Below are 57,671 nucleotides of genomic sequence, written 5' to 3' on the forward strand. Positions count from 1 at the left end.
TTTCACTTGAACCAAAACCGATTAACCCATTGAAGCGACGTCCTGTTGATACCCCACTCAACGTTGGGGTGCGCGCAATCAATGGACTCTTGACCGTCGGAAAAGGGCAACGCATTGGCTTAATGGCGGGCAGTGGTGTCGGTAAAAGTGTTTTAATGGGGATGATCACCAAAAACACCGAAGCCGATGTGATTGTGGTCGGTCTTATTGGTGAGCGAGGCCGAGAGGTACGCGAGTTCATCGAACGAAACTTAACCCCAGAGGCGCGCAAGAAGGCGATTATCATCGCAGCTCCTGCTGATGAATCCCCGCTGATGAGGTTAAGAGCGACACTGCTTTGTCATCGCGTTTCCGAGTATTTTCGAGACCAAGGCAAAGATGTTCTGTTGTTGATGGACTCTCTCACTCGATACGCCATGGCACAGCGTGAAATCGCTCTGTCGTTGGGCGAGCCCCCGGCATCTCGCGGTTATCCGCCCTCTGTCTTCAGCGTGTTACCGCAACTCCTCGAGCGTGCGGGCAACAGTGAAAATCAGCACGGTAGCCTAACCGCAATTTATACCGTGTTGGCGGAAGGGGACGACCAGCAAGATCCTGTCGTGGATTCTGCGCGTGCTATCTTAGATGGGCACGTTGTATTATCGCGTCAACTTGCCGAGCAAGGGCACTATCCTGCCATTGATATTAATGCGTCTATCAGCCGTTGTATGAGTACCTGTACACAGGAGGCGCATAGCACGATCGCGAATAATTTCCGCCAGATGTACTCAAACTATCTTCAGGTGAAAGAACTGCTGCCGTTAGGAGGCTATCAACCGGGGCAAGATCCTGAATTAGATCAATCTGTTGCTATGTATCCAAACTTACGTGCGTATTTACAACAAGCCGCCAATGAGTCAGTGGATTACCCAACCAGTTTGACCGAGCTTGCGCAGCTTTTTCAAAGTGCTTAACCAAATGGGAGTGGTATCGTTGAGATGAAATCCAAGTTAAAAGCAGTGGGTAAGCTGCAACAAATGGAAGAAAAGCAACGTGATCGTGTGGGTCAACAACTTGATGCCATGCGTCAACGTCACTCCCATCTTTCAATGCAGTTGGAACAATTGTCAGCATTGAAAGGCCATGCGGGACAATCAACCAGAACTGTTCCAACACTGACAAGCGCAGCGCTGATGAACTTTAATCGTGTCGATCAAATGCTGCAAAAAATGCTTCGCCACCATGAGCATGAACAAGCCGTCATGCAAGCGGAATGCGCGTCTGTACAAAAAACGCTGGAGCATAAACACGCTCGTGTTCAAGGGTTAGAAAAAGTGCTCGAACGATGGCGTACTAAGCAAAATTATGAAAAAGCGAAAAAAGAGCAAAAAATAATAGAAGACATCATCAACTCTCGTGTTAAGCGCAAGGTATTATGATGTCTTATCGAAGCTATTTGGAGCGAGAATAATTTCTTCGGCGTCTTAGCCAACCAAACCAGCCTCCAAGCATGATCATCCCTGCGCCAAGTGCGCCACCACTACTGCCATTATCCTCAAAGCCAGATGTGTTGGTATCTTCTGGTTCAAAGCCGGAATCACCTTCACTATGATAATCTTCTGTGCTTGCTAAGAGGGCATTGTAACGAGTCTTCACTCCCGAACTGGTTTGGGATTCAATCCATGTTGTGTAATTTAGAACCTCAGTAAACACACTCGGAATCGCAGCGGATTCACAAACAGAAGAACCATAGCTCACAATACCGATTTGTTGATATATTCCGTTGTTGTCTTGATAGGTGAGAGGGCCACCAGAGTCACCGCTGCAAATACCGGTATAACTGCGCTCAGGAAACCCATTGGCACATAAGCTTTCTTGAACATTAAACCCCGTCACTAAAGAAGCACATTGCGCATCAGTGAGTGGTTTTACTTCCGCCCATCGCAAATAATTTGGTCCACTTTCATCGTTGGTCGAGGTTTGCCCTAAACCGAATATCTGATAAACCGATTGGCTGCTGTAATCACCAAAATCTTGCGGCAACGTAATGGATTGAACGTTGTCGGTGATCGGGTGGGTAAGTTCAAGTACGGCGATATCATTAATCCATAAATCACTAGGCTCGTAATTTGGATGAATAGTGATAGAGCGAACATCTTTGAATTCCTCAACAAACACATCGTTCATTGTCGGGTTTTTTACTAAGACTCGCAGATCATTGATTGTCCATCCATCAGAAAAAACACTCGGCTCTACACAATGAGCGGCGGTTAAAATGAAGCGGTCATTAACAATCGTGCCGCCACAGATGTTGGCAAATTGATTAGCGCCAGTTTTGTGTAGAATGAGTCGTGCGAAAAAGGGCAATTGATTTTGAGTGGCTTGCTGGCCGCCTATGATTGCCGTTGAGATACCTTGCTCTGAATGAGCGTCTTCACTTTCAGCGACTGCACTCATGGGTACTGTGAGGCAGAGTACGCTTAACCATATTTGATACCGCTTCATAAACCATCCTTGGATGAAAAGTGCTCTTTCTAACTTTATACTAATTTTTCAATGAATGTGCTTAACAAAAGGTTTCTTTAATTGAATGATTGTTGCAACCACGAGCGCAGAAGGTGAAACGATTCCAGCTTTAGCTTGTGTGGCGGGCATACAAAGTAAAGCTGTTGATGAGGATTAATTACGGGTTCGCCCAGCTCGATTAACTGGCCATATTTGATGTCATCTTTCACAAACAAGCGATGAGTGACCAATAACCCCAAACGACGAGTTGTGGCCTGGACGGCTTGTATCGACATATTAAAAGTGATTGGTTTTTTGCTTTTAGGTCGCAGGATGCCAGTCGCATTCTGCCACACGTTCCAGTCATTTTTTCTTCGTTCGTTAGTGACTTCAATGATGGGATACTGCTTTAACAGTTGAGCGATATTTGAGTCTTTCGTCTTAGCTATCAATTCAGGGCTACACACCAAAACCAGTTCATCTTCACTGAGCTTTTCACAGTAATAATCTTGCCATTCCTCGGTGTTTCCATGCACGAGGGCAGCGTCGATACCTTCTTGCTCTAGATTAAACCTGCCAGACAGGTTTGATAAACGAACGTCTAATTGCGGAGCAAAGTCCTGCAAACTCGACATTCGCGGAATCCACCAATGCAGCGCCAAGGAATTCACCATATTAAGCGTAATACGTTGCAAGTTTTGGTCTTGGATTAGCGCTTCTGTGGCATCGACAATTTGTTCTAAAGCTGGCGCAACCTTTCGATAATATTTTTTACCGTCAGCATTAAGTTGAACTTGTCTGCCTACGCGATCAAACAGAGGTTTGTTGACCTGAGTCTCCAGTGATTTTATCGCCTGACTCACCGCCGAATGACTCACACTTAATATCTGCGCTGCTTCTGTCATGCTGCCAGATTCCGCCACAGCGACAAATGCATAGATGGATTTTAGAGGGACTAATTTACGCATATTTTAGAAACCGTAACATGATGAGAGGTAAGTTAACCTGTAAGTTTTTCTTATATTAATGGTTAATATTACTCGCTATTTACAATAAGTGATATCTCATAAAATACTCTACATATTAAGGAGTATCGAATGAATGCAGTAAATAAATCTATTCTTTTCATGCTGATGTCTACGTTAAGCTTATCTGTTACTGGGTTGTTAGCAAAGCAGTTGACAGGTGAACTTTCCGTCACACTGTTTAGTTTCTTACGCTTTTTGGCTCCTGCACTTATTTTGCTTGTCTTACTTCGTTTCAAAAATCTTACCTTTCCTAAAGCTGGGACGTTAAAACCGATTTTGCTTCGCGCCTTCTGTATCGGCTTATCACAGTTGTGTTTCATCGCGTCATTACAAACGTTAACGCTGGTAGAAGGGGTGGTATTGTTTGCCACTGGCCCATTATTTATTCCTTTGGTTGAAAAGCTGTTTATGGGAGGCCACATTCGCGTTTCAACATTGGCGGCTTTAGTAATGGCGTTTACTGGAGTGGTTATGTTGGCGGGAGTTGGTGGGGAGTTTACTTGGCGCTCGGATTTATTACTCGGTCTAGCTGGTGGACTCTTCAATTCCGGCTCTCAGCTTACGCTATATAAAGTGAGTAAAACTGATATGTCGCCATTAGAAATAAACTTTTGGGCGTTTGGGTTTGCTGCCGTATTTTTGTTACCGCTAACGTTGTTTAACGACATCGATGTTTTACTCAAAGCCAATGTGATGGAATCTACTGTTTCTTCTAATATGCTGTGGCTCGGTGTGATGTCCCTGATGATCATTAACACCCAAGTTTTCCGCTCCAAAGCGTATCAACTGGCAAGCAGCGGCTCTCAACTTGCACCACTTATTTTTACTAACCTACTGTTCACCGCGGTTTGGCAGAGTGCGTTTTTTGATGACCGAATGAGTCAAAGCCAAATTATCGGGATGAGTTTAATCGTGATCGCAACCATACTGAACACATGTTGGGTTCACTTTACGGCGCATCGTGGTGGTAGGTTACAAGCGAGAACCTCTTAGCCTGTCGAAAAATAGAGGATTAAGTTAAGCAAATCAGAGGTGTGGTTTGATTTTTTCTGACAATGAACTAGCGTCAAGAAAGGTTCAGGGAGAGAAATAATGCTTACGCTAAATTATTACGTTGAGATTTCAGCTACACCGCAACGGGTGTGGGAAGTGCTAACCGATGCTGAGTTATACAAACGCTGGGCACAGGCTTTCTCACCCCAGTCTCAATTTGATGGGATATGGGAAGAAGGGCAAGACATCACTTTTTTTGATCCCGATATGGGCGGAACGCGAGCGACTATCGATATCGTGCAACCGCAACAGCGCCTTGAATTTCATCACATTGCCATTTTTAATCCGGATAATAGGCAGCAACTGGATGGAGATTTAGCATCTAAGTGGATTGGATCACGAGAGATCTATCAGATCGATACCAACAGTGATCGTTTGTTACTCAATGTCACCATTTATACGCACAGCGACTTTGTTTCTATGTTTAATCACGGATGGGAAAAAGCGTTGCCCCTAATAAAAGCCATCAGTGAGGAGCAAGCTTAAGTCTGATACTCATCTTGGGCTGACGGTACGTCACGTGTAGGTATACAATAGCACGCAAGATAGCGCACCTAAGAGAGTGGATGATGGAATTTAAAGTTGATACCCATACACATACGTACGCCAGTGGTCATGCGTACAGCACCTTGATTGAAAATGCAAAATTGGCGAAAGAGAACGGCTTGGATATGTTCTGTACGACCGATCACGCAGAATCAATGCCGGGCGCGCCGCATTACTGGTTTTTCTCCAACCAAAAAATCCTGCCTCGATTTTTAGACGGTATCGCGATCATTCGGGGTGTGGAATCCAACATTCTTAATACCGAAGGCGACATCGATATTCCGCTGAGTGTCGATCGTAACCTAGATTGGGTTATTGCAAGTTTCCATGAACCTGTTTTTCGTCCTGCAAACAAAGAAACTCATACGGAAGCGCTCATTAATGTGATTCAAAACGGTCGTATTGATGCGCTTGGCCATCTTGGGAATCCAAATTTCGACTTTGATTTTCAGGCCGTTTTAACGTGCGCGAAAGAGCATAATGTTGCGATTGAAATCAATAACACCACGCTAAAAGGGAATAGCCGAGTGGGTAGCGTAGACCGTTGCCACGAGATTGCACAAATCGGTAAAGATCTCGGTGTCTTCTTCACAACGGGAAGTGATGCGCATTTCTGTCATGATGTTGGTAATCTGGATTTGGTTGGAGAGCTAATGGATAAAGTGGGTATAGATAGCAAAAAAGTGATTACTCACACCGCTCAGCAGTTTTTGTCTTTCTTAGCTTTGAGAGGCCGTAAGCCAATTCCAGAGTATGACGACATTCGCAACGCATAAACTTGATTACATTTTAGGTATGCACCTGGCGTAAGATTGCTTTACACTGCGACCCGGAAATACTCAACTAAGCTAGTTTGTCGCCTTTTATGGCGAGGGTTATTTGGGTAAATAAAGCCGACACAGAATTCGGCACTATAAATGGAGAAGTGAAAATGTTACGTCCTTTAGTCCTAGGGTGTGCGATTGCGTTTGGCTCAACATACGCAATGGCGGAAGCGGTTGATTTAAAACAAAACATGAAGCAGATGAAGATGGAATTCAAACAGGCGGCAGAAGCGTCGGATGTTGAAACCATGAAGTCTGCAATTGATAGCTTGCAAGCAATCGTCGAGCAATCTAAGCGCGGTAACTATCCACCAGAGAAATTCGATACCTACTTAGAAGGCTTTAATAAACTAACGGTAACGTTAGACAAGATTGAAGCAGACTTAGACGCTGGTAACCTGCAAGACGCGAAAGCACAATTACGTGAAATTGATAGCCTACGTGAAGAATACCACGACAAGCGTAACCCAAGTATTTGGAGTAAGCTGTTCGGCTAATCGCGATAAAAGCTGACAATAGAATATGAAAATAGCCTGCCGTTTTGGTGGGCTTTTTTGTGTCTGTCAATTGCGTTATTGAAGAAAAGCTGTGAGGTGGCAAGCACTTATTGATCCTGTTTTTGAGCTAGCACTCAGAATTAGTTACGCTGAATTAAATTTGTTAAGTCACCGTTATGCGTAGATTAATTCCTTTTTATCGCTCCATGCTATTTGCTAGTGCTCTAAGTTGGGTGCTAGTGACCCTGATGCCTGTTATCAATGCTCATGGTAACAGCATGGGTGTGTGGGCGACGCTATGTACGCTTAACGGTTTTGAATTGGTTCAAATCGAAGAAAGTGACAATGCCGTCAGCCATAAAGGCAAACCTTGTCCTTTTAGCCACTTCTCGACCTTTCATCATGATTCACTTCCAACTACACCAATACTTCCACAACTGAGCTTGGTCATTTCTGAAAGCTACACTTTTTTGGCTCTAAGTGTACGATTTGAAACGCCAGTTCCTCGTGCTCCACCAAAGTTAGCGTTGATAAACTTCTAGCGGCAAACCATCTGGATCTTTGAAAAAGGTAAACGCTTTGCCTGTAAATTCATCGATGCGAACGGGCTCTACCTCAATTTCTCTCGCCTCTAAATATTCTTTAACATGCTCGACATCATCCACTTGAAAAGCAAGGTGGCGTAAACCCTGAGCTTCAGGAAAGCTCGGTCTCTCTGGTGCGTCCGGAAAGCTAAACAATTCAACTTGGCTACCGTCATGCAGAGCAAGGTCAAGTTTGTACGAGTCTCTGGCTTCACGATAATTTTCAGCAATGACTTTTAGCCCTAACAATTCGGTGTAAAAGCGTTTTGACCTTGGATAATCACTGCAAATGATCGCAACGTGATGAATGGCATTAAACATGGTTAGCCTCTTCAAACATGGCTAGTATCCTCAAGCATGGTTAGCGTCCTCGGAGACTAAATGCTCCTTAACGAAGTCGATAAACACGCGCAGACGAGCAGGCATGTATTTGGTTTGTGCATACTGCATCGCGATAGCGCCGTGGTAGTTACTCTTGATCATCCAATCCGGCAATACTTCCACCACTTCTCCTTGCTCTAACGCGTCTTTGATCACGAAGTCATGGAAGATCCCAATTCCCAAGCCAGATTTAACCCCGTTCAAGCGCATTTGAGAATGGTTGACGGCGTAACGCCCGCTCACTGCAATGGAGTGGAATGCTTCCTCTTTAAAGAAAGACCAAATGTTGTCTTTGTCGTTCTCGGCAAGGTAAATACAGTCGTGTTGCTCAAGCTCGGTTGGGTGCTCAGGCATACCGTGTTTGGTGAGGTAATCTGGAGAGGCACACAAAACAAGGTTGGTCTTGCTGATCTCTTTGAGTACCAGGTTTTCATCGGGTTTGTCGGTGAGCTTAAATGCGACATCAATACCTTGGCGGAAAAGATCAATCTCACCATCTGCTGCACGCAGCTTAAGCTGAATATTTGGATAACGCTCTAGGAATGGCAACACAAACGGTTGAAGCACCGAATTAAGAAATGCTTCCGGGGCGGCCACTGTGAGTGCGCCTGTAGGCTCGGCATGATCTTCTGCAGATAACTCAACGGCTTGCTGCGCGGCATTCACCATTGCAATGCTTTGGTCGTAAACCTTTTGTCCTGCTTGAGTGATGATCAACTTACGAGTCGTGCGCTCAAACAATTTGACCGAAAGCGCTTGCTCTAATCGTGTGATCAACTTACTTAAAGCCGATGGCGTCACGCCGAGTTGTTTGGCTGCAGCGGTAAAACTGCCTTCGTTTACCACTAAGATAAACGAAGCAAGATCAGGAAGTAGGGCAATGAGTTTTGGATTAACCATAATTGTTCAGTTCTGCGCAGCGGAATAACGATATTGTCTGGTACGGTTTCACGAGGTTCAAGTGTAACCGTCTCGCTTTAACGATATTTTGCCAAAAATGCATTGAGTGCAGGCAAGCCAGATTCACCAGTATGGTATTGCTGCCAACAGTGATAAATGACCGTTTCGTGGCCTGCAATCAACTCGATAGCTTCTCGTTCAGCGATTGAATACTGCTGTGAAGCTTTCACTTCTTCGTGCCACTCTCGATACTTGACCTCATAAGGCTCTACCCACTTCAGAAGAGTCGCCACCAACTCTTGCCATGGTAAACCAATCCACTTGGTTGCATCTGCCAAGCCTTTATCCAACATCTCTTGGTATCGACTTTCTATATCCATGCCATTTGTCAGCAGTACAGGTTTGAGCTTTTCTGCGGTGAGCTCTTCCACTTCAATCAAGGTTTGCCACAGTGTTTGTTGTTCACTTTGGGCGTAATGGCTCAAGTAATGGTTGAAAAAAGCGATGCCGTAGATTTCGCCATAGTAGGCAGACAGAACGTTATGAATCATGGTGAGAATCGTGATTTAAACAGGGAATACCGCATTGTAGGAGGGGAAAGCGCGAAGTGTAAACTCCTGATTAAGAGTAAAAAAGTGCTGCTGACAGAATTCGAACAGAACTTGTGAGAATTTTATGAGAATTCGATGAAGTTGCTGATAGATTTGCTCGTCATTCTTAGAGGCAAGAACGCAAAACGTTCGGAACGTAATGCTTAACTTACTCAAGTCACGAACAAAGAAGTAAAGCCGTACACATGGGCTTGGGTAGTTCAACCCTCATTAAAGGATGGAATCACAATGAAAAAACGTACCCAACTCGGACTCGTAATGACTTCAGTCGCTATGGCACTAGGCTCTGCATCAGTGAATGCGGCGGAATTGGAAATCACCGTGACAAACGCAACCAAAGGCATCTACTTTACGCCACTTATTGTTGCCGCACATGGCTCTGACCTTCAAATGTTCAGAGCGGGTCGAGCAGCAACGCCAGAACTAGAAGCAATGGCAGAAGGCGGTGATATCTCTGGTCTTGCTAGTGTGATTGGTAACGCTGGTGGTGTGGTGGTTGAGAATCCTGCTGATGGTATTTTGAATCCGGGTGTTGCAACCACCTTCACTTTGGACAGTGGTGACCACGGTTATCTTTCTCTGAGCGCTATGTTGCTGCCAACCAATGATGGCTTCGTCGGTCTGGATAGCTGGAAGATTCCAACGGAAGCGGGTACATACCGAGCAACGCTAAGAAGTTACGATGCCGGTACAGAAGCGAACGATGAACTTGCGTCTAGCATGCCAAACCCACCTTTCATTACCTTTGGTACTGGCGGCACAGGCGTTGAAGCAACAGTAACTAACGACAAAGTTCACGTGCATCCGGGTAACCTTGGTGATAGCGATCCAACCGGCGGCATCAGTGACCTAGATAGCAGCAGCCATCGTTGGTTAAACCCAGTTGCAACCATCACAATCGTTGTGAAGTAAGGGGGATGTATGAAATACAGAATCTTACTAGTAGCAGCTTCAGTCGGTTTGCTCGCCGGTTGTCCAAGCGATGATGATAACGACGTAGTGAAATCGTACCGTTACACCGTCAACGTGGCGAACTTGACTGCGAATCAACCTATGTCTCCGCTCGCTGTACTCACTCACAATGGTGACTACCAACTGTTTGAAATTGGCCAAGCCGCATCTGTTGAACTTGAGCATCTTGCCGAAGGCGGTAGTAACGCAGAGCTGATTGAGTTGATGAACAGCAATGACAGTGTTTACCAAGGTATTTCGGGCAATGGATTGGTGTTGCCGGGTGCATCGGACGAAGTCACCATCACGGTTGACCCTAGTCGTTACGGTTACTTGTCTGTGGCGTCTATGTTTGTGAATACCAACGATGCCTTTGTTGGCGAAACGGGGCTATCGCTCAAATCGCTCGCAGTGGGTGAAAGCTATGAAATGCGCATGAACGTTTGGGATTCTGGCACAGAACTGAACAATGAACTTACCGCAACCATTCCGGGCCCAGCAGGTGGCGGTGAGGGCTTCAATGCCACTCGTAATGACAGCAATGACGTTGTTGCCTTCCATGCGGGGGTAGTTAGCCAAGATGATGGATTAGTAAACTCAGCACTCTCTGCGAACCATCGTTTCTTGAACCCAGGTGCGAAAGTCACCATCACTCGAGTCGAGTAACACAGGCTCCGATGACGTCTCCTTTCCAAAGCGCTTGTAGCCGAGCGCTTTATCCCTCAAGGCGTCATCGGAACCTTTTTATTACCTAAGGTGATACTCGCTGAATATAGCAGTAAGGGAGCACTTGGTGATATGAAAGAAATGTTAGTTTGTTCCGGTCATGTGCAGAGTGGCTTTACGTAAGTTAGGGAAAGGATCATGGAACGACAAGCTAGCTATTTATCGGCGAAGATTTTACTGGTGGAAGATGACGATGATTTGGCAGAACTGGTTCAGATGCATCTTAAGTTTCAAGGACACCAAGTGTTGCGAGCAACAAATGTCGCCGATGCTAAAGCGCAATATCAGCAACATCCCTTTGATTTATTGATCCTTGACCGAGGTTTGCCAGATGGTGATGGCCTAGACATCTGCCATTATTTGCGTCAGCAACAAGATTGGAGCCCAGTGCTTATGTTGACAGCAAGAGACGGTGAAATGGACAAGGTTGATGGTTTAGAAGCGGGGGTTGATGACTATATCACTAAGCCATTTAGCGTATTAGAATTCCAAGCGCGAGTACGTAACGTGCTGCGCAGAGTCAGCCAAACCGCAGAAGCCAAAGTAGCAAATGAAGTCCTCGACGAAGCGATGGATTTTGGTCCGCTAAGAATCATTCCGGAGTTGCACCAAGTATCCCTAAATGACAAGGATGTCACTCTTACCGCGACAGAGTTTACTTTGCTGCAGTTTCTCGCGACTCGTCCGGGCAGAGTCTACAGTAAAGATGAATTGCTCGATCACGTATGGAACACCAGTCATTCTGGTTATCACCACACAGTGTGTAGCACCATTAACCGTTTACGCAGCAAATTGTCTTTGTCTGACTCTGATCATCACTTCATCCAAACCGTGTGGGGCGTTGGGTATAAGTTTCAGCCAAGACACTAATGCAAAAAAGCAAGTCAAAACATCAAGCCAAGACAGTAAGTCGGCAGTTGTTTTCACCGTCATTTTTCAATCATCACGGGTGTTTCAAAAACATCGCTGTTTAAGGAGGCGATAGGATGAGCTTCAAATCTCGCTTAGTGGTATTTACCAGCTTGTGGTTCTGCCTCGCGGCGGTGGTGATTGCACTGACTTACAATTGGCAAAAAGAAACCATTGAGTTACGGACTAAGCAAAGCCTGCACAAAGAGCTAGCCAGCCACATGCGTGACGATAATCCGCTGATGATTGGTACGGATTACAACCCTAAAGCGCTTAAGTCGATCTTTCATACGCTCATGTTGATCGGCCCTGATTTTGAAATCTATTTCCTCGATAGCCAAGGCAATATCACCACCCATGCTGCGCCAGATGGTGCAAAGCTTATGGACACGGTGGATCTGAACCCCATTCAGCAATTCTTAAACAACGAACCGCTTCCCATCTTAGGCGAAGATCCTCGTAATCGCGGTGAACACAAAGTGTTTTCTGTTGCGGCGATAGAGGAATTAGGCTCTACGGTCGGTTATCTCTATGTGGTGATTGGCAGTACCCGACATGACGCCATTGCCAATGCGCAAGTCGATACCCCTTACATCGCGCTGGCAGGATTGGTCTTAGTGTCCATTTTAGGCTTTGCTCTAGGGGCTTATGTGCTGGTCAAACGTAGCCTATTGAACCCGATTGAGCGTGTGACCAAGCAACTTCAACAGCAAGCCGAACATGATTTTCACCTGCAACCTGACTTTACTTACCAAGTGCCGGAGCTCGTGCCGATTGCGCACTCTTATCAGATGATGGCGAAGCACATTCAGCAGCAGTTTTTACAGTTGGAGTATCAGTCTTCTCATCGCCGTCAAAGCTTATTGCAGCTCAGTCATGATTTAAAAACGCCGTTATCGAGCGTGCTTGGCTATCTGGAAACGTGGCGTTTGAAACATCCGGGATCCGATCCGCTGATTGATGTCGCGTTCCGAAATTGTGAGAAGCTCTCAACTCAATTGCATTCTTTATTAGACGCCGCGCGTAAAGAAGCCCCAATGCCAAACTACGAGTACCGCCCCGTGGATCTTGGCGCGTTGATGGCAGAATGTGCTGAAACGATGCAGAGCCAGTTTTCTCGTAAAGAAGTGGTGTTGAAAGTGGATATGGATAGCGAAATCCAAACCGTGGGTGACAAAGGACTCTTAGAGCGGTTGGTATTGAACCTGCTTGAAAATGCGTTGCGCCACAGCCCACTCGGTTCGGAAGTGCATTGCCAAGCGCATTTGAGTGAGGATAAGTCGCGAATCCTGTTCACTTTTGTCAATCGAATTGATAAAGATGCCGTCGGGGGCGCATTAGGAATTGGTACAAAGATAGTGCAGTCAATTTTAATGTTGCACCACAGCTACTTAGAGACGTGCGAGACGGACACTGAGTATCAACAAAAATTCGCACTTCTCGCTACTTGAGGAGAAGCGCGAATTTGGCTTATCGAATGACTACTTAATAACGCCACATACAACGCGCGCACCGCCGCCGCCTAATTTAGCAGGATGGTCGGAATGATTGTCACCACCAGCATGAATCATTAATGCTCGACCTTTTAAATCTGATAATTTTAGGCGAGGCGCGACAACGGGCTGATTGGCATTGCCATCCATGTCCACATAGAGTGGAGGCAGGTCGCCTAAATGATTGTCATCGGTCCAAGGGTAGCCATGTTTCCCTGTGTTGCTGGGGTCATAGTGACCACCTGCTGCACCGCCAAGGACGGTTTTGCCATTCTTCTCCGCGCTATCGCACGATGGATTGGTGTGAACATGGAAACCGTGCACCCCTGATGACAAACCTGATAACTGAGGCATAAATACCACGCCATAGTCACTTTGTGAAATCTCAATGGTGCCAGCGCTCTTCTTGCTGTTGAGATCGGTCATCGCTACAGTCTGCGCAAGTACGTTAGGAGCGGCTACGAGAGTGGCAGCAACTGAAATGCATAGCAATCCTTTTAACATGGGACTTCCTTCTTTTTGGTTGTACGCTCAAGCACATATTAGTGAAAACTTCTCTTCCTTATGTCTGTTGAGCGGTGGGTTTATGTCAGAGAGTGATGTGTCTCACTCTATGGTCTTAAACTGGTATCTATCTGCGAAACCAGTTCTCCTTTATTAAGACTTAACATATTGAGATTGTTCAGATATAAAAAAGAATAGACGTCAATCAAAAAATAGCCTGAATATTTTTAAATTAACGCAAAGTTAAATTTTTAATGACTTTATAACAAAGCTCATAATTGTTTTATAAAGAAGTTGTCGGAATTGTCTTCTATAAAAAATAATCAATTTAATGAATATTTTAATGTGAATATGGTTGTTTATAGGTTTGTGGTCAAACTGTTGCTTATATCATCAAATAAGATAAAAAATTGGAACTAAAGTCACTTAATGGCAGAGGAAAAAATTAAACTCTGGTTTTAATGGGTAATAATGTTTTAGTAACAGATAGTTACGCACTTAAAATTAATAATATGGCTAATTTCCGACAAGGATTGAAAAAGATGAAAGACAAGGAATCTATTCAGACTAATAGCAGCCGCCGTAATTTTCTGAAAGGCGCAACAGGAGCTGTTGTTGCTGGTGTGAGTGCTTCCGCTTTCTCGGGCGCAGTTCAAGCACGAGAACAGAAAATTGATTGGAGCAGCCGCGGGCTAGGTAGAAAACACGATAAGCGCTTTTGGCGTAAAGTGCAACGACAGTTCGTTTTGGATAAACGTACGACTTACATGAACATTGGCACAACGGGTTCTATGCCAAGACAAGTTCTTCAAGATTATGAGCATAACAACAAGTTGGTGGCTAAGTATCCTTGGGATATGAAGGGCAAATTTGGCTCTTGGCCTTATGTCTCTGAGATGGTTCAAGAAGTAGCGCCTGGCTTTGGTGCTAACCCAGAAGAAATCATTCTCAGCCGCAATACTACTGATGGTCTATGTTCGATCATTAACGGCTTACACTTTGAACCAGGCGATGTGATTCTAACGACGCACCATGAGCATATGGCTGCAACATCACCGATGAACGTCGCAAAACATCGTTTTGGCGTCGATGTTGTTGAAATTCAACTACCAGTATTTACCGGTACTGAAGACGTTTCTGAACAAGATTACATCCAAGCTTTCCGCGACGCGCTTGATGCGCATCAAAACGTTCGCCTCATCATGTTCTCTCATATCACCTATAAAACGGGAACGGCGTTACCAGCCAAAGCCATTTGTGCTTTAGCGAGAGAATATGGTGTGCCTACGCTTGTAGATGGAGCGCATACTGTCGGTATGTTTGACCTCGATTTCCATGATATGGATTGTGATTTCTATGCAGGTTCTGGCCACAAATGGCAGTGTGGTCCTGGCGCAACCGGTATTTTGTACGTACGTGATAACGCCAATCGCTTGAATGAGTATTGGAGTGATCGTGATAACCCGTTGTGGTTGATCAACTCTTCACTTTCTCATGCGGATTACTTAGGCAAGCAGTTACAGATGCAGTACATCGGGAACGACAACTATCCTGCTAAACAAGCGTTAGTTGATAGCTGTAAAATGTGGGATGAGATTGGCCGTGACCGCATTGAGGAACGTGTTCTAAGTCTTGGTAGTTTGTGTAAAACCTTACTTCAAGAGTACTTGCCACAAGCCCAAATGTACTCACCAAACGTGGAAGGTTTAACGAGTGGCTTAACCACAGTTAACCCATTCTCTGATGTGACGAATGAAGACATATTGACTGAATTCAGAGATCGTCTGCGTGAAGAATATGGCTACATCATTCGAACAACCAGCTTTAAGCTGCATAAAGATGATGACTTTGATACTTACGCACTCCGTATCTCCACGCACTTGTTCCATGACGAGCAGGATGTTGAAGGGCTCGTGGTGGCGATGACGAATTTGTATTACTCGTCGTTCTAACATCGTTGTTTATCACTCAAGCGCCCATGATTGGGCGCTTTGTGAAAGGTAAGGATATTATTATGTCAGTCAAAACATTCAAAAGAACTTTAGCGGCGATGGCGCTTATGGCGGCCTCTGTTATGTCCTCTTCCGCTTGGTCAGACGACTTACAACAGATCCGTGATCGCGGAGTGTTGCGCCATATTGGTGTGCCGTACGCTAACTTCGTTTCTTATATTGAACAAGGTGAAGTGGAAACCTTGACTGGCTTAGATGTAGAGATAGTAAAAGGCTTTGCCAAGTCGTTGGGCGTTAAGTACCAATATGTTCCAGCTCAGTGGAGCGATATGGTCGGTAAGCTGACGGGCCAAGATGTTCAATACCATAATAAGCAAGCCGTCGTGGGAGAAAGTGTTCCAATCGAGGGGGACTTGATCGCAAATGGCGTTACCATTCTTGACTGGCGTTCTGAAGTTTTAGACTTTTCACAAGATTACTTCCCGTCAGGCGTTTGGTTAGTTTCCAGAACAGATTCCACGCTGAGTCCGATTAAACCCAGTGGGTCGGTTGATGAAGATGTAAAAACCGTCAAGCAGCTTATTCATGGTCGCGAAGTGTTGGCGTTGGAGCACTCTTGCTTGGACCCTAACCTTTATGACTTATATGACACAGGCGCAAAAGTCATACTGCCTGATGGGGCTCGTCTTCTGAATGAGATGGTGCCAGCGATAATGAAAAATGATGCGGAAAGCACATTACTAGACGTCGCCGATACGTTAATTGCATTAGAAAAATGGCCAGGTGAAATAAAAGTCATTGGTCCAGTATCCGAAAATCAGAAAATGGCTGTTGCATTCCGGAAAAACTCGCCGGAATTACGCAAAGCATTTGATCGTTATTTAGATTCAATAAAGAAAGATGGAACCTACGAAAAATTAGTAAAAAAATACTATCCATCTATTTACTACTTTTATAACGATTACTTCATAGAAGATAGTAAGAAAACCCGATGAAAAAGGCCGTTAAAAAAATATCCAGTAAAAAATTTATTGCAATAAGCGCAATATTAGTCTCTATTTATTTAGCTATGCTTATTGTTGTGACAAGTTTGGGGCAAAATAAATTAAAAGAATCCCAACATAGGGAACTCGGTTTAAAAGTAAAAAGCTACGCAAGCACACTCGATAATTTATTTACCATTGCCAGTGAGGATGTTGATAATTTATCTACAGATAAAACAGTACAAACATTCTTTGCTAATTTAGCCTCTGGCATGTCAATGGAGTACGGATTAGGAGCGAGTTTAATTAACTTGAAGCGTCGTTTCGATGAAAAGATAGATGGTAAGTTAATTAATAGCAGCCAAATCTATAAAAAGCTCACACTGGTAGGCAGTGATGGCACAACGATTGTCACGACGGGCTCTGAAGACAACACAGAGCAGAAGGTGGATATCCAAACCTTAATGACTCAACATGGGCATCCCGAAGAGGTTTGTGCAACTCGATATAACGACGACGTGCGTATTCAAGTCATCAAGCAAGTCAAGTTCTCTGGAAAGCCAGTTGCCTTTCTAATTGCAGATCTCAATAAAAACATTGTTATTGATCAGCTCACTAATCAAGAGCACGAAGACAGTTATAGCCGGATGGTGCTCAAAATAAAAGACGTTGAGATGGTCGTATGGGATACAATAAATAAAACGTCTTCTCATAATAAAGATGAGAATTATTTAATATCTGAAGCCGTTGATGGAAAAATATATTTTGAAGTGCCTGTTGAAAAACATCACTTCAAACTTATGGCTTGGTTTGAGCCTTTGAGTGAGCGAGATATTTTCACATCACGGATCTTCATTCTCGGTTTGAGTATTCTTGCTGTTATGGTTGTTATTGCGCTGTGTTATGCGTTCATTACAAACAATAATAGAATTGAATTGAAAATTAAACTTGAAGAAGAGAAAAAGCGAAAAGACATTCTTTCTCAACAGAACCAAAAACTAACTAACGAAATTGAACGCCGAAAAGCGTCTGAAAAAGAACTCGCCTTCCAAGCTAAATACGATACGTTGACTAACTTGCCTAATCGCAGCTACGGTTCTGAGAGACTGGCTTTGGAGTTGATTAGAGCGTCACGTAGTGGTTCAAAAGTATTGGTCATGTTTATTGATTTAGACCACTTTAAGCAGATTAACGATTCAATGGGTCACTTTGTTGGCGACGAGATCCTTAAACTTAGTGCTCAACGACTGCATCAAGTCGCGAGAAAAACAGACTTATTGGCGAGAATTGGTGGGGATGAGTTTTTATTAGTGATTCCTGACTTGCCTGATAATGACACCGCGAAGCGCGTTGCTTCAAGCGTGCTTTCGGCGTTTAACGATCCATTTGTATGGAACAACCATGAATTCTTCTTGAGTAGCAGCGTCGGAATGTCTGTATTTCCGGATGATGGAGATAATGCCGAGCAGCTCCTCGCCTGTGCTGACATGGCGATGTATCGCGTGAAGCAAGATGGACGCGATGCCTTCTGCTTTTATAACCACAATATGAACCAAGACTTGCAACGCTATTTGGATTTGGAAAATCGACTAAGAAATGCCATCTCCAGCCAATTACTAGAGTTGTATTATCAACCTATTATTGAGCTGCGCAGTGGTAAAATTGTTGGCGCAGAAGCGTTAATGCGTTGGAATGATGAGAAGTACGGGTTCGTAAATCCTGAAGAGTTTATCTCTATTGCTGAGAAAAATGGCTTGATTCATCAAATTGGTGAATTCGCTATCCAGCAAGCGTGCCGCCAAGCGGCGCAATGGCAAAGTCTGACGCCGCTGTTTGTTTCTGTGAATTTCTCCAGTGTTCAATTTAGGTATTGTGATCGCTTACTTGCGTTTATTAAGAACAGCCTTGAGGAGTCTGGTCTTCCATCAGATAAGTTCGATATTGAAGTGACAGAGAGCCTTCTCTTTAACCACGACTCAGAGCTATTAGACATGCTCAATAACTTAAGAGCGTTAGGCACTAAGCTTACCATCGATGACTTTGGTACTGGCTATTCTGCGTTGAGTTACTTACAGAAATTCCCGTTCGATCGCCTTAAGATTGATCGCAGCTTTATGCAAAATATGTTCGAGAACGACTCCGATCGTGAGCTCGTCAACGTGATCATTGCAATGGCGAAAGCGCTGAACCTTAAGATTGTCGCTGAAGGCATTGAAGAACAGCGTCATGTCGATTATCTAAAAGACTTAAACTGTGAGTTCGGGCAAGGTTTCCACTATAGCCGCCCGTTACCAGCTAAGGACTTTGAAGCACTACTTAAACAACCAACTGGGCTATAACTCCTTTTATTACAATATTATAGGAAAGCATTAATTGAATTTGTGCCTTGGATTCATTAATGCTTTTCCACCTTAAGGGATAATCCTTCTTCCTTCCTTGAATTACACTACAATTAATTGATGAGTGATAGCCCGTGATGCCCGTCACATAAAGGCTCAACCTAATTCTAAACGAGTAAATACTCGCCAAAATAACCAGGAAGGAATTTCAAATGTCTTCTGCATTCTACCAACAGATTCAGCAGCAAATTGAAGAAGTGAAGGCTGAAGGTCTTTACAAATCAGAGCGCGTAATCACGTCTCAGCAGCAAGCGGCTGTTAAAATCTCTACCGGTGAAGAAGTATTAAACTTCTGTGCAAACAACTACCTTGGTCTTGCTAACCATCCTGCGCTAATTGAAGCGGGTAAAGCGGGTATGGACGAACACGGCTTTGGTATGGCTTCAGTACGTTTCATCTGTGGTACTCAAGACATCCACAAAGAGCTTGAGCAGAAGTTGTCTAAGTTCCTAGGTAAAGAAGATACGATTCTTTACACCTCTTGCTTCGATGCAAATGCAGGCCTGTTTGAAACCATTCTCGGTAAAGAAGACGCAATTATTTCAGACGCACTAAACCACGCGTCAATCATCGACGGTGTTCGTCTATGTAAAGCAATGCGCTTCCGTTACTCAAACAACAACATGGAAGAGCTAGAGCAACAACTGATTGCTGCGAAAGAAGCGGGCGCACGCCACATTCTTATTGTTACTGACGGCGTGTTCTCAATGGACGGCGTAGTGGCGAACCTTCCGGCTATTTGTGACCTAGCTGAAAAATACGGCGCACTGACCATGGTTGATGACTCTCACGCGGTTGGCTTCATGGGTAAAACGGGTGCAGGTACACACGAATACCACAATGTGGTTGACCGTATCGACATCATTACAGGTACGCTAGGTAAAGCAATGGGTGGCGCTTCAGGCGGTTACACATCAGGTAAAGCGGAAGTGATCGACTGGTTACGTCAGCGTTCTCGTCCATACCTATTCTCTAACTCTGTTGCACCAGCAATCGTAAGCGCTTCTATCCGAGTTCTAGATCTACTAGAAGAGAGCGGTGACCTACGTGACCGTCTATGGGAAAACGCTGCACACTTCCGCGCACGTATGGAAGCTGCTGGTTTCACAATGGGCGGCGCTGACCATGCGATCATTCCAATCATGCTAGGTGATGCGAAAGTGGCAGCAGAATTTGCTGAGCGAGCACTAGAGAAAGGCATCTACGTAATCGGCTTCTCATTCCCTGTGGTACCAAAAGGCCAAGCGCGTATCCGTACTCAAATGTCAGCAGCGCATTCTCGTGAGCAGCTAGATCGTGCAATTGATGCGTTCATCGAAGTTGGTAAGGACATGGGTCTTATTTAAGACTCTAGGTCCTAGATAATAGGGCCTTTAATTAAGGTTACATTATGAAAATTAAAGCATTATCAAAGCTAAAGCCTGAAGAAGGCATCTGGATGACTGAGGTTGATAAACCTGAAGTTGGCCATAACGATATTCTGATCAAAATTAAGAAAACCGCTATCTGTGGTACAGACGTACACATCTACAACTGGGACGAATGGTCACAAAAGACAATTCCAGTACCTATGGTTGTCGGTCACGAATACGTGGGTGAAGTGGTTGCGATTGGTCAGGAAGTTCGTGGCTTTGAAATTGGTGACCGCGTATCTGGTGAAGGTCACATAACTTGTGGTCACTGCCGTAACTGTCGTGGCGGTCGTACTCACTTGTGTCGCAACACGATCGGTGTGGGTGTAAACCGTGAAGGCGCATTTGCAGAATACCTAGTGATTCCTGCATTTAACGCGTTTAAGATCCCTGACGAGATTTCTGACGATCTAGCATCGATCTTCGACCCGTTCGGTAACGCGGTACACACTGCGCTTTCTTTCGATCTAGTCGGTGAAGACGTGCTCATCACTGGTGCTGGCCCAATCGGCATCATGGCCGCCGCAGTTGCGAAACACGTCGGCGCTCGTCATGTGGTTATCACAGACGTAAACGAGTACCGTTTAGAGCTAGCTCGTAAAATGGGTGTAACACGCGCAGTAAATGTTGCTGAAGAGAAGCTTGAAGATGTAATGGCTGAACTAGGCATGACAGAAGGCTTTGACGTAGGCCTAGAAATGTCTGGTAACCCAGCGGCATTCAACTCAATGCTAACCACAATGAACCACGGTGGTCGTATTGCATTACTCGGTATTCCACCATCAGATATGGGCATTGATTGGAACCAAGTGATCTTCAAAGGCCTAGTTATCAAAGGCATCTATGGTCGTGAAATGTTCGAAACATGGTACAAGATGGCTTCACTGATTCAATCTGGTTTGGATCTATCACCAATTATCACGCACCACTACAAGATTGATGACTTCCAAGAAGGCTTCGATGTCATGCGTTCAGGCATGTCTGGCAAAGTTATCCTTGATTGGGAATAATCTGCTCAAACAAGAAAGCGCTCCGAAAGGGGCGTTTTTTTTCGTTTTTTAAACGCTTAGATTTTTTATTATTTAGCTCACACCCTATCTCTTTTCGTTTCTAAAAGCTGTCTAATTCAGAAAAAACTGCCTTCTTCGTGTTTCAACGTATGCAGAATACACTAAAGACCTTCTATTTAATATGGTTAATTGGTGGTTTTATATTCCAACCTAAAAGAATATCTCGGTGTAAAGCTCTGCTTTTCTTTTGACAACTACAATGAACTGACTTCTTTTTATCTTTTTAATCTCGATATGCACTTTGTTTTATTTGTTGAGCTATAACTAATAATACAATCATCTGTATAGAGTTCACAGAGATAGAAATGGAGCTTCATATGAAAATTTTTTGTTTGATTATTCCCTTGTTATTTACAGTGTTGAGCTTACAAACGAGGGCAGAGACAATTAGCGGTACGATAGATGTTTCGATCAATTTAGTGGAAGGCTGTGTCATTAATGGCAACAATGCGGTGAACGGTTCCAGTAATATTGGTTTTGGCTCATTAAATTTTGGTGACGTTCCGGCCATTTTTACTGAGCAAGAAGCAGTCTTGACTGGGGAAGGTGGTACGGGGATCGAAATACTTTGCAGCAATGGAGTCACGCCTACTTTCTCTTTAGTCAGTGGTGCCAACGATCCCAGTTCGACGACAGGTAATCACGCAATGACCAACGGATCCGAGTTTGTGGATTATACTCTCTTCACTGATTCAGATCGTTCTACCCAGTTTACCTCGAGTAATCCTATAGCACTCTCTACATTTAATGGTGTTGATTCAGAGACCATTAATTTGTACGCCACGGCATACGGTACCAGCAGCGTCGCAGGAAATTATGTTGATACACTAAACGTAACTCTGAGTTGGTAAGTGAACTCTATATTACTCAAAGCATTTTTATTCACCGCCTGTGCCACTTTTTCCTATCCTATTTTTGCCGCGCAGAGTGAAACTTTCCAAGTGTCAGCAACCATTGATACGGGATGTCTGATCAATGGTGCGCTGACAGAAGAGAGTAACACTCAAATTGGAACAATAGGAGAGTTAAACTTTGGTGAACATTCTGCTATTTATGCTGCGGAAGTAGAAGGCAGCATCACCTACAACGGTGGGCTTACGTTAAGTTGTACCCCTGGCATAGCCATGAATATTAAGATTGACGGTGGTTTGAACGCTTCGGTAGGGGTACGCAAGCTGAAGCACACAGAAAAGTCGAGTACGGTGGATTATTTATTATTTGAAGATGCAGAACACTCTCAAGTATTAGACATTGATACCCCCTATTCTGTTGGAACTAATGAAGACCCTGACAACATTCAGGTGCCAATTTGGGCAAAGGCGATATTAAATGGAAATGAAATCGCTGGTATTTATACAGATACTCTTACCTTAACGCTTGAGTGGTAAGCGCTGTTTCGAAGAAATGATAACCTTCGGAGAAATTAAATGGATTTAATAATAAAAAGACTGGTTTTCGTCACTATTTTCTTATCAACGTTAACTTCACAGGCCTATGCTAATTCTCTCCTTATTTGGCCTATTTACCCTAAAATATCTTCTGAATCGAATGCGACATCAATTTGGATGGTTAATCAAGGCACTGAAGATTTTTATTTGCAGGTTCGTATTTTTCAGTGGGGGCAGAAGGATGGGCAGGATACATATGCGCAGCAACGACAACTGATAGCTACGCCTCCTTTTGTGAAAATTGCACCTGGTGCCAAGCAACTTATTCGTATATTAAATCAAGATGGAGCGCTTTCGAATAAAGAGTACGCATATCGTATTATCATCGATGAACTCCCGCCAGCTAAAGGGCCTCAAGATGAAAATAAAGAAAATGATCTGGCAGTAAAAGTGAGAATGAGATATTCCATACCATTGTTTATGTACGGTAAAGGGATGAAAAGACAATCCCAAGGAACAAATGAAGTTTGGAGCGGACTACAGGCAAAGATTATAAAGAGTAAAGATAAGAACCTTATTCATATAGAAAACACCAGTAATCACTATGTCAGATTAGTCAACCTAGCAGTGACCGCGCCAAACCAATCGCCTTTTATCGTTTCGAAAGGGTTAGCAGGGTATATATTACCTGAGCAATATAAAACGTGGCCTATTTCTTACTCCAATATGAAAAATATAAAAGTAAAGGCGGATATTGAAGGTAAGCGTTACGTTATTCCACTCGAACAAAATGAATAAGATTTTATATCTATCTTGTTTATTTACCAGTATGACGCCTGGCGTGGGTTGGTGCGACAACGTAGTGACCCATTTATCGCAGTTACCTAGTCCTGAGAACTTTTCTTATGAGAACTTTGAAAATATTCATTTGTCGTTAGAACTAGTCATTAATCAACGACCGACTGATTTAATCGCGGATGTTGAACGTAAAGGCGAGCGTTACTTCGTGTATAGAGACGATTTACTGTCTGCTGGCGTGGTCGCGGATGTATTACCTGGGACGCAAGAGAAGTTAGACATAACATCAATATCGGGTGTAGAGGTCGATTATTTGCAATCGTCACTGCAATTATTAATCACAGTGCCTCCTAATTGGTTGCCGATGCAACGCTTTTCTGCGCAGAACAGGAGGCGTTTTTCGCCCGCTAAATTCGGAACTGGTGGGTTATTTAATTACAGTGTGTTTGGTGTTTATGATCATGATAGTAGTCAAAAAGAAGTATCTATTAACCACGAATTGAGAGCCTTTTCCGAATTCGGCGTACTTTCTACGACGGGAATATTTAAATCTAACCTTCATCGAGACGTTCAAGCGCAACAAAGTAATAAATATACGCGCTTCGACACGAGGTACGAATATGTTGATCAAAGTCGTCGATTGCGCTTTGAAGTAGGGGATTACATTGTGAGGCCCCTTGCGTGGAGTCAACCAGTTCGAATGGCTGGTATTCAACTGTCACATGACTTCTCTATGCGTCCAGACGTGGTTACCGCACCTTTACCTGCATTTTATGGCGAAGTAACTGCTCCCACGACGTTAGATTTATTTGTAAACGGATTAAAAACCGATTCAATGTTTGTGGGGCCGGGACCGTTTGTTATCAATGATATTCCAATGGTATCGGGAGCTGGTGAAGCGACAGTGATTGCAACGGATGCCCAGGGAAGGCGGACTGCAATGACCAGTCCATTTTTCCTTTCAGCTAACTTGCTGAAGGCTAATTATACCTCTTACAACGCTAGTTTTGGTGCTTTACGCCGGAACTATGGCAACGCTTCAAATGACTATGGCGATGGTGCTGTTGTCGCAGCTGCGAGGCACGGAATGACAAACTGGCTAACGTTGGAGGCACAAACCGAAGCGAAAGATGACTTAATTGTTGCGGGAGTCGGTTTTGTTACCAACCTATTCAATATGGGAACGATTGATGGGGCGGTAAGGTTTAGCAATTATGAGCAGAGAGCGAGTTCCTATTCAGTTGGTTATAGTTATCAATCTCGAATGTTTAGCTTTGCCGCTCGTACCCAAGTTGAGAGCGAGGGATTTTACACGCTCTCCCAAACACCAGAGAGCTTGAGAAGTGACGGCACTAACGAGCGAGAGAATTTGTCTCGGCATGTCTCTCAGATAAATGTTGGCGCCCGGCTGAATGAGTTGGGTTCGTTGTCAGGGGGATACTTTGATGTTCAGCAAACCGACTCTCGATCGAGAATACTTAATGTAACTTACAGCCGCTCGCTTCCGTTCGATATCAACATGTCATTATCGTTTAATCGAAACATCGGTGGGGAGGCCGTTACGTTAGCACAATTCTCATTACCTTTGAGCGCTTTCTCTGGTAGCGCGGGATTAACCATGAAGCGTGAAAGCGATGGTCATCTTAGTGGCCGTGCTAGTGTTAGTCGACTTGCGCCGATTCGAGGTGGTTGGGGAATCAACTTAGCGCATGATATTAATGAAAAGCCTGACAATAGAAAGCAGGCCGATGTTACTTACCGAGCCTCTTGGGCGGAGTTCCGAGCGGGCTTAAACGGGACGAGTGGTAATTACGATTATTTTGCCGAAATGTCGGGTTCGGTTGCGTCACTCGATGGTGAAATATTCCCTGCAAATAATGTGTACGATAGTTTCGCTGTTGTCAGTACTAGCGGTTTTGAAGGTGTGCCCGTCAAATATGAGAATCAAGTCGTTGGATTGACTGATGATGACGGTTACTTACTTGTGCCGTGGGCAATGGCATATTACACCGCAAAATATGAAATTGATCCGCTTAGATTACCAGCCAATGCTTTTTTCCCAACAACAGAACAATACGCGTCGATACATTCTGGGTACGGCTATTTGCTCGAGTTCCCAATAGCTTTGCAAGTTGCGTTAAGCATGGAGGTTGTTGATGAAAATGACGCCTACTTGCCATTAGGAACTTATGGTCAATCAGATACTGGAGTGGTAGGGCAAATTGGTTGGGATGGAGTGACGTATTTTGAGGGGCGTAATGTAGGTGAGTACATTATCTTTTACCCCGAAGGCTTTCCACCATGTAAAGTATTTATAACGGGGCTCTATCAAACACGGAGCGAGAAAATACAGACATTAGGTAAACAAGTCTGCACGAAAGAGCAAAAATCAGAGGTACAATTATGAGTCGGTATTCTCGTTATCTTTGGTTTTTTCTTCTTTTTATATCGTCCGGTAACATGGCTTGTGAGCTCACTGCGCCGACGCCTTTGATTCAATTTGGAAGCGTTTCCTCGTTTACCGTTTCAACTATTCAGCAACAGAGCTCAGCCCAGCCACACGCAGGGATAACGTGTGACTTTTCTACACTTGTTTCTTTGTTGAGTGGCGATTATGTGTCTGCAACGTTTAACAGCGCTAACGATGGGCGGTTGCTTAATGCGGCGGATATCAGTTCGGAACTTAGCTATCAGATTTTTGGAGATCCAAGCCTTTCGCAAGAGTACATTTTTGGCCAAACTTACAATTTTTTTGAAATTGGGCTGCTCGATTTACTAGGTTTATTTGGCACTCAAGCTGAATTTCCGCTTTATGCCCGGACAGGAGCTGGTAGTAATCTCTCAGCAGGGACTTATCGAGACCAAATTACGGTGTCTTGGATTTGGAATTATTGCTCAGGAATTGGAGTTGGAGGCGTATGTCTTGGGCGAGAAACAGGCAATGCACAAAGCTTGATTACGGTAGAGTTGGAAGTCACTCCCGATTGTATGATCACGGCGCCAGATATTAATTTTGGTTCATCACCATTGGTGGCAGGTTTTGACCCTGTCAGTCAGGTTATATCATTAACCTGTACCAAGAACAGTGCTTTTACCATTGGTTTAAACGACGGTGTGAATGCCTCCGGAGGCCAACGACGGATGGCATCTGGCGGTAACTATTTGGAGTATGAAATCTATAAATCCTCATCGACGGAGCGGTGGGGGCATACTGGTTCTGAACGTCGTGAACAGAGCGATGTGGATACGGGTGACACCATTCCCGATGGCATCACTCCGCAGAACTTCAATTATCGCGCAGAGATAATAACAAGCCAAACCACCCCACCAGCTGGCACTTATACCGACTCGATAATCGTTGATGTTCAATTTTGAGCATCATATCAATTGCATAACTAGAGGCATCTATTCCAAAAAACTTTTGTAATCATAGTTTTCACTCTATTCCCGCTTAATTCTGTGCGATTAGTATGGTTTTGTTTTCACAACATTTAACTTGAAGGAATAAGGAAAACTATGAAGAAGTCACTGGCAGCACTAGGTTTGGCGTTGGTATTTACAGGAACAGCTTACGCAGCAAGCTGGGGTTACGAGGGGAGTCACGGGCCTGAGCATTGGGGCGAGTTTGCGTCTGAATGTTCCAAAGGTCAAAACCAAAGCCCAATTAATATTGTCTCCGCAGCAGAAGCGAAGTTAGACAAATTGCAGTTCGACTACCATGGCAAAGCAATCTCATTGCTCAATAACGGCCACACCCTGCAAACCAGCCTAGAGGGTGACAACACACTGTTGATTGATGGCAATGCATTCACGTTAAAGCAGTTCCACTTCCATACTCCGTCAGAAAACCATGTGGATGGCAAAGAATACCCATTAGAAGCGCACTTTGTGCATGCTGATACAACTGGCCATTTGGCGGTTGTGGCCGTGTTTTTTCAATCCGGAAAAGCGAACCCAGATTTAGCGAAGTTAATAGCAAGCATACCAAGTAAAGATCAAGGTGTAGAGATTAAATTGCCATTTGAAGCGGATGCGTTGCTTCCAAAAGACAAAGCGTATTATCGCTTTAATGGCTCACTAACGACACCACCATGCTCTGAAGGGGTACGTTGGTTAGTGATGAAAGAAGCACAAACTATTTCCCCTGAGCAGATTAAAGCGTTTACGACAGTGATGGGGAAAAACAATCGTCCTATCCAACCATTGAATGCTCGTATGGTGTTAATGCAACACTAACCAATCCAAGCAAATAAAAAATGAAAAAGCCCGCTTGAATAAAGCGGGCTTTGTTATTGGTATTGATGGAAATTAGAAGCCGTGATCTTCTTGCTCTTCAGCTTTTATCATTTGAACTGGGTCGAGCTTGAGTGTTTGAGTTGGGAAGGCGATATCTGCTTCGTGTTCTTTAATGATGTTAATTACTTGAAGAAGAACATCCTGTTTAACCTCATGGTATCTCACCCAATTCACGGTTTTTGTGAAGGTATAAATGAAGAAATGCAGTGACGATGGACCGAACGTATCGAAGTTGACGATAAGCGTTTGGCGTGCATCAATATCTTTGTGATTCTTAAGCATCTCTTTCACCGCTGTAATGATTTGCGGCATTTTTTCGGCGTCGTCGTAACGAAGTCCAATTTTTTCGTAGATGCGTCGGTTTAGCATGCGAGATGGGTTTTCTACGACTATGTTGCTAAACACAGAGTTTGGCACATAAAGAGGACGCTTATCGAAAGTTCGGATGATGGTCATTCTCCAGCCAATTCGTTCTACCGTACCTTCAATTTGGCGATCTGGAGAGCGGATCCAGTCGCCAACTTTAAACGGACGATCGAAGTAGATCATAAGGCCGCCAAAGAAGTTCGACAGCAGATCTTTCGCCGCTAAACCAACGATTAAACCACCGACACCACCAAAGGTGAGCAATCCTGACAGTGACAAGCCAAACGCCTGCATCACAGTGAGAATTCCGACGGTAATAAAGAACAAGCGCGCGACTTTAGCTATCGCTTGCACTGTGGTTTCATCTCGGTTTTTTTGTTCTAGGACGTACTCTTCAACATTGGTGATGAGTCGCATAACGGTCCAGACGAAGATACTGATCACCAAAATCAGTTTCAGCGTGCTTAACCAGTTTATTTTATCGTTGAGCTCGCTCTCTAATATGATGCCGATAGAGACGGTTGCTGGCCAACACCAAATGAGTGTACTGACTGGCGCTTTTAGCGCGTCAAGCAACATGTCATCCCAGTGGAAAGGGGTTTTCTCTACTAGAACTGCGAGACGAGAGCGGATCAGTCGCCAAGCTATCCAAGCAATAAAGCTGGCGAGTGTAATGAAAAGGACACTCCCACTCCAATCTTGATGAGATGTTTCAATATAGCTTTGCAAATCGGTAAACCACTGTGACATATGTAACTTCTTTCTAGTGAACCATGGAAGGAAAGGTAGCAGATATTACTCCTTCACCCCAGTGATTTCCTTTAAATCATTTACTTATGTATAAATCGCCTGAGGTAGGCTATTTCGTGAGGTGAAAAGTGAGTGGTCAAAACTGGGTGATGAGCCGCCGTTCCATTCGTGTGCGGAGCTTCGTCATCTCCGATATGCGTTGATATTTGAACGATCAATTATAACTTCTCTGACTTATCGCTAACATTTATCTTAAGTAAGTGTGAGAGTGTATTGGCTCTTGAATTAGCGGAGGCAGATATGGAATTTACAGAGCTGGATCGAAACGCGCTCTACGACATCTGGATGTCACAAAAAGCCAAAATGCACATCACTCAAATGGAAATGGCGAAGCGCCTTGGTTTGAGTCTACACGAGTTTTCTGGCTTGTTACGTGGTAATTCTCCACTGACGCTAGGTTTTGTAAAACAGCTATGCGAGCAGCTACATGTACGTCCTGGTCAGGTGATTCCGTCTTTGACGGAGCGTGATCTATCTGCATCTGGTACCGTTTATTTACAAAATCGTGTGACGGTGGATGGCGATATCAGTAACGTGTTTATCGACGGAAACCAAGTCGTGATTGAGTACGTTCACCAAGTAAGCTAGCTTGCTCGTCAAACTATCGGGTTGAAGAGCAATAAAAAAACGAGCCAATTGTGGCTCGTTTTTTCGTTTCTGTTTTTAATCGCCTGCAAAGATTATGGGATTTTCACTAGCGAATCGCGAGAAAGATCCGCGATAGACTTCGCGCCTGTCAGCGTCATAGCTACACGCATTTCTTTATCGTACAGATCCAGTAGGTTTTCAACGCCTGCGCCGCCTTGTGCAGCCAATGCGTACACAAATGAACGACCAAGTAGTGTGCAGTCAGCACCCAGTGCGAGCATACGAACCACATCAAGACCAGTACGGATACCTGAGTCCACAAAGATCTTAAGATCGCCTTTTACCGCATCTGCAATGCTTGGTAGTGCTTTAGCACTTGAAAGTACGCCATCTAACTGACGACCACCATGGTTAGATACCACAATGCCATCCGCGCCGAAACGTACCGCATCTTTCGCGTCTTCTTCGTCGAGGATGCCTTTGATGACCATAGGGCCATCCCAAAAGTCACGAATCCACTCAAGATCTTTCCAGGAGATAGACGGGTCGAAGTTTGCGCCTAACCAGCCGATGTAATCTTCTAGTTTTGTTGGTTCGCCGCGATACGTTGAGATGTTACCTAAGTCGTGCGGTTTACCAAGTAGACCCACATCCAGTGCCCAGCTTGGGTGGCGCATCGCCTGGAATACACGACGCATGGCTGCGTTAGGGCCGCTCATGCCTGAGTGCATGTCACGGTAACGCGCGCCAGGAACTGGCATATCAACGGTAAACACCAGCGTTGTGACGCCCGCAGCTTTTGCACGCTCAAGCACGTTCTTCATAAAGCCACGGTCTTTAAGCACGTAAAGCTGGAACCACATTGGACGTTCAATTGCAGGTGCGACTTCTTCAATCGGACAAACCGAAACAGTCGACATAGTAAACGGGATGCCTTTTTTCTCGGCTGCTTTTGCTGCTTGCACTTCGCCTCGGCGCGCGTACATACCAGTTAGACCAACAGGAGCTAGCGCGATTGGCATTGCCAGTTTCTCACCGAAGATCTCGGTTTCTAGGCTCAAATCTGTCATATCGCGTAGGACGCGTTGGCGAAGAGCGACATCACCCAAATCGTCAGTATTACGCTTCAGCGTGCGTTCGTCGTAAGAGCCGCCATCAATATAATGGAATAGAAACGGGGGAAGCTTGGCTTTCGCGGCAGCGCGGTAGTCAGTAGAAGCTGAGATAATCATAATGGTGTCCTAGCGGTTATTCTAAGCAAAGTTGTGGAGCAATTTGCTCTTTCGTTGAGCCTTCATCGCAAAGCAGTGAAGGCATCAAAATGAGTATAGTTACCTATTGTTCACTTACGTTTGAACTGGTGATGTTGGTAACTCATTTACATAATTGATTGAAAAATTTTGTTAAATCACTCAATCAGTTATACAAATTGGAAAGGATGACACAGCTGCCGGGGGGATTGATGTAGCAAGCTAAATCAACATGTCGGGGTAGTAGTGCTGACAGCTGTGTCAAATTAGGCAGGGCTACAAACCCTGCGTTTCGCGTTACTTCATCAAGACATCCGTCATTTGGAGGCCGTAAATCAACACCAAACCAATAATGCCCGTCATTACAATGTAGTAGAACGTAGGGATAATAGTCTTACGTAATGTTGCGCCTTCACGGCCAAGTAAGCCTACGGTGGCTGATGCGGCAACAACGTTGTGAATCGCAATCATGTTACCTGCGGCAGCACCAACGGCTTGAAGCGACACAACAATCACACTCGAAATAGACAGTGTTTGTGCCACTTCGAATTGGAACTGGCTGAACATCATGTTTGAAACCGTATTTGAGCCAGCGATGAACGCACCCAGCGCACCAACGGTGGCACTTAGTGCTGGGAACGCAGAACCGACAAGGTCAGAGGCAAAGTTCGCTGTTGTGACCGGCATGCTTGCTAGGTCAGCGCCGTTAATACCAGAGTTGATGAAGATACGAACCATCGGGATGGTAAATACCAAGACAAACCCCGCGCCAATCAGTGTTTTGCTTGACTCGCCAAACGCTTCACGCAATGGCTTTGCGCTACCGCTTTGTAACATTGCGGCAAGCAGTGCGACAAACACGAGGATGCCACCTGGCAGGTACAATGGCTGAATAGCGGCACTCACACCAGTCTCACCAAGAATATTGCTGAACGACAAACTTACGCTTTGTACAAAGCCTTTCAGTTCCGGACTTACGCGGCTTGCGACGAGAACTACCGCCAGCATTACATATGGTACCCAAGCTTTTACGATGCTCATTGGCTTGCCTGGATTGTCGTTTAGATCGACTTTTAGCGAGCCCAGCCATTCAGCAGGCCATTTGTCTTCGCTTTCGAAATCCCACTTAGTCTTTGGTACTAAGAAGCCTTTTTTCGCTGCGGTAACAACAATAGAAAGACCAACCAAACCACCGATAAGTGAAGGGAATTCTGCACCCAAGAACACACCAGTTAACGCGTATGGCACAGTGAAAGAGACGCCTGCGAATAAAGCAAATGGTAGAATATCCAGACCTTCACTCCAGCTTCTGTTCTTGCCGAAGAAACGTGTTAACATCATCGCCATTAATACAGGGATCATCGTACCTACAACAGCGTGAATCACAGCAACGTGCGCGGTGATATCTTGCAGGTACATTTCCCATGTTGCGCCTTGTGCAGCCAAAGATTCACTGATGTTATGCGTGTCTAAACCTTTGTTTACACCCACGATGATTGGTGTACCCACCGCACCGAATGAAACAGGCGTTGACTGAATCATCATGCCCATTAGGACAGCGGCTAGCGCAGGGAAGCCGATTGCAACCAGTAGTGGTGCAGCAATTGCTGCCGGGGTACCAAACCCTGATGCGCCTTCAATGAATGAGCCAAAACACCAAGCAATGATGATGGCTTGCACACGGCGGTCAGCTGAAATATCGGTAAATCCATTACGGATAGTGGTGATCGCTCCAGTGTGTTTTAAAGTGTTGAGCAAGAAGATGGCACCAAACACGATCCATAGAACAGAGACAGTAATGCCTAGCCCTTGGAATACAGAAGCCAGTACGCGATTGGCTGACATATCCCAAAACATTAGGGCAATAGCGACGGTTAAACCGAACGCAACAGGCATGGCTTTTTTAGCAGGCCAGTTGAGACCAACCAATAAGATGGCGGCAACAACAATTGGCGAAAATGCCACTAGGGCAAGTAGGGTTTCACTCATTTGTACATCCTTCGTACGCTGACTTCTCGAACGGTGTCAATCCGCTGTAGAGGTGACTTTTTGTTGTAATGGTTTTGTTAATTTGGCGTGAATTTACTCCTTTATTTTTTGTTGATATAGGGAAATAATGAAAATAATTAATTCCAAAAGTGACATAATCGTATGAGAGCAGACGACTTAATCCTATTTTCTCAAGTAATCGAACTGGGCAGTTTTAGTAAGGTTGCAGAAGCAAATAACCTTACAAATTCGGTAGTTAGCAAAAGAATGGCAAGGTTGGAGGAAGAGATAGGGGCGCAGCTATTATATCGAACAACGCGTAAATTGACCTTAACCGAAGCAGGTAAGGTGTTACTCCACAGTGCTAAAAATGTGAAGCAGGCCACTCAGGAGGCTATGGACGCTGTTGCAGGCTTTGGAGAGAATGTGAGCGGTCACATAAAAATGTCCGTGCCTTGTATCTCTGGAGATTTGATACTTGCTGATGCCGTTGCGGAATTTTGTAACCTTCATCCGGGCCTGACCGTGGACATGTCATTGGATAATCGTTTTGTTGATTTGGTTGCTGATGGCTATGATTTGGTCATTCGAACTGGCTACCTAGCCGATTCCAGTTTGATCGCACGACATATTCTCGATTCCCAATGGGTGGTATGCGCGTCCCCTTCATATATCGCTAAAAATGGGAAGCCGATCGAGCCGATTGATCTCACCACGCACAATTGTCTGCAATACGCTTACCAAACCACAGGTGCAACAGACTGGGAGTTCAAAGGAGAAGATGGTAATTACATCGTCAAAGTCTCGGGCTGCTTTTCTACTGATAACGCGACCGCATTACGTAAAGCCGCTCTGGGCGGCCATGGTATAGCTTACGTCCCGCGCTGTTTGGTGTACCACGATATTCGTAATGGCCAGCTGGTGGATATTTTCCCCGAACTAGTGGGTAAAAAGTTGGGTATCTATGCGGTGTACCCGTTTACTCGTCAACCACCGAATAAAGTGAAACTGCTTATTGAGCACATTCGTGATCGTTACTTAACGATATCTCATTATTTCTAGGTTCTTCATAGATTTAAAACAATGTCGTTGAAATCAATATTGGGTGCTCTAAGGTGGTCACCGCAATAAAACGATATGAAAATAAACAACTTAATAAAAACAACGGAGTAACACGGACGTTATGCATTACCCAAAAACACGTAAAGATTCTGTCGTGGACACTTACTTTGGTCACGACATTGCCGACCCTTATCGCTGGTTAGAAAATGATCGCAGCGAAGAAACCGCACAATGGGTTTCGGGTCAAAACTCGGTAACATTCGATTTTCTTGGTCAGATCCCGTATCGCCAACAGATTCGTGACTTGGTCGCAAACAGTCAAAATTACGAGAAATACTCTCAGCCATTTTTGCGCGGTGATTATACTTACTTTTACAAAAACGACGGTTTGCAAAACCAAAGCGTGCTGTATCGTCGTAAAGGGGAGGGAGAAGCCGAAGTCTTCCTTGACCCAAATACGTTCTCTGAAGAGGGCACGACCTCTCTTGGCGAAGTCAGCTTCTCGAAAGATTATCGTTTGGTCGCGTATTCCATCTCGGAAGGGGGCAGTGACTGGCGCAAGATCTTTGTTATTGATGCGGAAACCAAAGAGCAGTTAGAGCCTGAGATTATGGATGCGAAGTTTACGTCGATTTCTTGGCGGGGCAGCAAAGGCTTCTATTACTCAAGCTATGATAAGCCGCAAGGCAGTGAGTTATCTGCGCGAACTGAACATCACAAGCTTTATTATCATGAACTTGGTACACCTCAGTCCGAAGATAAAGTGATTTTCGGTGAGTTGGATACGCAGGTTCACCGTTATGTGTCTGGTACCACGACGACGGACGATCGCTTCCTCATTATTTCTGGCGCAGAATCCACATCGGGTAATCGTCTGTTTTATATCGATTTACAGTCTGAGTCCCAAGCGATTGTGACGCTTCGTGATACAACGCAAGGCGACACCTACTTGATTGATAGTCAAGACGAAACCTTGCTGCTTTACACCAACCTAGATGCGCCGAATGGTAAAGTTGTCAGCTACAACACCCGAACAGCGCAATGGATGGATGTGATTGCTGAACAAGAACAGCCGTTAGAAATCAGCAAAGGTGGCGGTTATCTGTTTGCGACTTATATGGTGGATGTACTTTCTAAAGTGCAGCAGTTTAACTACCAAGGTGAATGGATTCGAGATGTTGAACTGCCGGGAGAGGGTACGGCTTATGGTCTAGCGGGTAAAAAAGAAGAAACCACGCTGTATTACACCTTTACTAACTACGTGACGCCACCGACGATCTTCTCATTTGATGTTGAGTCTGGTGAATCGACGCTGTTTCAAGAATCAAAAGCGCCATTCGATCGCAGTGAGTATGAATCAAAACAGGTGTTCTACACCTCAAAAGATGGCACGCAAGTACCGATGATCATCTCATACAAGAAGGGCATCGCACTTGATGGTAGTGCGCCAACCATGCTGTATGGTTATGGCGGTTTTAATATCAGCCTCACTCCGATGTTTTCTGGCAATGTGGCCAACTGGCTAGAATTGGGTGGTATTTACGCTGTCGCCAACATGCGAGGCGGCGGTGAATACGGTAAAGCTTGGCACAACGCAGGCACTCAGCAGCAAAAGCAAAACGTGTTTGATGACTTTATTGCGGCGGCGGAATACCTGATTGAAAACGACTACACTAGCTCGGATCGCCTAGCGATTCGCGGTGGTTCAAATGGCGGCTTGTTGGTTGGTGCGTGTATGACGCAACGCCCTGAACTATTCAAAGTCGCGCTGCCTGCGGTTGGCGTGCTTGATATGCTGCGTTACCACACGTTTACGTCTGGAGAAGGCTGGAAGTATGACTATGGCACGTCTGAGCAAAGCGAAGCGATGTTCCAATACTTGCTTGGCTACTCTCCTGTTCACAATGTAAAAGAAGGCGTGCAGTATCCTGCGACATTGGTGACAACCGCCGATCACGACGATCGTGTGGTTCCAGCACATTCGTACAAGTTTATTGCGGAGCTGCAAGACAAGCAGCAAGGTGCTAATCCAGTATTGATACGCATTGATGTCAATGCTGGTCATGGTGCAGGGATGCCGCTGAGTAAGCAAATTGACCTCACCACAGACGTGTATGCATTTACGTTACATAATATGGGTATTGAGTCGATTTAATGCTTTAGTTGCTCGAAGCTTCTGAGAATAAAAAATGCCGCGACACTGTCGCGGCATTTTTCATGGTTGGGGGAACTCAATTCATACTGTTTGCTTGTATGTGAGCCAGGTTGACTAAGTCTGACTCTTGAACCAACCAGTCTCGGCGGCCAAACCGAAAGGCAGCTACGCCATTCTTAAGACAAGATGAAATCATCACCTTTTCTTAATCCTAGTTTATGAATATGAAACTGTGATGAACCTAAGCCGCATTGTGCTGATTTTCACTGTTTTCAAGATCAAATGAGGCATCTATCAGTTTTTTCGTGTAGTCATTTTTAGGGTTTTGGAAAATATTTTCGGCCGTACCTTGTTCCATGACCTCGCCTTTTTGCATGACAAGAACACGATCAGAAAGGGCTTTGACGACTGATAGATCGTGGCTAATAAACAAGTAGCCAATGTTATGCTTTTTCTGCAAATCTTTCAGAAGGTCAATCACTGTCAGTTGCACCGAGCGGTCTAATGCAGAGGTTGGCTCATCAAGCAGAATAAACGAAGGCTCAAGGATCAGTGCTCGCGCGATAGCAATACGCTGACGCTGGCCTCCTGAAAACTCGTGCGGATAACGGTTGATGGACGCGGGATCTAAGCGAACCTCACGGAGCACGTCGCGTGCTTTCTGCATACGTTCTTTTTTGCTCAACATTGGTTGGTGGACAGTTAATCCTTCCGTGATGATCTCGCCGATAGTCATACGAGGAGAAAGCGAACCATAAGGGTCTTGGAACACCATCTGAACGTCTTTTTTCAGCTCAAAACGTTCTTTGTTTGTCAGCAAAGCCATATCTTGGCCTTTGTATTCGATTTTACCTGTGGATGGCAGGAGGCCTATCAGTGCGCGGCCGAGGGTAGACTTGCCTGAACCGGATTCCCCAACAATCCCGAGTGTTTCCCCTTGTTTGAGCTCAAGAGAAATGCCTTTTACGGCTTCGAAGTGCTCATTTTTACTGGCAATAAAATGCGACTTTATCAAGAATTTGACTCGTATATCGTCAGCTTTTAATAGTTGTGTAGCACTCTCACTAATAGGGTCCTTACTGCCTTTTGGAATCGAGTTGATCAGCATACGTGTGTATTCGTGCTTTGGGTCTTCGAAGAGTGTTTGCGTTTCGCCTTCTTCGACGACTTCCCCTTTACACATCACAATGACACGGTCGGCAAAGTGTTTCACGACGCCTAAATCATGAGTAATAAATAGGATTGCCATGCCCATCTGAGCCTGAATTTCTTTAATCAGGTGCAGCACTTCTGCTTGAACCGTGACATCTAACGCGGTGGTTGGTTCGTCGGCAATTAAAATATCGGGTTCGTTAATCAATGCCATTGCAATCATGATGCGTTGCAACTGACCGCCAGAAAACTCGTGCGGATATTTGCTGTACGCTTTCTCTGGCTCTGGCATGTGAACCAGTTCAAACAGCTCTAACACTCTCGCTTTGGCTTTCCGTCTATCCACTGGACGGTGGCACATGATGGCCTCAGCAACTTGGATCCCCACCCGCATGTATGGGTTCAGTGAGGTCATCGGCTCTTGAAAAATCATACCGATACGATCACCGCGAATGCTTTGCATTTCACGCTCCGTTTTATCCAAGATGGAGCTACCCTCAAACATGATGGATGAGTTCGTATGCAAAATAGCGTTGTCTGGCAATAGTTTCATCAATGCATTGGTTGATACTGACTTGCCAGACCCAGACTCCCCAACGATGGAAAGCGTCTCGCCTGCTTTTAAATCGAAGCTAACATTCTTTACTGCATCGACGATCCCATCGTTTGTCGTAAAGCTGACCGATAAGTTATTCACCGAAAGAATGGTTTTAGAAGACATCACAGATCCTTGTGGTTGATAAAGCAAATGAAACACAAGCAATGGGAAGCGCGAAGTCTGGCAGACCTCATTGCTTGGATTCTAGATTAATTGTAGAGGTGATGATGATAAGGCGAAGAGTCCGCTGAACTCATCGCTTGCAAATGCAAAAACTGCTCATGCGCGCGCGTCACATGGTCTAGCTCAATCATCCATTGAGCATTGCGTTGAGCAGAGCAAAATGCCGCCATATGAGCTAACAAGTCTTCACTTTGTTGACCAAGTAAATGACCCACACGTTCAATAAGTTCATGATTCTCTAATTGCAAGAATTGAAATAGTGCGTACGTTTGATTGAGTGTTGAAAAAGCATCGCGCTGTAATCCGAGTTTGTTGAGAATCTCCGATTGTGCAACGCACGCATCTCTCAGCCCGGTGATGAGACAGACAAACTGACAAGGTTTGGTGTGAGCATTTTCGAGCGCCGAATGAATGTGGTTGGGTAGATTGCTGAGTACATCGTCGTATAAACGATGTGCCTCGGGCCAATGGCCTTGTTCCATCAATTGCTCTGCTTTCAAGTAGCGCATCCAGCATTGCTCAATATTCATGTCCATCTCCACAAGAGTTGATTTGTTTTGATATTAAATGAAATTGATTATCAATTGCAAGTGCGTATTGATATCACTTTTGTGCTCATAAAATGTCCAATTAAACTAGGGTTGAAGGTAAATCACTTAAAATTAAGCAAATAATCTCTACACTCAAATGACGAAAATAAGAAAAAAGGAAGTGGATATGGCAATACTAAGATTGGAAGCTAAGCAGCTATATTCTGTAGCAGATCTAGAGAATATGCCATGTAAGTCGACCAAGGAGTTACCTCCAATTGATGAGATTGTGGGCCAAGAGCGCGCGCAAAAAGCGGTCGAGTTTGCGATGTCCATCAAAGAGAAAGGGTATAACATCTACGCCATTGGTCAGAATGGGCTAGGTAAACGCACCATGATCCTGCGCTATCTGAATCGTCACCAGCACGATGCAGCAGCCTTGTTTGATTGGTGTTACGTTGCGAACTTTGAAGATACCCGCACACCCAAGGTATTGAAGCTGCCTTGTGGTATCGGGAATAAGTTACGTGTTGATATTGAAGCCTTAATGGGCAAACTACTGAATGCTTTACCCCTAGCGTTCGACAATGAAATGTACTTTAGCCGCGCTGAGCGATTAAAAAATCAATTGGCAGCGAAGCAACAAAACGAGCTGGACCGCATTAGCCGAGAGGCAAAAGAGAAAGGCATTAGCTTGACGCTTACCACACAAGGCGATTATCAGTTTGTCGCCATGAATGGTGACGAGCTTCATACGGAAGAGTCTTTTGATGCACTAAGTAAGAAAGAGCAAGAGCAGTTCAGCGATGCCATTGATGAACTCGAAGTACGATTACGTTCGATGGTCCGTGAACTCACAGAGTGGGAAGAAACTTACAGCGACAAAATCAAAAAGCTTAATGATGAAGTGACGCTCGATGTGATTACTCACTTCATTAAAAAGCTCAAAGTGGATTACGCAGAATATTCTGAAATCAAAACGTACTTAACTGAGCTGCAAAAAGATATTGTTGAAAACGCAGATATCTTCCTTGACCAAAGTGGTGAGCAAGGCGAAATTGCAACGGCGTCGTTGGATAAAAAATTGCCACGTCGTTATAAAGTGAACGTCTTGGTAAGCCGTAACAGCAGTGACTTTCCTATCGTTGTTGAAGAAAACCCCAATTACCATTCGCTCTTCGGTTCGATTGAGACAGCCACTTTCAAGGGAACCGTGTTTACCGACTTTTCGCTGATTCGTGCGGGGAGTTTGCATAAGGCGAATGGCGGCGTTCTGTTAATGGATGCACAGAAAGTGCTTGAACAGCCTTACGTTTGGGATGGTTTGAAGCGCGCACTGCGTGCTCGTCAATTGAGCTTTACCTCCCTAGAAAAAGAAGTGACATTGACAGGGGCGGTATCACTCGATCCCGAGCCTATCCCGCTCGACATTAAAATCATTCTGTTTGGTGACTACCGAACTTATCAATTACTGCAGCATTACGATCCAGAGTTCAGTGAGTTGTTCCGAGTGACAGCGGATTTTGAAGATGAGATGAAGCGGACGCCAGAGTCGGAACTGCACTATGCGCGCTTTATTTCTAGCGTCGTGAACGACAACAATATGCTGCACTGTGATAGAAAGTCCATGGGACGGATTATCGAATACAGTTCACGCTTGTCTGGTGATCAAACCAAGCTATCACTCCACTCTGCCAATATTGCGAATTTATTACGTGAGTCAAACTACGTTGCTCGTCAAGCCAACTCCAACATGATCCGTATCGGTCATGTGGAAGAGGCGCTCAAGAACCAAGAAATGCGAGTGAGCCGATTACGCGACAATGTGATGGAAACGTTTGTTAACGGTACAACCTTGATTCGCACTGAAGGGAAGGCTATCGGTCAAGTGAATGCCCTCTCGGTATTAAGTACCAGCGACTACATGTTTGGTGCTCCGAATCGCATCACCGCGACGACGTGTTACGGCGATGGGGATGTTATTGATATCGAACGCAGTGTGGATTTGGGCGGCAGTATTCACTCTAAAGGCGTGATGATTCTATCGGCCTACTTGTCTTCCGTGTTTGGTAAAACGGCGCGAGTACCATTAACCACAACGATTACGTTTGAGCAATCTTATGGTGGTGTCGACGGTGATAGTGCCAGCATGGCAGAGCTATGTGCTGTAGTGTCTGCTTTTTCAAAGCAACCAAACCGACAAGACATTGCGATTACAGGCTCGATGAATCAGTTTGGTGAAGCTCAGCCGATTGGTGGTGTGAACGAAAAAATTGAAGGCTTTTACGATGTGTGTGTGATTAAAGGTCGTCATGAAGGGCAGGGGGTCATTATCCCGCAATCTAATGTTCATAACTTGATGCTCCGTTCCGACATCGTGAAAGCAGTAGAAAAAGGTGAGTTTAATATTTGGGCGATTGATCATGTCACTGAAGCCATCGAGCTGTTCACGGGGAAAGTCGCCGGTGAGCCAACCGATGAAGGTTCTTATCCAATAGATACGATTTTTGGCCTTGCTCAAGCTAAGCTCAATTCGTTGAGAAAATAGCCTAAAACCGCCCTAAATGTGAATGTATCTCATCATAAGTGATCACAATTTATCATAACGACAATATCCCGACACTACTGTCGGGATATTGTCAATAACAGATTGAAAATGGGGACTTTTTGTACTAGACAAAAGTGTGATCGACCTCTAATATTCGCCACTTGTTTATTCGTCTGGGAACTTTCCCGTCGCAAGGAAGCATAGATATTCAAATAACCGAAATGCAGCTTCAGTATTGAGAGTTGCTTGAGTTCGTTTGGATATAGGCATCACGCATACAACTGAGGTCCAGTCATGCAGTTATCACTGAAAAATTTGTCAGTACGAACGCAAATTTTGGTTCCGGTATTATTTACCGCGATTGTTTTGTTTATTGCTTTGTGGATTACTAAAAACAATCTTCAAGCTGAGCAAGATGTTATTGCTTCCAACCAAGAGTCTTTGGTTTTCCATAAAGACACTTTGGCGCGTATTGACGATGAAATTTATCCACTTCGTATTACAGCGGTTTACGCTATCTACGACGCTTCCCGTCGTGAAAATTTTCTTAATGAATTGAAAGAAGGCTTAAAGCAGGTTGAAGCTGATTTAAGTGCGATTGAAGCTCGTAATCTGTTTCGTGAAGATGCGATTAAAGTTCGCCAAGCGATCGAAGCCTATGTTCGATATTCAGAGCGCTCAGTGGCTTTCTTTAACCAGTACGATCAAGGCTTGAAATCGGACAGTGAGTACCGTGCATTCATTAAAGAGTACCGTAATGTTGGCCGAGAAATGGTTCAACAAATCAATACTCTGTCGAAGCATGTGAATGATCAAGCAGAGCAGTCGACCATAAGAAGCCATCAACAGAATGAGCGTGTACAAAACAACGCTATGTTGACAGTTCTTGCGGTATTTGCGTTCTCATTGGTGGGGGCGTGGATCTTATCAGGCATGATTGTTACGCCTATTCAAAAACTTCAAGAAGTGATGCGTCAGTTGGCAATGGGCAACTTATCAGTTCGCGCAGATGTAGATGGTGATAACGAAATTGCGAAGCTGAGCAAAGATGTTAACCAAACAGCAGAACAGCTTTATAACACGGTCGACCAGCTTACTCGCATCAGTGAAGAGGTGGCATCGGCATCGACTGAGCTTGCCGCAGTAATGACGCAAGCAGAAGCGAATGCTCAGCTAGAGCTCGCTGAGATCGAACAAGTTGCATCGGCTGTTAATGAACTTGCTAGCACGGCAAACAACGTGAGCGATAACGCAACGTCTGCGGATTCGACAGCTCGCGAAGCTGATGGTCTTGCGCAATCAGGTCTGGCTATCTTCCAAGAGAGTGCAGAAGCAAGCGCACAGATGTCTCAGGCATTGAACGATGCAGCGCAAGTGGTACTGCGTTTAAAAGAGCAGTCGGTTCAGATCAACGACGTTATTGAAGTGATTCGCGGTGTCTCTGAGCAGACCAACTTACTCGCATTGAACGCTGCGATTGAAGCTGCGCGTGCTGGTGAGTCTGGTCGTGGTTTTGCGGTTGTTGCGGATGAAGTACGTATGCTCGCGGCACGCACGCAAGACTCGACTCAAGAGATCCAAACGATTATTGAAGAGCTTCAAGCGCAGTCTGGGCTTGCGAATGACAGCATGCAAGTCAGCCTTGACATGCTCAGTCGTAACAACGAACTGACGCAACAAGCGAATGAGGCATTGGTTGGTATTACCGAGTCGGTAGCCAACATTAACGATTCAAACACGCAAGTGGCAACCGCAGCCGAAGAGCAGTCTCAAGTCACTCAAGACATCAACCGCAACGTGGTTAACATGTCTGAACTCGTTAACCAGAATGTGGCGGGTATTAGTCAAAGCGCAAGCGCGAGTACTGAGCTTTCATTACTTGCAGAGAAGCAGAAAGAGCAATTGAGCTTCTTTAAGCTTTAATTCGCTATTCGCCTAACAAAATGTATAAATCCCTGAGCTATTGCTTGGGGATTTTTTTGTTTGTGAGAAATTGACTTAAAATCAGGAAGTCTATCTAAAACAGTCATTTATTGAAAATATTTTGCGAGCAAAATCACATATAATGAGATTGTTTTTACATTTTTTGCGTCAATTTTTTTTTGACGCGAACGATTTTTTTACCTCAACCGATAACTTGATGGTTGAGAGGTATTCATATCGTCATTTTACTTGGTGTTTTCTTCTATAAGTGCTGTTTATTCAACGCGTTGCGTGAAAAATAACAGCTGCTACTATGCCGCCAGTTTTCTCGTTGGTACAGAAAAGTCCTGTTTTTCTGGTGAGAAAATACATATAAAACAATGATATGGAAAATAACAATGAAATTAAAAACTTTAGCTGTAGCAGTGGCGCTAATGGCATCAGGATCTCAAGTTGTCGCTTCAGAACTATACAACCAAGATGGCACTTCTCTTGAGATGGGCGGCCGCGCTGAAGCGCGTCTTTCTATGATGGATGGTAAGGCAAAAGACCGTACTCGCATCCGTCTTAACTTCCTAGGCAAACAGGAAATCAATGAAAACCTATACGGTGTTGGTTTTTGGGAAGGTGAGTTCGAAACAAAAGAAGAAGGTGCCGTAGATAACAACAGTGATCTTGAAACTCGTTACGCTTACGCAGGCCTAGGCGGTAAATACGGTGAAGTAACTTACGGTAAAAACGACGGTGCATTATTCGTTCTTACTGATTTTACCGATATTATGGCTTACCACGGTAACACTGCAGCACTTAAACTGCCTGTATCTGACCGTACAGACAACATGCTGTCTTACAAAGGCCAATTCGAGCAACTAGCTGTACGTGCTAGCTACCGCTTTGCTGATCGCACAACAGATGCAAAAGGTTTTACAGACAACGAGGAAGATGGCTTCTCTCTATCTGGTATCTACGCATTTGCTAATACTGGTATTGAACTAGGTGCTGGTTATGCAGACCAAAACGATAGTGATGAGTTCATGCTTGCTGCTGCATACTCTGTAGGTGATTTCTACTTCGCTGGTAACTACACAGGCGCAGACGTGGATGTTGCAGGTGAGTCTGCGGATTACAAAGGCTACGAACTAGCTGCATCATACACTATGGGTCAAACTGTATTTACTTCTACGTTCAATAAAGGTGAGCTAGAAGATGCTGATACTGTAGAAAACCTAGCTGTTGATGTTACTTACTACTTCAAGCCTAACTTCCGTGGCTACGCATCATACAACTTCGATCTAATGGATAACGAAGGCGCTGATGAAAAAGATGAACTAGCGCTAGGTCTACGTTACGACTTCTAAGTCGAAACTGTTATCTAAGATTCTGCCTTATTCTTAGTAAACAAAACCCCTTACTTTACAGTAAGGGGTTTCTTGTTTTCCGGGTATCAAAACTGGTCGCTACTTGGTGCTCGTTATCAAAGCTACCTTTTTAGTGTGAGTTTAGTCCCATCAAATTTTAGGTGACTCAGGAGACTTTTAGCGTTGGTTTTACCAACCTCATCAAACTCCATTCCATAGCGAGCATGGTGTGTCGATTTTTGTAAGTTACAAATACGACCTCTCAATGGCGCGAGCATGTGGCTTTCACCGGGCATGGTTAGGTCCAATGAAACGCGATCACCAACCTGAAGTGGTCGGCTCATTGGTGATGTCACAAAGCGGCACCCACTGCGAGATAAATCTCTTATCTCGCATTCAGTTCGATAGGCTTCTAAACAAACACGCGCCCTCAAATTCACTTCGTAACGTACTTCTTTACGAAGCTGAAAGACCTGCATGGTGTTGGGTAGACTTAGCACCAAAATTGGATACGGGTCGCCGAGTCGGTGCTGCAATTGCGCCCGAAAAGGAATGACAGCACCTTCCCCTCGATGAGAGTACGCTTTTACATTGATCCAAAAGCCTTCTTGAAAATAAAATTTCAAGTCCTCATCGGAGATGTTCGGAACCTCTATCAATGCGGTATTATTTGAGTGACAGCCGACAAATGTGCTGGTTGTAATAAACTTGGTACCAACAGGTGTCGTGACGTTTAAACTTACTTCACTGCCATGTTCGACCATTGCCATTGCATCGGTGCTATTTAGTGTACTTGCCTGACGTTCGAGTGCCTTCTTGCTTTGCAGAGGTAGTTTGCCGTCTCTGGCAATAGGGCTCATATTTCTCATTATTATTGTCGTACCTGATTTGAGAAGGTAAGGGCGTGAAGTGACAGAGCACTTCCGCATGGTGTTGATTCTATTCAGTGATATAGTTTGATTCAATCAATCCGTAACAAAAATTAGAGAGCAAGATATGCATAAAGTAACTCATGAAGTTGAAAACAACACATTTTGGGTTGATTTAGAACAAGGTTATAAAGCCAAGGTGGTTTATCAGCTTGAGAATAATGTCATGCACATCACATCAACCGTAGTTCCTGAAGCATTACGAGGTAAAGGGTACGGAAAAGTGATGATGGAAGCGGTATTGCCAGAAATTGAGGCACTCGGTTATCAAATCAAACCAGTCTGTCCATATGTCATTCATTATATGGAGAAAAACCAAGCGTGGTCACATCTGCTTGCATGATGATGAACGACAACCACCAACGTTACCAAAGCATTGGCCAGGAGCTAAAGCTCGGGAATTATCAATCGGTAGAAGTCATACAATCGCTATGGGGAGGCTATGGTGAGTTAGTCCGAGTTAATTATTCAACTTGTTCGGTGATCATTAAGCATGTAAAACTCCCTAAGCCTTCAGAGCATCCAAGAGGTTGGAATACTGACCGATCTCACCAAAGAAAGCTGCACTCTTATCAGGTGGAAGTGAATTGGTATACGCATTTTTCCAGAGAGGTGAGCACTCGCTGCCGAGTACCACAAGGTCTAAAAACGTTCCAATCGGAGAATGAATGGCTCATCGTGATGGAAGATCTCGCCGAGGCGGGCTTTCCAAAAGTCATCACAGATGCAAAGCTAGAGCATCTACGAGCCTGCCTTGCTTGGTTGGCGAACTTTCATGCGCGCTACATCGGTGTTCGCTCGGATAAGCTGTGGCATAGCGGCACGTATTGGCACTTGGCAACCAGACCCGATGAGCTTGAGGTGCTGCAAGACACCGAGCTAAAAAATGCCGCTCAATTAATTGATCAAACGCTTTCGCAAGCCAAGTTCAAGACGCTTGTACACGGTGATGCTAAATTGGCGAACTTCTGTTTTAGTCTAGAAGAATCAAGCGTTGCTGCGGTCGACTTTCAATACGTCGGACATGGCTGTGCGATGAAAGACGTAGCACTGTTCATGAGCAGCGCCGTCAAGCCAGAACGTTGTGCAGAGATGGAAGTTTGGGTCTTGGATACGTATTTTGCTCAGTTGCAACAGGCGTTAATGGTTTATCAGCCGAATCTTGACCCCAATGAAGTCGAGCGCGAATGGCGTCCTTTGTTTGCGCTTGCGTGGGCTGATTTTCAACGCTTTGTGAAAGGTTGGAGCCCTGATCACTGGAAGATCAATCCTTACACAGAAGCATTGACTAGCAGAGCGCTGGCTCACTTACGAAAGTGAGTAGAAGTTTAAAAAGAAAAGCCCCCCAATTAGGAGGCTTTGATTTACTTTTTACTTGGCCTGATACGTGCCATGTAATAGGTATTGATGAACTCGCCATCTCGGAAGGAGCCATCAATCGCTTCGCCCTCAATTTGAAATCCATGTTTTTTGTACAGCCCAATGGCGGCGTCATTATCTGCGTTGACTTCTATTTGAATTCTTCTCACGTTTAGCCAGTTATCCGCCAGTTCAGTGACCGTTTCAATCAACTTGCTACCAATACCCAGCCCGTGGAAACTATCATGCACTCCGATGCCAAATGATGCTGTGTGCATTGTTCTCGGACGCTGCGAGTGGTGAAAGCCAATGTTACCCACTACTTTACCATCGATTTCAGCGACGTAGCTATAAACGCCTGCGGGCATATTTGACAATCGTTCTACCCACATTGCGAGCGAAGGTTTTGGGAGTTGCAGGGTTTCACGTTGTGCTTTTGGTTGTGAATAGATTTCTACGAGTGCCGCTGCGTCTTCAACGGTTGTTGGACGTACGATAATTTCCATGCTTCTCTCCTTCGCTTTTTAGTATTAATTTTCAATCTAACCACAGTTCCTTATTTTGGATAGTATTTTTTGAGGTTTGAGAGATAAACACCTTTTAAATTAGGTTGTTATAGCGATGTTTTTCTAAATTTTAGTAGTCATTTATCTTTGAATTTAGCGAATAGATTGCAAAGGTGTTGAATTATTGTACTGAAAATGGCGTGCACGGCAGAGTATCGTGGTGAATTTCATGTTGGAGGAAATAAATGGAATTATTCAAACTGTGACGACGGCACTGTACATCAGTTGACTTGAATCAATTGAGGGTGGAGTTACCTCTTATGAGGTATGGGGAAGAGGTACGTTTAGCGCTATTTATGCTTAACTTGATAAAGGAGTTTCGTTGAGGAAATAGCATGAAATCCTCTCAGTCTAAAACATCGCAAAGTCGGCGTCGATTTTTGCGTGATACTGTCCGAACTGCGGCAGGCGTTGGCGCAGCGGCGTGTGTGTTGGGCTTACAATCGCTGCAAAGCCAAGCTCGAGAAACGAAAGGTGTGCCTATTCGCCCACCCGGTGCTTTGCCAGAAGGCGATTTCGAATCAGCCTGTATTCGATGTGGCTTGTGTGTTCAAGCATGCCCTTACGAAATATTGAAACTTGCGACATTACTTTCACCCGTCGCGACTGGCTCACCTTACTTTACTGCACGCGATATTCCCTGCGAAATGTGCGAAGACATTCCTTGTGTTGTCGCTTGTCCGAGTGGGGCGCTGGATCCGAAACTAACCGATATTGATGATGCTCGAATGGGTACAGCGGTTCTTATTGACCATGAAACTTGCCTTAACTGGCAAGGATTACGATGCGACGTTTGTTATCGCGTTTGTCCGCTGATTGATGAAGCCATCACGTTAGAGATGGTTCACAACGACCGAACCGGTTATCACGCCAAACTTATCCCAACAGTGAATTCCGAAGTGTGTACCGGATGTGGCAAGTGCGAACAAGCGTGTGTGTTGGATGTCGCTGCTATTAAAGTCGTCCCGACGGATTTGGCGAAAGGCAAAGTGGGTAGTCACTACAATTTTGGTTGGAAAGAGATCGACAAACCACTCGAAAATATCCTCCCTAGTGAGACGCCTGTACCGGAAGGTGCGCTTGAATCGCTAAAAGGAGGTAAGTAATGGCAAAGAACTTAGCTCAAAATGCTGGCAAAGAAGCGGTTGAAAAGCTTGGCTGGTGGCGCGCGCATCGGTTTTTGATTTTACGCAGACTATGCCAGCTCACCATCATTGCGCTGTTTATGGCTGGGCCGACATTAGGGGCTCTAACTGGTAACCTCTCATCGAGTATGTTGCTCGATGCAGTGCCGTTAAGTGACCCGTTAATTTTGCTTCAAGCTTTGGCGACAGGGCATGTTCCGGAGTTTAATGCGCTGTTAGGCGTAGTGATTGTCGTGGTGTTCTACGCGATTTTAGCACCGCGCGCATTTTGTGCGTGGGTGTGCCCGTTAAATGTCGTGACAGATTTGGCGGCTTGGCTGCGCAGAAAGCTCAACATTAAAGCGAGCTATCGTTGGTCTCCTACTATTCGTTATTGGCTGATCCCTGTTTTGATGTTGGGTAGTGCTCTGTCTGGCGCGATTCTTTGGACATGGTTAGATCCAGTGGCGGCATTGCATCGCGGATTGGTGTTTGGTATGGGCGCAGGTTGGGTGTTGATCGCACTGGTGTTCGTACTGGATTTACTCTTAGTTGAGCATGGGTGGTGTGGGCACTTATGTCCACTGGGTGCTACCTATGGTGTGATAGGCCGAAAAAGCCTGTTGCGCGTTACTGCTGTTCGCCGCGAAGATTGCACCAAATGCATGGATTGCTTTTACGTCTGCCCAGAACCTGAGGTGCTTCGACAACCATTGAAAGAGGGAGATCGTCGAGTTATGGATCAAAACTGCATTAGCTGTGGCCGCTGTTTGGATGTGTGTCCAGAACATGTGTTTGAATTTAAGAATCGTCTAACAGTAAAGAATATCGATTAAGTTACTGAGCTTCATCACTGGCGTTTTTACCTATTTCTCTCGATATTTCAACATCGCGCTTAACCAAGGAATTGAGTGCGATGTTTATTTTCATAACAATATCTCTACACCGTATCTGCTTGGCCAGGGTTGAAAATAATAATGATATTGCGAATTTGTTACATTTGAAGCTATGATGATGCCTTCATATTTAAAGGAAACATCATGACTACCTCATCGCAAGGCTGGAGAACGCCGCAAAATTTCCTCCTGTTAATTTCCATTATCGTGCCCATTGCTTTTTCTACCTGGATGGCGTTGTTGAACAACTTTGTTATCGAGAAAGCGAACTTTGATGGCGCTGATATCGGTTTACTTCAAAGTGTTAGGGAAGTACCTGGCTTTCTAGCTTTCACTGCGGTATTCGTTTTACTTTTTATCCGTGAACAACGCTTTATGCTCGTCTCTTTGGCGATGCTTACGCTTGGTACGGCATTAACAGGTTATTTTCCCACTTTATACGGTCTACTTTTTACCACCTTGTTAATGTCCACCGGTTTCCACTACTTTGAAACACTAAAGCAGTCTTTGTCTTTACAATGGCTATCGAAAGAAGAAGCCCCGGAAATGTTGGGTAAATTTATTTCTGTTGGGGCTTTGGCTTCTCTGTTTACCTACGGTGTGATTTGGGTTTCGCTCGAACAGCTCAAACTTGATTTTAAAACGGTCTACTTAATGGCTGGTGGCCTAGGTTTTGTGCTTATTTTGGTGATGGCATTCGCTTTCCCTCAATTTAAAACAAAAGTGCCTCAAAACAAGAAACTCATTCTGCGTAAACGTTACTGGTTGTACTATGCGCTCACGTTTATGAGTGGTGCTCGCCGTCAGATTTTCACTGTTTTCGCTGGCTTCTTGATGGTAGAGAAGTTTGGCTACTCTGCCGCAGACATTACCTTGCTGTTTTTGATCAACTATGTCTTTAACTTCTTGTTTGCGAAGCGAATCGGCCGCTTCATCGGCGTTGTTGGTGAGCGTAAAGCGCTGATGTTTGAGTACGTCGGTTTGATCTTCGTATTCGTCGGTTATGGTTTGGTGCAAACCGCGGAGTGGGCTGCTGCATTGTATGTTGTCGACCATTTGTTCTTCGCGCTAGCGCTTGCTATCAAAACCTACTTCCAAAAAATTGCTGATCCTGCCGATATGGCGTCGACCGCTGGGGTTGCGTTTACTATTAACCATATTGCGGCGGTTGTGATACCCGTTACGTTTGGTGTGATTTGGCTGGTTTCTCCTGCTAGCGTATTTTACATCGGTGCAGGTATGGCGGCTGTGAGCTTACTGCTGTCACTCAATATTCCAGCGAAGCCAGAAGAGGGCAATGAGACCCGCTTATTAAAGTGGAGCTAAGTTGGTACTTACTATCTAGTAATAGAAGTTAATTACTGTTAATAGCTTCATTGAATTGGGTGCTTAGGCACCCCTTTCTTTATCTTCATGTTGTTTCCTCTATGGTTGTACATATCTATTGAGTCCGTTAGGGTTTTATACCTAAGTATGTTGAAATTACTCGGGTACAACATGAGTCGAAACACTAAGGAGGGTTTTACAGTGCAGGTACATGGCAGGGAGTTGGATTTAGATCTAGGAAACCGTCACGTCGTTATTCAACGTCGCTATGAGGCGATAGGTGCTGCCAACGATCTGCTCATAGCTATTTGGTTTTTAATTGGTAGTTTTTTCTTTTTGAATGATTCGTTGATTGAAAGCGGGACTTGGCTGTTCATCGTAGGCAGCGCACAGTTGATCATTAAGCCCCTGATAAAACTGATGAGTTTAGTTCATGTTAGTCGCTTAAATAAGCAACTTTCTGGCACATCAACGAGCCGCTGAGATTACACGCCTATTTTGAGCACCTGCAAGCAAGAGGCTAATGAGCGGGTTATCGAGGAGAAAGAGGGAAACATAACGTGGTCACAACACTAACCACGTTATGTTCAGCTTGAAGCTTTAGAATTTAAAACGGATACCAGAACAGTTGTGTGTCCATAACACGCTTGCTGATCGCAGCAATCACTATCACTGCAATCCCCGCCATGCAGATCATATCGGCTTTGGTCAGGGGTTTTAGGCTGTACCAGGTGCGAGATGAGTGACGGCCAAAACCACGTAGCGTCATCGCGTTTGAGATTTGGTCTGCTCTGTCCAAACTAGAGAAAATCAGAGGGCCAAGAATCTTCGCCACGTTCTTCATACGAGTGAACAACGGAGCCTTCTTACTCAGTTCTACTCCGCGTGCTTGTTGCGCGTGCATGATGTTAACAAAGTCCTTTTTCACTTCCGGCAAGTAGCGCAGCGTTAAGCTCACGGCATAGGCGATTTTGTAAGGCACACCCAAGCGGTTCAAGCTGGCTGAAAACTCCGTCGGGTGAGTGGTAAATACAAACACTAACGCGATTGGGAACATGCTGAAGTATTTCAACGTCACTGTTACTAGGTAAAACAACGTCTCTTGAGTGAGCGAGTAATTACCGGGTAACGGGAGTAAAACCGTTGATGAGCCCATGAACTCAGTGCCTTGTTGCGGCGCTAACGCGAACATAAACAGGGCATTGATCAGCAATACCGTGCCTGTACCCAGTAAAAGCGGTTTGTAGACATGAAATGGCACTTTGGTCATTTTCAATAAGCCTAAACCAAGCACGATCAACAGCGCGATGATTCGCAAGTCAAACGTGGTCAACACCACCGTTACCCAAGCAATGAAAAGCAAGAACTTAGTAATGCCATTCAACTTATGAAGTGGCGATTGGGTATCGATGTAGTTGATACCAAACTTCATCTTATTGTCTTTCATGCCACTGCTTTCTCTGGTTGGTTTACTTCGCTGCTTTTTTGTTGGCGGTGCGCTTTTTCTACATTGATAAAATGCTGCATAAAGCCATTGGTGTCTTCGATGCCAACTTTCGTAGCCAACTCAAACAGACTTGTTGTGGTGAGGTTCGCTTGGTCTAGTAGCTCTGGACTGCTGAATACCTGCGTCATTGGTGCATCCGCGACTAATTTACTGTCTGCAATCACGATAGAGCGCGTAGTGTATTCCAGCACTAAATGCATGTCATGAGAGATGATCATAACGGTTACGCCCAACTCGCGATTGAGCTTTTCGATGAAACTCAGCATAGACGTGTAGTTCCGGTAGTCCTGACCTGCCGTCGGTTCATCAAGGATCAGAAGCTCTGGTTCCAAGACCAAAATTGACGCAATGGTTACGCGCTTTTTCTGGCCGTAGCTCAATGCTTCGATTGGCCAGTGACGGTATTTGCTCAAACCGCACAGCTCAAGGACTTCAAGTACTTTAGCTTCGATTTGTTTCTCTTCAACGCCACGATTACGGAGGCCGAAGGCCACTTCGTCGAAAATCATGTGATGGGAAATCATGTGGTTCGGGTTTTGCATCACCACGCCCACTTTCTGGCTGCGCTCGAAGATGGTCAGTTCGTTTAGATCTTGACCATTCATGCTCATTGAGCCGCTATCCGCTTCAATAACGCCCATAATCAGTTTGGTGATGGTCGATTTACCCGAGCCATTTTTGCCAAGTACAGAGACAAACTCGCCACGCTTGATGTCAAAACTCACGTCTTCTAGCGCGTTTTTCTCACCGTCGTAAGAATAGGTGAGGCCACGGACTTCAAGCAAAGTCTCGGCTGTTGTTTTAGGTGGTTGTGCTGTGGAACCATCAAACCATGCTTGTACTGCTGGTTTATATTGCTCCAACGGTAAGGTAGTTAAGCTAGAAGGTTTTGCATCGCCCTCAATCGCGCAGCCTGCTTCTTTCAAAGCCGAAATATAAAGCGGTTCGCGGATGCCGTATTCTTCTAGCAGAGGCGACGCTAAAATTTCATCTGGCGTTGTATCGGCAATGATTTCGCCGCTTTCCATCAAGATAATACGGTCAACTGAGCGATGCAGAACGTCCTCAAGACGATGCTCAATGATTACGATGGTTTTGCCCGTTTCGCGGTGTAGATCATCGATGATCTCGATGGTTTTTTTACCCGTTTTAGGGTCAAGCGCAGCTAGTGGTTCATCAAACAAAAGGATATCGACGTCATCGACGAGAATGCCCGCTAAAGAAACACGCTGTTTCTGCCCGCCAGATAAATCGTGGGGAGAGCGAGCTAACATCTGTTCCAAGTCGACCATTTTGGCCGTGGCTTTGACCAATGGGTACATGTCGATGTTAGAAGTTAGCTGGTTTTCCAGCGCAAATGCGATGTCTTCGCCAATGCTCAAACCGACGAATTGGCTGTCCGTATCTTGCAGTACGGTGCCAACTTGCTCAGTGTATTGGTGCATGTCGAAAGGGGCGGTGTCTTGACCATTGATGGTCAATGTTCCACTGGTTTCCCCTTTGATTGCGTGTGGGATCAGTCCGTTAAGACATTGCCCAAGGGTAGATTTACCACTACCACTTGGACCAATAATGACGATTTTCTCTCCTTTCTCTATCCTTAGATTGATATTTTTTAGCGTCGGTTTGTCCAGCGACTCATATCTAAAAGAGAAGTTAGAAAATTCGATTGTCATTCGACATTAAGCCTCTGTTAAGTTACGGCTTTGCTTGTTACGTTTAGCGACAGACTTAAGAATGAAGAAGCCAACAATAGCAATAAGAATGGTGTTACCGATCGCGATAATAGAAAGCTGGGTAAACACTTTAGTGAACGGTTCTGCGTACAAAATCGTGTCGAGGAATGCAGAGCAACCGTAACCAAATACGTTGCCTAATAGCGCAAGTACCACGAATAACGCGAAGTCTTTCATATTGAAATCGCCTTTCTCTAAACGGTAGCGCGTTAGAGAAGGAAATAGACCGATAATCAAACCAACAATACCTGAACCAAGTACCCAAGTGAGCCATACGCCCCAACCTGCGAATAGGTCGGTGACCCAGTGGCCAATAAAACCAACCAAAAAGCCAACAAGTGGGCCAAATAGTACTGAGAACAATGCTAATACTGCCATGGCTGGTTTTAGCGTTGTGTTTGCAAACACAGGGATGCCAAACATAGGTAAGCCACCGATGCCGTAAAGAGCAGCACCGATTGCAATAACCACAACGGTTTTAGCAGAAAGATTCATAGATAACCTCAGTTCAATGGTCGATTTTAAAGAACGTTCATTTATATTGTTGGAAAGCATTGGTTATTTGATTGTGTAACATATATACAAAACAACCAAGTTGCTTATTGTTTGCTCTATTTTTCTTCAGGAAATGTGTGATTTGATTCACGTATCCCTTTGACTGGCTTTGTTTTTTAGCAAGCATTAAAAATAAGGCGCGCATTATACAGAATATTGATAAAAGTGGGAATGCTATCTGTCTGGATGGCTAGAATGAAATCGGAGGCTGATTGTCAGCCCCCGATTACACTTTCTGATACTATTTTCATCGATAAATGAATGAGCTAGCTGTTCATTAATGGTCTAGGTACAAATAGTTCTGCCAGCTCTTCATGCGAATCAGCACTTTGCGCATCACTGACACGTGAGTAAAGCTGTCTGAGTAAACGGCGACTTCAACCGCGGTACCCATTGGTAGGTGGTATTCGCTCAAATCGTCCGTGATTTTCAGCTTGGCAAATACACGTCCGCTTGTGCGCAGGGCATCGGTACCAAGCAGAGCACCTCTGGCTTGAATTTGGCTTTCACCAATAGCTGGAATCACGTCGATGACTTCGCCACGGAATACCTTGCCCGGTATCGCACGGAACATAAACTCCGCTTCAAAGCCTGCCTTCAAACGTTGTAGCGAGTTTTGTCTGAACGCTGCGGTGTACGTAATGTCTTCGGTATGAACGAAGGTCATTGCAGGGGCAAGCGGCAACGGCACAGCCATCACACCAGGGCGCAAAGCCAATTGCGTAACGTAACCATCGGTTGGCGCACGAACGACGGTTTGCTCAAGGTTGAACTCTGCTTTACGTAGCTCAGCGAGTAGTTGCGCGACTTGGGTATTCTCACCGCCGATTTCCGACTCTAATGCGATCTGTGCTTGCTCTTGCTGCAAAATGGCAACGTCTAGCATGGCTTCTGCCGCTTTGTACGCTTGGCGTCGAGTATCTAGATCTTGTTCTGTAAACGCGCCGCGATCAAAGCCCCTTTGATATCGGCTAAATTCTCTTTGCGCTTTATCTCTATCGGCTTGCGCTTTCAAAACCGCCGCTTCTGCTTCTCTCAAGTCAGACTCTAAACCCAACGCACCTTGGCTTGCTTCTTTCACTTTCGCTTCAAGGCGTGCGACTTCCGCTTCAAAAGGCACAGGATCGATTTTGAAAAGAATATCGCCCGTTTTGAGCGGTTGGTTCGCTTGAACGGGCACTTCCACAACGCGGCCACGTACACCAGAGACGATAGGCGTAGTTGGGAACACTTGGTTACCTAACTGAGTAAATGGGTGGTTGTAGTTCATAAGAAGGACGAGTGTGCCCACCAACACTACGCCGCCAAGTACGGCTGTAGGTACGGTCCATTTGTTCAAAGGAATATTAAAGACTTTAAAAATGGCGATACAAAGGGCTGTATAAGTCAGAATCAGCAATAAATCCATTATTCGTCCTCTTTACTTTGTTCAGTCAAAGGCCTTTGCTGAATCTTTTGTTGTTTCAACATCGATACTTCGTTTTTGAGTTCGTTGACTTCGTCGATGAGCTCTTCAAGACGGTGATGAATGTCGTGCGTTTCTTGCTCAAGTTGTTTGAAGCCCCAGCCTCGCTCCTTGCGCCACAATGTTGCCCATATCCATAAAAATGGCCACAGTGCATGTAAAGTGAAAAGGCTAACCCAGCCTGCGTAATGAATTGCGTCTTGATGAGGGTGTTCGCGTTCTTTAGCAATTTCATACGGAATATCATGAATAACGATAATCCCGTAGAAGATCACCAAAGCAACGAAGATGAGTAACCCAAGTGCAAAATAGTCTAGAAACATCTTACCTGCCTGTGCTTGTTACCTAATGGAAAATCTTACGTAAATGAACAGTTTAAGTATTTGTCTTAACTATCGTTCAATCAAGTTATTTTGTACTTGAATTATGTTTATGCGATATCCGTATCGATTGCTATTCGGGGACAATAAGAAGTGAAGGCGACTATATTCAAACTAAGTAGTACTAAAGGAAGGAATAGAGAATAAAAGCCACGGTTATGCCCCAAGTGAAGGTTGGGGCATGGTTTAAAGTTCGGTACAGACTTGGTTTCGGCCATTGGCTTTGGCGCGGTACAAGGCTTTGTCGGCGCGGTAGAAGGTACGTTGGGTATTCTCTCCTTCTCGATGTAAGGTAATCCCGATCGATACGGTCAACCCCCGCTCGCCAAGAATATCGTCCCAACCATATTGATAAATGCGTTCGCGGTAATTCTCGGCATGCATTTCTGCCCGTTCTAGATTGCTATTCTCTAGAATGACAAGAAACTCTTCACCGCCAAAGCGAACGCAAGAAGCGCCTTTAAATTTGAAGTATCCTGCTAATTCTTGAGACACACGTTTAATCGCTTTGTCTCCAACAAGGTGACTGAGCTCATCATTGATGGACTTAAAATGGTCAATATCGATGACCATCAACGCAAATTCAGTATCGTGTAAAAGCAGGTCTTTGAGTTTGACTTCTAACCAACGTCGGTTGTGCAAAGAGGTTAGCGGGTCAGTAAAGACATCTTGCTGTAGTTGGGCGACCGTATTCTTATGTTGTTTGGTGGTTTCCTTGAGCTCTTTGTTTTCAAGTTCTGACAAAATGAGTTTGAGCTGTAGCTCAAAACGAGAAAGTCGACGTAATTGAGTAGAACCCAACTCACCAATTGGAATGTGTTTGACAAGGTCAGATTCAATGCGAAACGCTTTTTTTTCACAGTTTAATGCTTTCTGAAATAACCCTTGAGAAGCGTAAACTTGACTCATTGCGTTGTAAAAATGCTGAGCGACAAGAGGAGACGAGTGCTTCTGAATTCGTTTACCGATAGAGTCCAGTACTAAGTTGGCTAAAGAGATGTGTCCGACACCGTTTAGACAATATGCGGTCTCGATTTTGACCATTGTGGACAACCAGTACGTGGTAGCACTGCCCGTCGTATACTGAACATTCGAGATAGCAAGCAATGCGTTAGGGTAATCCTCTTGCAAACGATGCAGTTTGGCTCGGTAGAGATGAATTTGCGCAGCAAGGTTTTTATCACTGACGAGGATACTTAGTTCTTCACACTCACTCAATAATTCTTGTGCATCTGCGGTACGGTTCAAACTGATGTAACAGGCAAGCATGTAAAGTTTGTAGCGCAGACGTAGGGAGCGACTGCTAATGGCGTGATCGATCGCATCGATTTTTTGGTAATAACGCAAAGCGCGATGGTGATCCCCATAGGCATCGCACAAATTGCCCATTCCAATAATAGCCAGTACGTACTCATCAATATAGCCATATTCGACGGCGATATTCGTTGCAGCGACATACTCGGTTAATGCTGCGTTGTAGTCACCTACTTCTACTAAACGATCACTCAAGCTTGCTTTTACAGACAG

53 protein-coding genes (2 of these 53 only partly in view) are annotated in these 57,671 nt (G+C 44.8%); 34 read left to right on the forward strand and 19 right to left on the reverse strand.

Annotated features, from left to right (window positions below):
* Together fliI and fliJ are read left to right on the forward strand one after the other, a co-directional pair.
* Window positions 1-953, forward strand: partial view of a flagellar protein export ATPase FliI gene (gene fliI / locus L3V30_RS14235; protein ID WP_005394843.1) — the 3' portion only. Its footprint begins 394 nt before the window's first position; only the last 953 of its 1,347 coding nucleotides appear in the window; its start codon lies off the left edge, out of view; its stop codon occupies window positions 951-953.
* Window positions 954-977: 24 nt separating this feature from the next.
* On the forward strand, window positions 978-1,418 hold the full coding sequence (gene fliJ, locus L3V30_RS14240; RefSeq protein WP_237309152.1) for a flagellar export protein FliJ: 441 nt from the start codon (window positions 978-980) through the stop codon (window positions 1,416-1,418).
* Window positions 1,419-1,431: 13 nt separating this feature from the next.
* Here the strand turns inward: fliJ and L3V30_RS14245 are convergent, their stop codons facing one another.
* A complete protein-coding gene (locus L3V30_RS14245; RefSeq protein ID WP_237309153.1) occupies window positions 1,432-2,436 on the reverse strand; it encodes a serine protease in 1,005 nt (334 codons plus the stop codon).
* Window positions 2,437-2,561: 125 nt separating this feature from the next.
* Window positions 2,562-3,452 carry a LysR substrate-binding domain-containing protein gene (locus L3V30_RS14250; protein ID WP_237309154.1) on the reverse strand — a complete coding sequence of 297 codons (891 nt, stop codon included), beginning with the start codon at window positions 3,450-3,452 and terminating at the stop codon, window positions 2,562-2,564.
* 129 nt (window positions 3,453-3,581) lie between these two features.
* On the opposite strand from L3V30_RS14250, the gene L3V30_RS14255 reads away from it, so the two are divergent.
* The 5 genes from L3V30_RS14255 (at window position 3,582) to L3V30_RS14275 (ending at window position 6,974) form a co-directional block, all read left to right on the forward strand.
* On the forward strand, window positions 3,582-4,505 hold the full coding sequence (locus L3V30_RS14255) for a DMT family transporter (protein ID WP_237309155.1): 924 nt from the start codon (window positions 3,582-3,584) through the stop codon (window positions 4,503-4,505).
* Window positions 4,506-4,604: 99 nt separating this feature from the next.
* Window positions 4,605-5,051, forward strand: coding sequence for an SRPBCC domain-containing protein (locus L3V30_RS14260; protein WP_237309156.1), 447 nt, complete (start codon window positions 4,605-4,607; stop codon window positions 5,049-5,051).
* Window positions 5,052-5,134: 83 nt separating this feature from the next.
* Entirely contained in the window at window positions 5,135-5,887 is a 753-nt protein-coding gene (locus tag L3V30_RS14265; protein WP_046876136.1) for a phosphatase, read from the forward strand.
* 155 nt (window positions 5,888-6,042) lie between these two features.
* On the forward strand, window positions 6,043-6,432 hold the full coding sequence (locus L3V30_RS14270; protein WP_005394852.1) for a cytochrome b562: 390 nt from the start codon (window positions 6,043-6,045) through the stop codon (window positions 6,430-6,432).
* A 176-nt stretch (window positions 6,433-6,608) separates the two neighbouring features.
* Window positions 6,609-6,974, forward strand: a complete 366-nt coding sequence (locus L3V30_RS14275) for a hypothetical protein (protein ID WP_080619260.1) — start codon at window positions 6,609-6,611, stop codon at window positions 6,972-6,974.
* On the opposite strand, the gene L3V30_RS14280 is transcribed toward L3V30_RS14275, so the two are convergent.
* From L3V30_RS14280 to L3V30_RS14290, 3 genes are all read right to left on the reverse strand, one after another.
* The gene (locus tag L3V30_RS14280; RefSeq protein WP_237309157.1) at window positions 6,954-7,337 is read right to left on the reverse strand and encodes a VOC family protein; all 384 of its coding nucleotides are present in this window, start codon (window positions 7,335-7,337) and stop codon (window positions 6,954-6,956) included. The two genes, L3V30_RS14275 and L3V30_RS14280, sit on opposite strands and share 21 nt — an antisense overlap.
* A 30-nt stretch (window positions 7,338-7,367) precedes the next feature.
* Window positions 7,368-8,297 carry a LysR family transcriptional regulator gene (locus tag L3V30_RS14285; RefSeq protein ID WP_048625391.1) on the reverse strand — a complete coding sequence of 310 codons (930 nt, stop codon included), beginning with the start codon at window positions 8,295-8,297 and terminating at the stop codon, window positions 7,368-7,370.
* 77 nt (window positions 8,298-8,374) lie between these two features.
* Window positions 8,375-8,848 carry a hypothetical protein gene (locus L3V30_RS14290; RefSeq protein WP_237309158.1) on the reverse strand — a complete coding sequence of 158 codons (474 nt, stop codon included), beginning with the start codon at window positions 8,846-8,848 and terminating at the stop codon, window positions 8,375-8,377.
* Window positions 8,849-9,136: 288 nt separating this feature from the next.
* Here L3V30_RS14290 and L3V30_RS14295 point away from each other — a divergent pair, with 288 nt between their 5' ends.
* The 4 genes from L3V30_RS14295 (at window position 9,137) to L3V30_RS14310 (ending at window position 12,945) form a co-directional block, all read left to right on the forward strand.
* A complete protein-coding gene (locus L3V30_RS14295) occupies window positions 9,137-9,820 on the forward strand; it encodes a spondin domain-containing protein (protein ID WP_237309159.1) in 684 nt (227 codons plus the stop codon).
* A gap of 9 nt (window positions 9,821-9,829) precedes the next feature.
* A complete protein-coding gene (locus tag L3V30_RS14300; protein WP_237309160.1) occupies window positions 9,830-10,525 on the forward strand; it encodes a spondin domain-containing protein in 696 nt (231 codons plus the stop codon).
* Between the two features lie 198 nt (window positions 10,526-10,723).
* A complete protein-coding gene (locus L3V30_RS14305; RefSeq protein ID WP_237309161.1) occupies window positions 10,724-11,455 on the forward strand; it encodes a response regulator transcription factor in 732 nt (243 codons plus the stop codon).
* Between the two features lie 116 nt (window positions 11,456-11,571).
* Entirely contained in the window at window positions 11,572-12,945 is a 1,374-nt protein-coding gene (locus L3V30_RS14310; RefSeq protein ID WP_237309162.1) for a HAMP domain-containing sensor histidine kinase, read from the forward strand.
* A gap of 30 nt (window positions 12,946-12,975) precedes the next feature.
* Here L3V30_RS14310 and L3V30_RS14315 read toward each other — a convergent pair whose 3' ends face one another.
* Window positions 12,976-13,491: a superoxide dismutase family protein gene (locus tag L3V30_RS14315; protein ID WP_005394862.1), complete on the reverse strand. Its 516-nt coding sequence runs from the start codon at window positions 13,489-13,491 to the stop codon at window positions 12,976-12,978.
* 542 nt (window positions 13,492-14,033) lie between these two features.
* Between L3V30_RS14315 and L3V30_RS14320 the strand changes: the two genes are divergently transcribed.
* From L3V30_RS14320 to L3V30_RS14370, 11 genes are all read left to right on the forward strand, one after another.
* Window positions 14,034-15,443: an aminotransferase class V-fold PLP-dependent enzyme gene (locus tag L3V30_RS14320; RefSeq protein WP_085342558.1), complete on the forward strand. Its 1,410-nt coding sequence runs from the start codon at window positions 14,034-14,036 to the stop codon at window positions 15,441-15,443.
* Between the two features lie 62 nt (window positions 15,444-15,505).
* Window positions 15,506-16,438 carry a transporter substrate-binding domain-containing protein gene (locus tag L3V30_RS14325; protein WP_005394865.1) on the forward strand — a complete coding sequence of 311 codons (933 nt, stop codon included), beginning with the start codon at window positions 15,506-15,508 and terminating at the stop codon, window positions 16,436-16,438.
* Complete coding sequence (locus tag L3V30_RS14330) at window positions 16,435-18,765, forward strand: bifunctional diguanylate cyclase/phosphodiesterase (RefSeq protein ID WP_237309163.1); 2,331 nt, start codon at window positions 16,435-16,437, stop codon at window positions 18,763-18,765. Before L3V30_RS14325 ends, L3V30_RS14330 begins: the two co-directional genes overlap by 4 nt.
* Window positions 18,766-18,977: 212 nt before the next feature.
* The gene (locus L3V30_RS14335; protein WP_005394869.1) at window positions 18,978-20,171 is read left to right on the forward strand and encodes a glycine C-acetyltransferase; all 1,194 of its coding nucleotides are present in this window, start codon (window positions 18,978-18,980) and stop codon (window positions 20,169-20,171) included.
* Between the two features lie 44 nt (window positions 20,172-20,215).
* Window positions 20,216-21,247, forward strand: coding sequence for an L-threonine 3-dehydrogenase (tdh, locus tag L3V30_RS14340; RefSeq protein ID WP_005394871.1), 1,032 nt, complete (start codon window positions 20,216-20,218; stop codon window positions 21,245-21,247).
* A 377-nt stretch (window positions 21,248-21,624) separates the two neighbouring features.
* Window positions 21,625-22,158: a spore coat protein U domain-containing protein gene (locus tag L3V30_RS14345; RefSeq protein WP_233059815.1), complete on the forward strand. Its 534-nt coding sequence runs from the start codon at window positions 21,625-21,627 to the stop codon at window positions 22,156-22,158.
* Window positions 22,159-22,695, forward strand: coding sequence for a spore coat U domain-containing protein (locus L3V30_RS14350; protein WP_237309164.1), 537 nt, complete (start codon window positions 22,159-22,161; stop codon window positions 22,693-22,695).
* A 39-nt stretch (window positions 22,696-22,734) separates the two neighbouring features.
* Window positions 22,735-23,493, forward strand: a complete 759-nt coding sequence (locus tag L3V30_RS14355) for a molecular chaperone (protein ID WP_109169221.1) — start codon at window positions 22,735-22,737, stop codon at window positions 23,491-23,493.
* 31 nt (window positions 23,494-23,524) lie between these two features.
* Window positions 23,525-25,900 carry a fimbria/pilus outer membrane usher protein gene (locus L3V30_RS14360; RefSeq protein WP_237309189.1) on the forward strand — a complete coding sequence of 792 codons (2,376 nt, stop codon included), beginning with the start codon at window positions 23,525-23,527 and terminating at the stop codon, window positions 25,898-25,900.
* Window positions 25,897-26,868, forward strand: coding sequence for a spore coat U domain-containing protein (locus tag L3V30_RS14365; protein WP_237309165.1), 972 nt, complete (start codon window positions 25,897-25,899; stop codon window positions 26,866-26,868). Before L3V30_RS14360 ends, L3V30_RS14365 begins: the two co-directional genes overlap by 4 nt.
* Before the next feature lie 141 nt (window positions 26,869-27,009).
* Window positions 27,010-27,729 carry a carbonic anhydrase gene (locus L3V30_RS14370; protein ID WP_237309166.1) on the forward strand — a complete coding sequence of 240 codons (720 nt, stop codon included), beginning with the start codon at window positions 27,010-27,012 and terminating at the stop codon, window positions 27,727-27,729.
* Between the two features lie 72 nt (window positions 27,730-27,801).
* On the opposite strand, the gene L3V30_RS14375 is transcribed toward L3V30_RS14370, so the two are convergent.
* A complete protein-coding gene (locus tag L3V30_RS14375) occupies window positions 27,802-28,905 on the reverse strand; it encodes a mechanosensitive ion channel family protein (protein ID WP_046875767.1) in 1,104 nt (367 codons plus the stop codon).
* Between the two features lie 300 nt (window positions 28,906-29,205).
* Here L3V30_RS14375 and L3V30_RS14380 point away from each other — a divergent pair, with 300 nt between their 5' ends.
* A complete protein-coding gene (locus L3V30_RS14380) occupies window positions 29,206-29,553 on the forward strand; it encodes a helix-turn-helix transcriptional regulator (RefSeq protein WP_005375109.1) in 348 nt (115 codons plus the stop codon).
* Window positions 29,554-29,645: 92 nt separating this feature from the next.
* Here L3V30_RS14380 and lldD read toward each other — a convergent pair whose 3' ends face one another.
* Both lldD and L3V30_RS14390 read right to left on the reverse strand, forming a co-directional pair.
* A complete protein-coding gene (gene lldD, locus L3V30_RS14385) occupies window positions 29,646-30,785 on the reverse strand; it encodes an FMN-dependent L-lactate dehydrogenase LldD (RefSeq protein ID WP_005383962.1) in 1,140 nt (379 codons plus the stop codon).
* Window positions 30,786-31,100: 315 nt separating this feature from the next.
* Window positions 31,101-32,792: an L-lactate permease gene (locus tag L3V30_RS14390; protein ID WP_237309167.1), complete on the reverse strand. Its 1,692-nt coding sequence runs from the start codon at window positions 32,790-32,792 to the stop codon at window positions 31,101-31,103.
* 162 nt (window positions 32,793-32,954) lie between these two features.
* On the opposite strand from L3V30_RS14390, the gene L3V30_RS14395 reads away from it, so the two are divergent.
* Window positions 32,955-33,854, forward strand: a complete 900-nt coding sequence (locus tag L3V30_RS14395) for a LysR family transcriptional regulator (RefSeq protein ID WP_005375112.1) — start codon at window positions 32,955-32,957, stop codon at window positions 33,852-33,854.
* A gap of 121 nt (window positions 33,855-33,975) precedes the next feature.
* Complete coding sequence (locus L3V30_RS14400) at window positions 33,976-36,009, forward strand: prolyl oligopeptidase family serine peptidase (protein ID WP_237309168.1); 2,034 nt, start codon at window positions 33,976-33,978, stop codon at window positions 36,007-36,009.
* 241 nt (window positions 36,010-36,250) lie between these two features.
* On the opposite strand, the gene L3V30_RS14405 is transcribed toward L3V30_RS14400, so the two are convergent.
* On the reverse strand, window positions 36,251-37,882 hold the full coding sequence (locus L3V30_RS14405; RefSeq protein ID WP_005394878.1) for an ABC transporter ATP-binding protein: 1,632 nt from the start codon (window positions 37,880-37,882) through the stop codon (window positions 36,251-36,253).
* Between the two features lie 86 nt (window positions 37,883-37,968).
* Window positions 37,969-38,472: a hypothetical protein gene (locus tag L3V30_RS14410; protein WP_237309169.1), complete on the reverse strand. Its 504-nt coding sequence runs from the start codon at window positions 38,470-38,472 to the stop codon at window positions 37,969-37,971.
* 187 nt (window positions 38,473-38,659) lie between these two features.
* Between L3V30_RS14410 and L3V30_RS14415 the strand changes: the two genes are divergently transcribed.
* The 3 genes from L3V30_RS14415 (at window position 38,660) to L3V30_RS14425 (ending at window position 44,301) form a co-directional block, all read left to right on the forward strand.
* Window positions 38,660-41,020 (forward strand): ATP-binding protein, encoded by a 2,361-nt coding sequence (locus tag L3V30_RS14415; protein WP_005394880.1) that lies wholly within the window; start codon window positions 38,660-38,662, stop codon window positions 41,018-41,020.
* 294 nt (window positions 41,021-41,314) lie between these two features.
* Window positions 41,315-42,943 carry a methyl-accepting chemotaxis protein gene (locus L3V30_RS14420; protein ID WP_005394881.1) on the forward strand — a complete coding sequence of 543 codons (1,629 nt, stop codon included), beginning with the start codon at window positions 41,315-41,317 and terminating at the stop codon, window positions 42,941-42,943.
* Between the two features lie 398 nt (window positions 42,944-43,341).
* A complete protein-coding gene (locus L3V30_RS14425) occupies window positions 43,342-44,301 on the forward strand; it encodes a porin (RefSeq protein ID WP_005394882.1) in 960 nt (319 codons plus the stop codon).
* 122 nt (window positions 44,302-44,423) lie between these two features.
* Here the strand turns inward: L3V30_RS14425 and L3V30_RS14430 are convergent, their stop codons facing one another.
* Window positions 44,424-45,161, reverse strand: coding sequence for a flagellar brake protein (locus L3V30_RS14430; protein WP_237309190.1), 738 nt, complete (start codon window positions 45,159-45,161; stop codon window positions 44,424-44,426).
* Between the two features lie 136 nt (window positions 45,162-45,297).
* Between L3V30_RS14430 and L3V30_RS14435 the strand changes: the two genes are divergently transcribed.
* Both L3V30_RS14435 and L3V30_RS14440 read left to right on the forward strand, forming a co-directional pair.
* Window positions 45,298-45,573 (forward strand): GNAT family N-acetyltransferase, encoded by a 276-nt coding sequence (locus tag L3V30_RS14435; protein ID WP_006741945.1) that lies wholly within the window; start codon window positions 45,298-45,300, stop codon window positions 45,571-45,573.
* A complete protein-coding gene (locus L3V30_RS14440; protein ID WP_237309191.1) occupies window positions 45,573-46,550 on the forward strand; it encodes an ecdysteroid 22-kinase family protein in 978 nt (325 codons plus the stop codon). The genes L3V30_RS14435 and L3V30_RS14440 overlap by 1 nt, the downstream gene beginning before the upstream one ends.
* Window positions 46,551-46,594: 44 nt before the next feature.
* On the opposite strand, the gene L3V30_RS14445 is transcribed toward L3V30_RS14440, so the two are convergent.
* Window positions 46,595-47,095 (reverse strand): GNAT family N-acetyltransferase, encoded by a 501-nt coding sequence (locus L3V30_RS14445; RefSeq protein WP_006741943.1) that lies wholly within the window; start codon window positions 47,093-47,095, stop codon window positions 46,595-46,597.
* 395 nt (window positions 47,096-47,490) lie between these two features.
* Here L3V30_RS14445 and napG point away from each other — a divergent pair, with 395 nt between their 5' ends.
* The 4 genes from napG to L3V30_RS14465 all read left to right on the forward strand — a co-directional run bounded on the left by napG (window position 47,491) and on the right by L3V30_RS14465 (window position 50,984).
* The gene (gene napG, locus L3V30_RS14450; protein ID WP_237309170.1) at window positions 47,491-48,261 is read left to right on the forward strand and encodes a ferredoxin-type protein NapG; all 771 of its coding nucleotides are present in this window, start codon (window positions 47,491-47,493) and stop codon (window positions 48,259-48,261) included.
* Complete coding sequence (gene napH / locus L3V30_RS14455; RefSeq protein ID WP_048625377.1) at window positions 48,261-49,115, forward strand: quinol dehydrogenase ferredoxin subunit NapH; 855 nt, start codon at window positions 48,261-48,263, stop codon at window positions 49,113-49,115. Before napG ends, napH begins: the two co-directional genes overlap by 1 nt.
* Window positions 49,116-49,319: 204 nt before the next feature.
* Entirely contained in the window at window positions 49,320-50,501 is a 1,182-nt protein-coding gene (locus tag L3V30_RS14460) for an MFS transporter (protein WP_048625376.1), read from the forward strand.
* 171 nt (window positions 50,502-50,672) lie between these two features.
* A complete protein-coding gene (locus L3V30_RS14465) occupies window positions 50,673-50,984 on the forward strand; it encodes a YrhK family protein (protein WP_237309171.1) in 312 nt (103 codons plus the stop codon).
* 124 nt (window positions 50,985-51,108) lie between these two features.
* On the opposite strand, the gene L3V30_RS14470 is transcribed toward L3V30_RS14465, so the two are convergent.
* From L3V30_RS14470 to L3V30_RS14495, 6 genes are all read right to left on the reverse strand, one after another.
* Complete coding sequence (locus L3V30_RS14470) at window positions 51,109-51,948, reverse strand: energy-coupling factor transporter transmembrane component T (RefSeq protein WP_047009577.1); 840 nt, start codon at window positions 51,946-51,948, stop codon at window positions 51,109-51,111.
* Window positions 51,945-53,684 (reverse strand): DUF3744 domain-containing protein, encoded by a 1,740-nt coding sequence (locus tag L3V30_RS14475; protein WP_237309172.1) that lies wholly within the window; start codon window positions 53,682-53,684, stop codon window positions 51,945-51,947. The genes L3V30_RS14470 and L3V30_RS14475 overlap by 4 nt, the downstream gene beginning before the upstream one ends.
* 6 nt (window positions 53,685-53,690) lie before the next feature.
* Complete coding sequence (locus tag L3V30_RS14480) at window positions 53,691-54,239, reverse strand: ECF-type riboflavin transporter substrate-binding protein (RefSeq protein WP_005375133.1); 549 nt, start codon at window positions 54,237-54,239, stop codon at window positions 53,691-53,693.
* 337 nt (window positions 54,240-54,576) lie between these two features.
* On the reverse strand, window positions 54,577-55,707 hold the full coding sequence (locus L3V30_RS14485) for an HlyD family secretion protein (RefSeq protein WP_005394904.1): 1,131 nt from the start codon (window positions 55,705-55,707) through the stop codon (window positions 54,577-54,579).
* Window positions 55,707-56,087: a DUF3302 domain-containing protein gene (locus L3V30_RS14490; protein ID WP_006741936.1), complete on the reverse strand. Its 381-nt coding sequence runs from the start codon at window positions 56,085-56,087 to the stop codon at window positions 55,707-55,709. Before L3V30_RS14490 ends, L3V30_RS14485 begins: the two co-directional genes overlap by 1 nt.
* 243 nt (window positions 56,088-56,330) lie before the next feature.
* On the reverse strand, window positions 56,331-57,671 hold the 3' portion of the coding sequence (locus tag L3V30_RS14495; RefSeq protein ID WP_006741935.1) for a diguanylate cyclase. The gene runs 243 nt beyond the window's last position; only the last 1,341 of its 1,584 coding nucleotides appear in the window; the start codon falls outside the window, past its right edge; its stop codon occupies window positions 56,331-56,333.

The organism is Vibrio sp. A1-1 (genome assembly GCF_021728175.1).
Lineage (GTDB): Bacteria > Pseudomonadota > Gammaproteobacteria > Enterobacterales > Vibrionaceae > Vibrio > Vibrio diabolicus.

Coding starts and splice junctions, on each gene's coding strand:
- fliJ (WP_237309152.1), top strand. CDS start 978: ATGAAATCCAAGTTAAAAGCAGTGGGTAAGCTGCAACAAATGGAAGAA.
- L3V30_RS14245 (WP_237309153.1), bottom strand. CDS start 2,436: ATGAGTGCAGTCGCTGAAAGTGAAGACGCTCATTCAGAGCAAGGTATC.
- L3V30_RS14250 (WP_237309154.1), bottom strand. CDS start 3,452: ATGCGTAAATTAGTCCCTCTAAAATCCATCTATGCATTTGTCGCTGTG.
- L3V30_RS14255 (WP_237309155.1), top strand. CDS start 3,582: ATGAATGCAGTAAATAAATCTATTCTTTTCATGCTGATGTCTACGTTA.
- L3V30_RS14260 (WP_237309156.1), top strand. CDS start 4,605: ATGCTTACGCTAAATTATTACGTTGAGATTTCAGCTACACCGCAACGG.
- L3V30_RS14265 (WP_046876136.1), top strand. CDS start 5,135: ATGGAATTTAAAGTTGATACCCATACACATACGTACGCCAGTGGTCAT.
- L3V30_RS14270 (WP_005394852.1), top strand. CDS start 6,043: ATGTTACGTCCTTTAGTCCTAGGGTGTGCGATTGCGTTTGGCTCAACA.
- L3V30_RS14275 (WP_080619260.1), top strand. CDS start 6,609: ATGCGTAGATTAATTCCTTTTTATCGCTCCATGCTATTTGCTAGTGCT.
- L3V30_RS14280 (WP_237309157.1), bottom strand. CDS start 7,337: ATGTTTAATGCCATTCATCACGTTGCGATCATTTGCAGTGATTATCCA.
- L3V30_RS14285 (WP_048625391.1), bottom strand. CDS start 8,297: ATGGTTAATCCAAAACTCATTGCCCTACTTCCTGATCTTGCTTCGTTT.
- L3V30_RS14290 (WP_237309158.1), bottom strand. CDS start 8,848: ATGATTCATAACGTTCTGTCTGCCTACTATGGCGAAATCTACGGCATC.
- L3V30_RS14295 (WP_237309159.1), top strand. CDS start 9,137: ATGAAAAAACGTACCCAACTCGGACTCGTAATGACTTCAGTCGCTATG.
- L3V30_RS14300 (WP_237309160.1), top strand. CDS start 9,830: ATGAAATACAGAATCTTACTAGTAGCAGCTTCAGTCGGTTTGCTCGCC.
- L3V30_RS14305 (WP_237309161.1), top strand. CDS start 10,724: ATGGAACGACAAGCTAGCTATTTATCGGCGAAGATTTTACTGGTGGAA.
- L3V30_RS14310 (WP_237309162.1), top strand. CDS start 11,572: ATGAGCTTCAAATCTCGCTTAGTGGTATTTACCAGCTTGTGGTTCTGC.
- L3V30_RS14315 (WP_005394862.1), bottom strand. CDS start 13,491: ATGTTAAAAGGATTGCTATGCATTTCAGTTGCTGCCACTCTCGTAGCC.
- L3V30_RS14320 (WP_085342558.1), top strand. CDS start 14,034: ATGAAAGACAAGGAATCTATTCAGACTAATAGCAGCCGCCGTAATTTT.
- L3V30_RS14325 (WP_005394865.1), top strand. CDS start 15,506: ATGTCAGTCAAAACATTCAAAAGAACTTTAGCGGCGATGGCGCTTATG.
- L3V30_RS14330 (WP_237309163.1), top strand. CDS start 16,435: ATGAAAAAGGCCGTTAAAAAAATATCCAGTAAAAAATTTATTGCAATA.
- L3V30_RS14335 (WP_005394869.1), top strand. CDS start 18,978: ATGTCTTCTGCATTCTACCAACAGATTCAGCAGCAAATTGAAGAAGTG.
- tdh (WP_005394871.1), top strand. CDS start 20,216: ATGAAAATTAAAGCATTATCAAAGCTAAAGCCTGAAGAAGGCATCTGG.
- L3V30_RS14345 (WP_233059815.1), top strand. CDS start 21,625: ATGAAAATTTTTTGTTTGATTATTCCCTTGTTATTTACAGTGTTGAGC.
- L3V30_RS14355 (WP_109169221.1), top strand. CDS start 22,735: ATGGATTTAATAATAAAAAGACTGGTTTTCGTCACTATTTTCTTATCA.
- L3V30_RS14360 (WP_237309189.1), top strand. CDS start 23,525: ATGACGCCTGGCGTGGGTTGGTGCGACAACGTAGTGACCCATTTATCG.
- L3V30_RS14365 (WP_237309165.1), top strand. CDS start 25,897: ATGAGTCGGTATTCTCGTTATCTTTGGTTTTTTCTTCTTTTTATATCG.
- L3V30_RS14370 (WP_237309166.1), top strand. CDS start 27,010: ATGAAGAAGTCACTGGCAGCACTAGGTTTGGCGTTGGTATTTACAGGA.
- L3V30_RS14375 (WP_046875767.1), bottom strand. CDS start 28,905: ATGTCACAGTGGTTTACCGATTTGCAAAGCTATATTGAAACATCTCAT.
- L3V30_RS14380 (WP_005375109.1), top strand. CDS start 29,206: ATGGAATTTACAGAGCTGGATCGAAACGCGCTCTACGACATCTGGATG.
- lldD (WP_005383962.1), bottom strand. CDS start 30,785: ATGATTATCTCAGCTTCTACTGACTACCGCGCTGCCGCGAAAGCCAAG.
- L3V30_RS14390 (WP_237309167.1), bottom strand. CDS start 32,792: ATGAGTGAAACCCTACTTGCCCTAGTGGCATTTTCGCCAATTGTTGTT.
- L3V30_RS14395 (WP_005375112.1), top strand. CDS start 32,955: ATGAGAGCAGACGACTTAATCCTATTTTCTCAAGTAATCGAACTGGGC.
- L3V30_RS14400 (WP_237309168.1), top strand. CDS start 33,976: ATGCATTACCCAAAAACACGTAAAGATTCTGTCGTGGACACTTACTTT.
- L3V30_RS14405 (WP_005394878.1), bottom strand. CDS start 37,882: ATGTCTTCTAAAACCATTCTTTCGGTGAATAACTTATCGGTCAGCTTT.
- L3V30_RS14410 (WP_237309169.1), bottom strand. CDS start 38,472: ATGAATATTGAGCAATGCTGGATGCGCTACTTGAAAGCAGAGCAATTG.
- L3V30_RS14415 (WP_005394880.1), top strand. CDS start 38,660: ATGGCAATACTAAGATTGGAAGCTAAGCAGCTATATTCTGTAGCAGAT.
- L3V30_RS14420 (WP_005394881.1), top strand. CDS start 41,315: ATGCAGTTATCACTGAAAAATTTGTCAGTACGAACGCAAATTTTGGTT.
- L3V30_RS14425 (WP_005394882.1), top strand. CDS start 43,342: ATGAAATTAAAAACTTTAGCTGTAGCAGTGGCGCTAATGGCATCAGGA.
- L3V30_RS14430 (WP_237309190.1), bottom strand. CDS start 45,161: ATGAGCCCTATTGCCAGAGACGGCAAACTACCTCTGCAAAGCAAGAAG.
- L3V30_RS14435 (WP_006741945.1), top strand. CDS start 45,298: ATGCATAAAGTAACTCATGAAGTTGAAAACAACACATTTTGGGTTGAT.
- L3V30_RS14440 (WP_237309191.1), top strand. CDS start 45,573: ATGATGAACGACAACCACCAACGTTACCAAAGCATTGGCCAGGAGCTA.
- L3V30_RS14445 (WP_006741943.1), bottom strand. CDS start 47,095: ATGGAAATTATCGTACGTCCAACAACCGTTGAAGACGCAGCGGCACTC.
- napG (WP_237309170.1), top strand. CDS start 47,491: ATGAAATCCTCTCAGTCTAAAACATCGCAAAGTCGGCGTCGATTTTTG.
- napH (WP_048625377.1), top strand. CDS start 48,261: ATGGCAAAGAACTTAGCTCAAAATGCTGGCAAAGAAGCGGTTGAAAAG.
- L3V30_RS14460 (WP_048625376.1), top strand. CDS start 49,320: ATGACTACCTCATCGCAAGGCTGGAGAACGCCGCAAAATTTCCTCCTG.
- L3V30_RS14465 (WP_237309171.1), top strand. CDS start 50,673: ATGAGTCGAAACACTAAGGAGGGTTTTACAGTGCAGGTACATGGCAGG.
- L3V30_RS14470 (WP_047009577.1), bottom strand. CDS start 51,948: ATGAAAGACAATAAGATGAAGTTTGGTATCAACTACATCGATACCCAA.
- L3V30_RS14475 (WP_237309172.1), bottom strand. CDS start 53,684: ATGACAATCGAATTTTCTAACTTCTCTTTTAGATATGAGTCGCTGGAC.
- L3V30_RS14480 (WP_005375133.1), bottom strand. CDS start 54,239: ATGAATCTTTCTGCTAAAACCGTTGTGGTTATTGCAATCGGTGCTGCT.
- L3V30_RS14485 (WP_005394904.1), bottom strand. CDS start 55,707: ATGGATTTATTGCTGATTCTGACTTATACAGCCCTTTGTATCGCCATT.
- L3V30_RS14490 (WP_006741936.1), bottom strand. CDS start 56,087: ATGTTTCTAGACTATTTTGCACTTGGGTTACTCATCTTCGTTGCTTTG.